Source organism: Lacinutrix algicola (assembly GCF_001418085.1).
Classification (GTDB): Bacteria; Bacteroidota; Bacteroidia; order Flavobacteriales; family Flavobacteriaceae; genus Lacinutrix; species Lacinutrix algicola.
In genome coordinates this window covers 403699-449564 of record NZ_LIQH01000039.1, presented here as the reverse complement: position 1 = coordinate 449564, position 45866 = coordinate 403699, and the positions used below count along the sequence as shown (strand labels likewise).

Here is a 45866-nt window from a genome sequence, read left to right as displayed (position 1 = left end):
TAATGAGGCTTTTTATGTTTTATAAAGAGTTTCTATCCCCTTTTGTTCGTATGAAACTTTACTAAACCTTCTATAGGTCGTCTTTCAAAATTACCGGTTTTGAAACCTAATTCTTTTGCAACTTCTTTTATTTCATCTTGACAGAAATAAGCAATAGAGCCAGCAAAATGAACAGGAACTGTTTTCAATTCTTCTTTAAATTGAAGAATCATGTTATTTGCAAACAAACGAATACCATCTTTTATTAATTTATTTATATATTTTGAATCTTTATTCAAAATCATAAATTCTGCAAAGTTGGCTAGATAAGCATTAGGATTTGGCTGCTTATAGAGGTTGTATTTTATGAAATCTGATTCTAAATTATATTTATCTGCAAAAGCAATTTTAATATCTTCTGGCATATGGTTAAAATAATAATCTCTTATTAATTGTTTTCCATAATAATTTCCTGAAGCATCATCCATTAAGCTATAACCTAAAGAATCTACACGTTGTTCTAGTTTTTTACCATCGTAATAACTACAATTAGAACCTGTACCTAATATACATACTACTGCAGCTTCTTCTGGAGTGTTTACAGTTGCAAATACAGCTGCTAAAGTATCTTCGTTAACTTCTACAGTTGCATTTGTAAAAAACTGTTGTAAAACCACTTTTAAAGCTAATTTTGGATTTTCTGTACCACAACCTGCTCCATAAAAAAAATATTATTAACCTTTTCTCTATTGGTTTTTAATTCCTTACTGTTTTCAATAGTCTTCCTTAGTTTTTTTTCAGAAAGAATAGCAGGGTTTAAACCTTTGGTTCTAATTTTTTCTAGTAATTGATTACCATTTATGTCTACTGCCATCCAATCGCATTTTGTAGAACCACTATCAACTATTAATATCATAATTTAAAATTAGTTTAATTAATGAGATAAAAGATTTTGAGTTTAAAAGCTAAAATCTGTTTGACATAAAAAAGCGCAATAAAAGCTTTTAAAGGTCTTTTATTGCGCTAAATATTATTTAATATACAAAAACCTTAAAGAGTATTTACTTTTTCGGCTAAATCTACTAATTTATTTGAATACCCAAATTCATTATCATACCAAGATACTAACTTAAAGAATGTAGAGTTTAACTCGATAGCAGAATCTGCATCGAAAACACTTGTTTTAGTTTCGCTAACAAAATCTTGAGATACTACAGCATCTTCTGTATAGCCTAAAACACCTTCCATAGAACCTTCAGCCGCTTTTTTCATAGCTGCTTTAATTTCTGCTAAAGACGTTGCTTTTTTAGTTTTAACTGTTAAATCTACTACAGAAACATCTACAGTTGGAACTCTAAATGCCATTCCTGTAATTTTCCCATCTAATTCTGGTATTACTTTTCCAACAGCTTTAGCAGCTCCTGTAGAAGTAGGAATAATATTATTTATTGCACTACGACCTAAACGGTAGTTTTTACGAGAAGGAGCATCTACAGTAAATTGTGTAGAAGTAGCTGCGTGAATAGTTGTCATTAAAGCTTCTTCAATACCAAAATTATCTTCAATAACTTTAGCTAATGGTGCTAAACAGTTTGTAGTACAAGATGCATTAGACACAATTGTATGCTCTGCAGTTAATTTACTATCGTTTACTCCCATTACAAACATTGGAGCATCTTTACTTGGTGCAGAAATAACTACTTTTTTAGCACCACCTTGAATATGATAATCTGCTGTTTCTAAAGTTGTAAAAATACCAGTACACTCTGCAACAACATCTGTTTCTACTTCATCCCACTTTAAGTTTTTAGGATCTCTTTCTGCTGTTACTCTAATTGTTTTTCCATCTACAATAAGGTTACCATCTTTTACTTCAATAGTACCATCAAATCTACCATGTACAGAATCGTACTTTAATAAATAAGCTAAATGCTCTACATCTAATAAATCGTTTATTGCAACAACATCTACGTTGTCACGTTTAACAGTCGCTCTAAATACAATACGACCAATTCTACCAAATCCGTTAATTCCTAATTTTAATTTTGACATAATTCTAATTTCTATTATTATGTGGTCATTATATCTGACACACGAATTAATTCTTTATTTACTTCTGATTTACCTTTTACGGCTTTTTCTAAAGGTGTTAATGCTATTTTATCGCTTAATAAACCAACCATATAATTAGATTGTCCTTCCATTAAACTTTCTACAGCTTTTACTCCCATTCTACTTGCTAAAACACGATCGAAACACGATGGCGCTCCACCACGTTGCATGTGACCAAGAACAGAGACACGTACTTCGTATTCTGTCATGTTCTCTTCGACATAGTCTTTTAATTCGAAAACATTTTTTCCAATTTTATCGCCTTCAGCTACAACTACAATACTAGAAGATTTTCCAGATTTTTTACTTCTACGTAAAGACTCTAATAAACGGTCTAAACCTAAATTTTCTTCAGGAATTAAAATCTCTTCTGCTCCTGCTCCAATACCACAGTTTAAAGCAATGTGTCCAGCATCTCTGCCCATTACTTCTACAAAAAACAATCTGTTGTGAGAACTGGCTGTATCACGAATTTTATCTATACATTCTACTACAGTGTTTAATGCTGTATCATAACCTAGTGTGTAAGCTGTTCCAAAAATATCGTTATCTATAGTTCCTGGAATTCCAATTACTGGAAAATTATATTCCTTGTTAAAGATTAGCGCTCCATTAAAAGTACCATCTCCTCCAATAGTTACTAATGCATCTATTTCTTTTACAGTTAAAGCATCGTAAGCCTTTTTTCTTCCTTCTGATGTTCTAAACTCTTTTGATCTAGCAGATTTTAAAATAGTTCCTCCTTTATTAATAAGACCTTTTACATTTCTTGCAGTAAGTTCTTTAAAATCGCCTTCAATCATGCCTTCATAACCACGATATATTCCTACACATTCTATATTATGAAAAGCGCAAGTTCTTGCTACAGATCTTATTGCCGCATTCATTCCTGGAGCATCTCCTCCAGAGGTCATTACTCCAATTTTTTTTATAGTTTTAGACATTTATTTACCTTGTTTGAAGCTAAGCTAACAAAGTAAATTAATATAATACTATCAATTTGTTAAAAATTAACAAGCGTAATTTTACTATAACGTTTTAGTTAATGAAATTGTTGAAAAAAGGTTAAAATAATGATGAATTATGACTTGGTAAATTGTCGAAAATTGAATTATTGAAGTGATTTTGAATTATATGATTCAGATAGAACCGATTAATTTAAAGTAATTAATTTAGTCGAAAAAAATATACTTATGCTAAATTAAACTGAAGATTAATCCTTCTTTATAAATTCAAAACCTGTTGGAAGCTCCTTATTTTTTTCTTCAGGAGCTGCCTCATCTTCGGGAGCTTCTTCTGTAACTTCTTTTTCTTGTTTAGTGAATATTTTTCGAAGTAGTTCTCCAAACGTATCAAAATCTACAGAATAAGCAATACCAAGACCTTGTGTGTAACCTATTTCTTCTCCAAAATTTCTAATACTATTCTCTCTATTAAATACTGTAGCGGTAAGTGTACCTTCCTCATTTAATAAGAAGTCTATTTGTACATCTCCTGCAATTACAGAGTCTCCAGCGCCGCCAACCGGTACTCCTACTTTACCATTTATTAGTACACGATCTGTAATTTTAGTTTGTAATGTAAAACCAACACGATCATCTGTATTGTACTCTGGATTGTTTTGGCCTGCTTCGTAATTTAAACCGATTTTAATTTTATTATCTGTATCTGTAAAAATCCCATTAATAAGTCCATTAATACGTTCTGCAATAGTTCCTGTAAAATTAACATCTTGTAATTGACGATTAAATCCTCCAGTAGTTAATAAATATAAAGCTTGGTTTTCTTTATCTGTATCAGAATCTAACCTATAATTTAATTCAGATTTTATTGTTGAACTGGCATTTGGGAACTCAAATTTAAATTCAGGTTCTGGTCTCTCTAATTGTCCAATTAAATTAATCTCTAATTCTACTGGAATGGTTATATTAATTGGGTTATCTAATAATGAAGACGGATTTGTTCTTGTTTTATAGATTGCAAATATATTTAATTCTGCTTCTAAAGGATCTCCGTTCCACTCTATTACACTTTCATAAGGTTTAACTGTAAACTTCTTTTCTATAATACCACCATAAAGAAAATTGTAAACACCTTCGTAAACAATAAAATCTCCATACATATTAAACTTATCATTAGTATTAATATTAAAGTTTAAAAAACCATTTCCGCGACCTCTAATGGTACTACCAGACTCTTTATCCATTACAATTTCTATAACTGCATCTTGAGTAACATCTAAATCGAAAAAGAGCTCTAAACCAGAAATGTTTTGTGTTTCTATTATTTTACCTTCAGATTTTGCTAATTTTTCTTCAGGAGTTAAAAAGTGAATAAAAGAATTATCTCCAAAAGATTCTACATCATTTAATGGAATATAAAACTCTGTACCTTCTTTAGTCTCGGCTTCTGCAGTAATTCTAAGTGCTTCGGTTGGACCAGTAATACTAGCATTTCCAGCAATAAAACCTGTTCCATAATATAAGGCTTCTTCTGTTTCTTTAGTGTCCAAGACTAAAAGTCTGTCTGTTTCAAGATTTAAGTCTAAACGCCATTTTGCAAAGTTAACATGACTAACTACACCATTTAACATTCCTTTGGTTTTGTATTTTACATCTGTTAATTTTATTTTATTAAAATTAAAGTTTTGATTATCTAAAGTTACAGATGAATTATCCGCAAAATCAAGATCTACATTTAGATAAGATATATTTAAACCACCTTTATTTATTTTTAAAGCACCATTAAAATTAGGTTGTTTTAAATTACCAACAACTGCTATATTTCCTGTAACTTCACCTCTAACTCGGCTTAGAACGGGCTCTAATAATGGAGAAAGTATATTAATATTAAAATCGTTGAATTTTAAATCTACATCTATTGCTGCGTTTTTAGAAGACACATCGATATCTCCAACAGCTTCAAAAGAATTTTTTATATCGTCTTTAATTTTAGCCTTTACACTATAATTAGTTAATGATTGGTTACCTTTTATATTAGCATCGAAAGAGCCAAAATATGTGTCATTAATTTCTAAATCGTCTATTGTTATTGAAGAACTTGGAAGATAGTTTCCATTTTTTTGAAGAAAATATAACTTACCATTTACATTACCGGCTAAAGATAAACTGTCTATTCTAGGTGTTATTTTTGTTAAATCGACATCTTTAAAGTTTAGTTTTAAATCTTTGTAAGTAGAATCTTTTACAATTCCTGCCAGTTTTATTTCTTCGTTATTATGGCTTAGTATGAGTTGTTCTATATTAAAATCTTTAAAACCATTAGCTATTTCAACTTTGTTGTACTTATCGGATGCTTCATTAAGTTTCCAAAGGTTGTTTTTAAAGGTCACTTCGCTGGTTTTAAAACCAACAACAGAATTGTTTTTTTCGTTTATGGTATGGTAAAAACTAAGGTTGTAATCGTCTGTATTATTACTTCCTCCTTTAAATTCGCTACGCATATAAAGCGTATCATTTAAAGTTACATTAATTAAATTGAATTTTGAAATATTATAAAAATTAGTATTTAAGCTATCAATCTCTACATATGTGTTAAAAAGTGGATTTTTATTATCGACCTGCACCTCTATTTCGCTTGCAAAATAATCTAGCCATTCTATTTTAGGCGATTTAAAAGTTAATTTAAACTCTTTTTCGTCCGTTTCTACACGACCTCTTACATAGGTGTTTTTACCTAGTTTTAAATCTGGATAAAATACCTCTACAATTTTATTATAGATTTTAAAGTTAAATTTTATAAACTGGTCTGTTTCAATAGCATTTGGAACTTTACTTGTATAAATGTCTTTAATCGAGTTTTCGAATAAATTTGGAACATCTTTAAACAGAAATTCACCTCTCATATTCCCTTCTATTATATCTGGAGAATTAACATTAATAATATGCTCTTTACCTTCAAAAGTAGATGTTATCGCAAAATCTTCAAAATAGTAATCGTCGGTTTCGTTTTTATAGTTTGTTTTTTTGAAAGTAATATTTCCAACGGCATCATCTAATGTTGTGCCTTTCATTTTCATTTGTACATTTCCTTTAAAAAACGACAATGAATCTCTTGTATAAAGGTTTAACTTTTTTAAATCGGCGTATTCTACATTTGCCGAAAAATCGAAGGCGTTAATATCTGTAGATAAATCTGCCAAGCCGTTAAATTCGAGTTTTAAGTTTGCATCGTTAGCAACCAATTTTCCATTAAAAACACTTTGCTCGTAATCTCCGTTTACAACAATATTTTGATAATTATATTTGTTATAATTTATAGAAAAAACATCTCCTTTAATTCCTGTTCTTAAATTCTCCTTTTTAAATCCTAAACCATCGACATCTAAATTAGACGATATCTCTCCTAGGTTTGGATCTTCTAGAAAGGCACCTATCTTAAACTTATCGAAAACAATGTTTCCTTTATAAGCAGCATGATCTATATCGTTAACATCTGTTATACTTAAATTCGATTTAATAAAACCTAACTCTGTATTAATATCTAATTCGGCATTAATTTTTGTTGATGTAATATTTGTTGTTCCGTTAATATTAAAATCTCCTAGTTTATCGAAAATTGATGGTATAGAAGCACCTAAAACATTAGGCAACAATCCTTTTAAGTCTTTATAATTAGATGTGAGATTTGAGAAGTTGCCATGCATAGCAAAGTTATTATCTTCACTATTTAAAAGGTTTTTAAAATTTATATCTCCATAAATTTTTGTACTTGTACTTGTATTTAATTTAAGGTTTTTAAGTTTTAAATCGTTTAAAGTACCGGATATCTCTGTGTTAAAACGAGCACGTTGGTTAACACCAAATTCGTTATAGAATACGTTTAATTCATCTAAAGCAATATCAGCATCACTAAAATAGGCTTCTAGTTTTACTTTATTTTCAAAATCTTTAAAGTCTTCCCTATCGTATAAAAAAGTTAAATCACCTTTTAGTGTAGAATTTTTTGTTCTAATGTTAAGCGCATTAAAAGTCATGTCTTCAAGTGTGTACTTAAAGTTAGTAGACATGTTCTGTATAATTAAACCTCTACTATCTAAAAAAGAAAGTGTATTTATTCTAGTGCTTACGTCGCTACCTTCAATTAATAAATTAGTTGCATTAATATCTAGTTTATTAAACTCAAGTACTTTTGGTATTTCTTTATTCTCGTCAATTAACCTAAATGTACCGTTGTAAATAGATACATCGCTTGAAGATAGAAGAAATGTGCTTTTTTCGGCTCTTGGATTATCATCATCAAATCTAGCTGCAAAAACATCAAGATTAGTATCTGTTTCTCCTTTATATGTGATAACATTAAAGATAAGATCTTCCATATCAATATCTCCAAAATTTAAAGTACCATCAAATAAATTTCTAAAATTTATAATTGAAGTATTTAATTCTGTAGCACTTATAAGTGTATCTTGTTTAAAATCTCGAATTAATATTTCTTTTAGCTCTACATCTCCATTAAACTGAAGTCCAACTTTGCCAATGTTTATATCGGTTTTAAAATCGTCATTAATAAGCTTAGTAATGTAGTTCCCAACTTTAGTTTGAACAGCAGGAATAGAGAATACCAGCACCAAAATGATGAAGAGTAGCAATAAAATTGCTATTAATTTACCAACTATTTTTAGAAATTTTTTGATAAGTGATTTAAGTTTAAAAAGCTACCTTTGTTTTTAGATTAAATTAAATTATAATCAAAATTAACAATTATAATGCCGAATATTTACTAATGTCCTCACAAAATATTTACATACTAGGTATTGAGTCTTCTTGCGATGACACTTCTGCAGCAATACTATGCAATGACAGAGTTTTAAGCAATGTTGTAGCTAGCCAAAAAATTCATGAAGAATTTGGTGGTGTAGTACCAGAATTAGCTTCTCGTGCTCACCAACAAAATATTGTTCCTGTCGTACACCAAGCTTTAAAAGAAGCAAATATTACTAAAGAACAACTTCATGCTGTAGCATTTACTCGTGGTCCAGGATTGATGGGCTCACTTTTGGTTGGTACTAGTTTCGCAAAATCTTTAGCATACGGATTAGATATTCCGCTAATTGATGTAAACCACATGCAAGCGCATATTTTAGCGCATTTTATTGCTGAAGACGGTTTTACTAAACCTAAATTTCCTTTTCTAGGGATGACTATTTCTGGCGGACATACACAAATAGTGAAAGTGAGTAGCTATTTTAATATGGAAGTTATTGGAGAAACTATAGATGATGCCGTTGGTGAAGCCTACGATAAAAGTGGTAAAATGCTTGGCTTAGGGTATCCTGCAGGTCCAGAAATAGATAAACGTGCACAATTGGGAAACCCTAAAGCATATCAATTTACTAAGCCAAGAGTTGCTGGTTTAAACTTTAGCTTTTCTGGTTTTAAAACTGCTGTCTTATATTTTATTCAACGCGAAGTAAAAAAGAACCCAAATTTTGTTGCTGAGAATTTAAACGACATCTGTGCTTCTATTCAATATACAATTATTGGTATTTTAATGGACAAGTTAAAATTAGCAACAAAAGAAACAGGTATTACTCGAATAGCTATTGGTGGTGGTGTTTCAGCTAATTCTGGAATTAGAAAAGCATTAAAAGAAGGAGAACAAAAATTTGGATGGACAACTTATGTTCCTAAATTTGAATTTACTACAGATAATGCAGGAATGATTGGCATTGTTGGCTATTTAAAATATTTAGAAAGCGATTTTGCAGATCAAGATGTTATGGCTTCTTCTAGATTAAAAATATAATGGCTTATAATCAGCATTTAGCAACACGAATTAGAGAACAATTAAGATATTACTCTGAAGCATTTACTGAAAAGAAAATGTTTGGAGGTGTTAGTTTTTTATACCAAGGAAAAATGACAATTGGTATTATAAAAGAAGAGTTAATTGTTAGAGTTATAAACGATAAAATGTCTGAAGAGTTGGAGAAAATAAACGTAAGACCAATGGATTTTACTAAAAAACCCACAAAAGAGTTTGTTTACGTATCTCAAGATGGTGTAAAAACCGAAACAGAATTACTTCATTATATAGAGTTAGGTTTGGAACATGCAAAAAGTAAGTTGTAGTACCATTTTATATATATAAATTTTATTTTTAATAAATTACAAGACTATTTATAGCCTTAATAATGTAGCATTTTTAAAATACTTGTTAATAAGCTCACAAACTATTACAATAGACATCTTAATTTTTCGTTTTTTTGTTCTATCAACTAAAAAAATATTTTTTTACAATGAATAAAATCGTAATCCTACTTTTACTAAGCCTTTCACTTTCTACTTTTGCACAAAATAATGCTAAAAAAGAGCTAAAAAAAATTGAAACTTTAGAGCAAGCCGAAGAATATCTTGGTGAAACAAAATCTAAAAAGAAAAAATTGATGGTTTTCAATGAAGAAAAACATCAAAGCAAACTAGCAAAAGAACTTTTAGACATGCCAGTAGGTTTAACAAAAACCGAAAGAACGCAGTTTAAAAAAACCTTTTACAAAGTAATCCAAAAGGAAAAAGAACCACATTACAGAATTAGCTATATCTTTTTTGATGGTAATAAAATGCCTGTATCTGAGATTTATAGACTTCGTAAAACAATTATGTCTGAATATGGAAAAGGTATTGATTTTGGTGATTTAGCCAAAAAATATTCTATGGGTGAAAATGCTTTAAAAGGCGGAGATACTGGTTGGGTAAAAGACGGACAATTACCTATTGAAATAGAAGAAGAAGCTAACGACTTAAAACATGAACTAGATGCTATATTCGATGTTGGTATTACAGACAATAATGGATTCTATATTATAAAAAAAACGCACAGATTGCAACTTATAAAAGAAGTTTATGTGCTTAAAGTTCAAGAAACTATAGACTAATGCAATTGTTCTATAATCCTGAAATAACAGAAACTACAGCACAATTCTCTTTCTCTAAAGAAGAAAGCAAGCATGTTATAAAAGTGCTTCGTAAAAAGATTGGAGATACCATGCATATAACTAATGGTGCTGGTTGGTTATTTTCTGCGGAAATTATTTCTGATAATATAAAAAACTGTGTAGCAGAGATTAAGTCAAAGCAATTTCAAGAGAAACCAAAATCTCACTTGCATTTAGCAGTAGCTCCTACAAAAATGAATGACCGCTACGAATGGTTTCTTGAAAAGGCAACAGAAATAGGTATTCAAGAAATAACGCCTATTATTTGTGCTCATAGCGAACGTAAGTATATTAAACAAGAACGTTTCGAGAAGATATTACAGTCTGCAATGAAGCAATCTTTAAGTTGTTATTTACCAAAATTAAATGATGCTATTGTTCTTAAAGACTTTTTGAAACAAGAATTTAATGACGATTTATTTATTGCTCATTGCGAAGAAACCAATAGGAAATCGTTAAAAAAAGAGCTAAAAAAAATAAGAATATAACTATATTAATTGGTCCTGAAGGTGATTTTAGTACCAAAGAGATTGAAATGGCTCTTAATAGTAAATTTATTCCTGTAACTTTGGGAGAAACACGTTTACGCACAGAAACTGCTGCAATTGTAGCTTGTCATTCGGTTGCTTTTACAAATGAGTAATATGAAAAAACACATAACAATTGCTTTATTTCTAATCTCTATAGCTTCCTTTTCTCAAGACTTAGCAATTTTAAAGTATAAAGGTGGTGGAGATTGGTATTCTAATCCTACAGCATTACCTAACCTTATTAAGTTTTGCAATGAGAATATAGATACAAAAATGAATGAAAAACCAGAAACAGTAGAAGCTGGTAGCACAGATATTTTTCAGTACCCTTTACTGCACATGACGGGCCATGGTAATGTATTCTTTAATGAAGATGAAGCAAAAAATCTTCGTAATTACTTAATTTCTGGTGGTTTTTTACACATTGACGATAATTATGGCATGCAACAATACATAACCAAAGAACTAAAAAAAGTATTTCCTAATAAAGAATTAAAAGAATTATCTTCAACTCACGACATATTTAAAACTGCATTTTCTTTTCCAAAAGGTTTACCTAAAATTCACGAGCACGATGGTAAAAGACCACAAGCATTTGGTTTATTCCATGAGAATAGATTAGTGCTTATTTTTACTCTAGAAAGTGATTTAGGCGATGGTTGGGAAGACCAGGAAGTACATAATGATCCTGCAGACGTTAGATTGAAAGCTTTGCAAATGGGAGCTAATATTGTTAAATATGCTTTCGAAAATTAACAGTAATCAATTAATATTGAAACTAAATCAATGATTACTGATGTATGAAAACCGATAATTTAAAAAATGCAACTCACCCACTACAATACCAACTTCAATAAAAAAACATTTCCAATCACTTTAGTTTGCGAAAACGTAACTAATGCACCAAATATTGGGAGTTTGTTTCGTATAGCTGATGCTTTTGGAGTAGAAAAAATAATCTTTTGTTCGCATGATATTCCGTTAGGTCGAAAAATGACTAAAACGTCTCGTGCAACAGAAAAAGTTGTTAAATATGAAGTTATTGAAGATATAGAAGAAGTTCTTTCAAATTTAAAGTCATCAAATCATCAATGTGTTGCTTTAGAAATCACAGAAAACAGTACTCCTATTCATACTTTCAATTTTTCTGAAGATAAACCAATAGCGCTAATAATTGGCGACGAGAATTTTGGAGTTTCAGAAGCTATTTTACAAGCATGCGATAATATAATTCATATTAATATGTTTGGACAAAATAGCAGTATGAATGTTGTACAAGCAACCAATATTGCATTATACGAAATAACAAAGCAACTCTATTAAGCAAAATTAAAGCAAATCTTCGCTTAATTTATTAAAATAACTTTTCTATCTGTATATTTACTAAATGAATTCGACAACAATATCAAACGGAATCCTTAGAGCTATTGCTATACTTATTGGTGTGGTTCTACTATTATGGTTTTTATACCAAATACAATCCGTAATTGCTTATGTTGCAATTGCAGGCGTAATTTCGCTTTTAGGAAGGCCAGTTAAACGCCTCTTTATGTCTAAACTAAAGTTTGGAGATACACTTGCCGTAGTAGCAACTATGTTCTTATTTGTGCTTATAATAGCTGGCGTTATTGGTATGTTTATTCCTTTAGCAATAGAACAAGGTCAAAACCTATCTTTATTAGATATTGACCAGTTACAAGTTAATATTGAGAATTTATATACTGAGTTTATCAATCATTTTAACTTAAAAACTTCAGATGTTGAAGACACTATTCAAGACTCAAAGTTAATGTCTAACTTTAATTTTAGTTTTATTCCAAACATTCTAAACGCTATCGTATCTGGATTTGGTAGTTTTAGTGTTGGACTGTTTTCGGTGTTATTTATTTCATTTTTCTTCTTAAAAGATAGTAGTTTATTTGGAAACAGCATCATGGCTTTTTTTCCTAAAAAACAAGATCAGCGAATTAAAAAATCGTTGTTTACAATTAGAGATTTATTGTCACGCTATTTTGGAGGCTTAGTACTACAATTATTAATCTTGTTTATTATCTATTCTGTAGTATTGTTTATTTTCGGCATTCAAAATGCTATAATTATTGCCTCTCTTTGTGCGCTTTTAAACGTTATTCCATACGTTGGACCAATGATTAGTGCCGTTTTGATAATACTATTAACCATGTCTAGTAATTTAGGAGAGAGCTTTAGTGATGTTATTTTACCAAAAACAATTTATGTAATGATTGGATTTGTGGTAGCACAATTAGTCGATAACTTTTTTAGTCAACCATTTATATTTTCTAAAAGTGTAAAATCACATCCATTAGAAATATTTATCATCATTATTATAGCTGGTTTACTTTTTGGGATAGTTGGTTTAATATTAGCAATCCCATTATATACAGCCATAAAAGTTATTGCTAAAGAATTCTTGTCAGAATATAGAATAGTAAAGAAATTAACAAAAGGATTAGATGTTAAAGAATAGTTTAAACGATGCTGTTTTAGATATTAAAAATCAAGAGTTTATAGAAACTAATTTAAATACAGATATAGGTCAATTATTACTAAAAAAAAACTTAAACACTTCAGTCGATTTAAAATTACTAATAGAGCAAATTGAAGCAAAAAAACGTTGCCAAAAAAAACTCCCTATTTGGTTTTCTACTAAAAACATATACTATCCTAATAAGCTTAATATAGAGCAAACTTCTTCTGAAATTACAGCAAAATATAAAGCTAGTTTAGTCTCCGGAAAGGCATTAATAGATTTAACAGGTGGTTTTGGAGTAGATTGTTATTACTTTTCCAAACAAATAGAGCAAGTTTACCATTGTGAAATCGATAGTAACTTATCTAATATCGTAGAGCATAATTATAAGCAGTTAAACACTAAAAATATTTCATGTATAGCTAAAAGTGGTATTACTACGTTAAAGAAAGATGAAAAACTGTACGATTGGATATATATAGATCCTTCAAGACGCGACGAAAGTAAAGGAAAAGTCTTTTTACTTAAAGATTGTTTGCCTAATGTGCCTGAGCACATAAAATTACTTTTTGAGCACTCTAAAAACATAATGATAAAAACGTCTCCATTGTTAGATATTAGTTCTGGAATTTCAGAATTGAATCATGTAAAGACAATACATTCTATTGCGGTAAATAATGAAGTAAAAGAATTATTATGGATTTTAGAACAAGACTACAAGGGCCAAATAGAAATTAAAACGGTAAACATTACTAAGGAAGACAATCAAATATTTAATTTTTATTTAAATGAAGAGTCTTCTACCACTGCAGAACTAAGTATGCCACTCACCTATCTATATGAGCCAAATGCTGCCATTTTAAAAACAGGAGCTTTTAATATTTTAGCTAAAAAATTAAGTTTAAAAAAACTACATAAACATTCGCATTTGTATACTTCAGATTCACTTTTAGATTTCCCTGGGAGGTGTTTTAAAATTAGTAATGTTATAGATTATAATAAAAAGAAATTTAAGCGAGAATTTAATAGTGTAAAAGCTAATGTAACTACTAGAAATTTTCCTGAATCTGTCCAGCAAATTCGTAAGAAACTAAACTTAAAAGATGGTGGTAATGATTATTTATTTTTCACTAAAAATAAAGAAGATAAAACAATCATTATTATTACAATTAAAGTATAAAAAAAGGCCTAATCATAACGATTAGGCCTTTTTTATTTTACTTATTCTTAGACTAGTTTTGAATTGGAGAATTGTCCAATAATTGATTGTTTGATGAGATTGTTACATCAAAAGTTGAGCAATTATTAATAATAGTTTCCATTTTTTGATCTGATATTCCCGATGCTATATCCTCTTCTATAGTAAACAATAACTCACCTTCTGCAAAAGAAGTCCAAGCTGTTGTACTTCCGGGAGCTACATTTTGAAAATGAGCTAATAACGACATGTTAGAATCGTAAATTTTAAAATTGAATGCAACTGTACCGTTATTCACAAAACGTGCTTCAGGATTAGCATCACTACAAGTTATATTACTTGCAAGGTTTGCTTCTGTTTCTATACTGTTAATATCTTCAACAGAACAACTAGAAAACATTATTATCACTATTGCTAATGAGATTTTTTTAAGTAGGTTTTTCATTATATTTTATTTGAGAGTGCAAAAGTACCACGTCTTTAACGTTTTTATTCAACTCTCAATTAACTGAACAAGAAATTCGATAAAAAGCAAACAAAACAGATGTATAACACTATATATTAATGCAATAGCTATTCTTGAAATAAAAATGATTTAAAAGTATGAGAAAAACAGAGATTAACTGTCTCTGTTTTTTGAAAGTGATATAATAGCTTTTAATTTTTCCTTTCTAGCTATTTTTTCTTGGCGAAGTTTATTCTTCTTCTTATCCATTAGCTTGGTATGCTTCGCTTTATTTTTAGTGTTCTTAGCACTTCCTGATTTAGCCATAGTTAGTAAGATAGTTATTTAATTTAAGGAAACGTTATTAAACAAGAAATCCCTTCCAAATAAATGAAAGGGATTCTGTGAGCCCGACAGGATTCGAACCTGTGACCGCCTCCTTAGAAGGGAGGTGCTCTATCCAGCTGAGCTACGAGCCCGTAGCATTTAATAATAGTCGGGGTGGCAGGATTCGAACCTGCGGCCTCCACGTCCCAAACGTGGCGCGATAACCGGGCTACGCTACACCCCGAAAATGATTATCAGTTAATTGCGGAGAGACAGGGATTCGAACCCTGGGTACCATTGCTGGTACGACGATTTAGCAAACCGTTCCTTTCGGCCACTCAGGCACCTCTCCATTGTAATTTTTTATTTGTATGAACGTTGCGGTAAATTGCGGTTGCAAATTTAAGACGAATTAAAGTATAACACAACATTTTTTTTGCTTTTTTTTCAAAAATTATTCGGGATATTCGATTCTTAAATGGTAAATATTTGCAAGCTTGCGCTTTAGCACTTTTTTTATAGATTGAATTTCTTTAAAAGTTATGTTCGCATTTAGAAATTGACCATCATCCATCTGTTTATTTAGGATATTTTCCACAAAATTATCGATTTTTGTTGATGTTGGTTCCTTTAAACTTTTAGAAGCAGCCTCTACACTATCACACATCATTAAAATAGCTGTTTCTTTACTAAAAGGTTTTGGTCCCGGATAAGAAAAGTCTTTTATATCGACATCTTCGTTAATAGATTTTTCTTTCATATAGAAATAATATACACTACTATTACCATGGTGTGTTCTTATAAAATCTATTAAACGATCTGGTAGGTTGTTTTTCTTAGCTATTTCAATTCCATTAATAACGTGATCTACAATTATAGTTGCACTTTCTTTAGGAGATAACTCATCATGCGGATTTAAGCCTGAAGATTGGTTTTCTGTAAAATAAGTAGGGTTTTTCATTTTACCAATATCATGATATAAAGCACCTACTCTTGTTAGCATTGCATTTGCGCCTATTTCGTTTGCTGCTGCTTCGGCTAAATTGGCAACGTTTAAAGAGTGATGAAAAGTTCCGGGCGCTTCATTAGATAATCGTTTTAAAAGCTTAGAATTGGTATCAGAAAGCTCTAATAAAGATACATCTGATACTAAGCCAAAGAGTTTTTCATATATATAAATTAAAGGTTGCACAAAAAGCGTTGCTAAACCACATAATACAAACAATCCAAAAGTGTCCCATTTTAAAGTATCCATACTTCCTTCATGAATAATAAAAAAGGCAAAGTATGCGATAATGTAAATCATGGTTATTTGACCTACAGATATGAACAAGTTTGCGCGTTTATATAATTCTGAAACCGTTAGTATTGTTACAATTCCTGCAATAATTTGTAAAAACATATACTCGTAGCTATTGGGTACAATAAAACCTAAAAGTAGTACTGTAATTACATGTGTAAATAAGCCTAATCGTGCATCGAAAAAAGCTTTTAAAACTAGCGGAAGTATTGCTATTGGTACAATGTATATGTATTTTGAATCGTAATTAACCACTAAAGTAGTTAGTAAAACCATTAATAGTACATTGAAGAAGATAAAGGTAACTTTAGTGTTATTATTAAATACATCTAGTCTGTATTTTCTTAAAAACAATAGTAGCATTAATAGTGCAAGTGCTACTAACAAAGTATAAGCAAAGACTATTAAATTGTAATTAGATTCGTTCCATACTTGAGATTTATATTCAGACTCAAGCGATTTTAAAATTAAAAATTTATTACCTTCTACTATTTCTCCTTTAGAGATAATTAATGTTTCCTTTTCTATGCTTCCTCTAGTATGTGAAATTGTGTTTAAGCGCTCTTCTAAAGCACTATCCGAAAGGCTTTTGTTATACTCTAAATTTGGTTCTATAATATTGAAAAACAAAATTGATAATGGCTTCGAATATTCTTCTAAATTATTAGCTTTAAGAGCTTCGTCTATTTTGGGTCTTACTTGCGACTGCTTGTAAATATTAGAAAAATCTGTTTTACTTACTTCTACTCTATCATTTAAAATAGAAACATAGGCTTTGTTTGCAATAAGTTCGTCTTCATTAGTTACACCATATTCGTATAATGTTTCAATAAGTGTTTTACCAAATTGTTTAATTTCGTTAGCCGAATTGTATAAAGAATCTGGAAATGAAGTACTAAAATTAGTATTGTATTCTTTTAAAACATTAGCCTTTACAGTGTCATTAATATTAAAATATTTTATTGCTGTTTTTTCAATCTCTTCTTTTTCTTTTGTGATTTCATCAGTAGTTTTCTGAATTGCAAAATCAAAAGGCGCATAAAGTGTTTCGGATTGCCAAGGTTTACCTTTTTCGAAATCGTATTTAAATTTTCCGCTTTTTGGAAACAAATAGACTATTAAAAATGTAGTAACAATAAATAGAATTGCTTTGTAAACTAAAGCGTGGTTTTTGTAAAATTTATTTACTAAGTCCTTCATTATCAAAATCAGATTTATTCTTTAAATTCAAATGTAATAAATTATGATTTCAATAATTGGTGATAATCATTATATCACTCTAATTTTTCCCAAAAAATTCATTATTTTCGCAGGACAAAAATTAAAGACTCATAAAAATGAATAAAGAAGTAGTTATTGTATCGGCAGCAAGAACACCTATTGGTAGTTTTTTAGGCGCATTATCAACAATTCCAGCTCCAAAATTAGGTGCTATAGCAATTAAAGGTGCATTGGAAAAAATAAATTTAAACCCAGAATTAGTTCAAGAGGTTTTAATGGGTAATGTTGTACAAGCTGGTACAGGTCAAGCTCCTGCTAGACAAGCTGCAATATTTGCTGGTATTCCTAACACTGTACCTTGTACTACAATAAACAAGGTTTGTGCTTCTGGAATGAAAACAGTTATGCAAGCGGCACAATCTATTGCTTTAGGTGATGCAGAAATAGTTGTTGCTGGAGGTATGGAAAACATGAGTTTAATTCCTCATTACTTTCACGCAAGAAGTGCTACTAAATTTGGTCCTGCCACAATGGTAGACGGTATGCAAAAAGATGGTTTAGTAGATGTTTACGATCAACAAGCTATGGGAGTTAGTGCAGATGCTTGTGCTACTAAATATGAGTTTTCTCGTGAAGACCAAGATGCTTATGCTATACAATCTTACAAAAGATCTGCAGCGGCATGGGAAGCTGGAAAATTTAATAATGAAATAGTTCCTGTTGCCGTACCACAAAGACGTGGTGACGATGTTATTGTAACAGAAGATGAAGAATACAAGAATGTAAGAATGGATAAAATTCCTACTTTACGTGCTGCTTTTACAAAAGAAGGGACGGTTACTGCTGCAAATGCATCTACAATTAATGATGGTGCTGGTGCAATGGTGTTAATGAGTAGAGAGAAAGCTAACGAATTAGGTTTAAAAGTTTTAGCTACAATTAAAGGTTATGCAGATGCTGCACACGAACCAGAATGGTTTACTACTGCTCCATCTATAGCTTTACCAAAAGCATTAAATAAAGCAGGATTAGATATTAAAGATGTAGATTTCTTTGAGTTTAACGAAGCCTTTTCGATTGTTGGTTTAGCTAACATGAAAATATTAGGATTAAACGATAGTAATGTAAACGTTAATGGTGGTGCCGTTTCTTTAGGTCACCCATTAGGTTGTTCTGGAGTTAGAATTTTAATTACATTATTAAACGTTTTAGAGCAAAACGATGCTAAAATTGGTGCAGCTGCTATTTGTAATGGTGGTGGTGGTGCTTCGGCATTAGTATTAGAACGCGCTTAAATTTTTAAGCAGTATTCAACTTGCTTACCCATTTAAATAATAACATAAATTCAATTTAATAAATGCAATACGGCATTTGTAATTTAAGCATTGTCCCTTTAAGACTTGAAGCTAGCGATACCAGTGAATTGGTATCGCAAGTTTTATATGGAGATGTATTTAAAATTACAGAGATGCGAAAATCTTGGTGTAAAATACGATTGGCATTCGATAAATATGAAGGTTGGATAGATATCAAACAGTATTTTGAGATTGACAAAGAAACTTACGATACTTTACATAATGAGACACCAAAATTATCTTCAGATTTAATAGAATTTATTGAAGATAAAAACCAGCAACTTTATGCTGTTCCTTTAGGCTCTCAACTTAATGGTTTATCTCTTTTAGAGCATAATTTTGAAGGCGAATTTACCCAAGGAAAAAAAGATAAAAATCAAGTTATTACTACTGCTTTTAACTATTTAAACTCGCCATATCTTTGGGGAGGAAAAACACCTTTTGGTATAGATTGTTCTGGTTTTACCCAAATGGTTTATAAAATGAATGGCTATAAATTACTTCGTGATGCATCTCAACAGGCAACACAAGGTGAAGCCTTAAGTTTTATTGAAGAAAGTGAACCAGGAGATTTAGCCTTTTTTGATAATGCCGAAGGAAACATTGTACACGTTGGTATTATAATGAAAGACAACTACATTATTCACGCACATGGAAAAGTACGCATAGATAGATTAGATCATTCTGGTATTTACAATGTAGATTCTAAAATACACACACATAAATTGCGTGTTATAAAAAAGATAATCTAGGCCTTTTTCATTTAGTTAAAGAAAACCAAAAATTTAAGATTAAAAACAGTGATTGTTTATATTTGAGTACTCTTCATTATTCGAGTTCAATTCAAAGAAAAAACAATGTTAAAAACTATTGCTTCACTCCTATTTATTTGCCTTTTCTCAATAAATAGTTTCGCACAACAACCAAAAAAACCTAATGCATCTGAAATATACCAATCTATAGAAAAACTAAATTTCTTAGGTTCGGTTTTATATGTTGCTGCACATCCAGACGACGAAAACACAAGACTTATTTCTTACATGGCAAACCATGTAAAAGCAAGAACTGCTTATTTATCGTTAACACGTGGTGATGGTGGTCAAAACCTTATTGGACCAGAAATTAGAGAACTTTTAGGCGTTATTAGAACTCAGGAATTACTGGCAGCTAGAAGAACAGATGGAGGAACACAGCGTTTTACTAGAGCTAACGATTTTGGTTACTCTAAACATCCAGACGAAACTTTGGCTATTTGGAATAAAGAAGAAGTATTAAGTGATGTCGTTTTGGCCATTCGTCAATTTAAGCCAGATGTAATTATTAACCGTTTCGATCACAGAAGCCCAGGTACAACACATGGTCACCATACGAGTTCTGCAATGTTAAGCGTAGAAGCTTTCGATTTAGCTGGTGATGCCACGGCATACTCAAGCCAAGTAAAACAATATGGTACTTGGCAGCCAAAACGTGAATTTTTTAATACCTCTTATTGGTTTTACGGAAGTCAAGAAAAATTTGACGCAGCAGATAAATCTGATTTATTAAATTTTGATGTTGGTGAATACTATCCAAGTTCAGGATTAAGTAATACCGAAATAGCGTCTTTAAGTCGTAGTCAGCATAAATCTCAAGGTTTTGGTAATACAGGAACTCGCGGAAAGCAAACAGAATATATAGAATTAGTTAAAGGTGAAATGCCAAACGATAAAACAAATGTTTTTGATGGGATCGACACCTCTTGGAATCGTGTTAAAGGCGGAAAAGCTATTGGTGAGATTTTAGAAAAAGTACAGAGCGATTATAACTTTAATAATCCTTCAGCTTCTTTAAAAGAATTAATGAGCGCTTATACTTTAATTCAAAATTTAGAAGACAGCCATTGGAAAACAATTAAAACAGAAGAAATAAAAGCTATTATTTCAGCTTGTAGCGGATTGTATTTAGAGGCTGTAGCTAAGGAAAGTACGAGTACTTTAAATAATAAGATTCAATTAAATATTGAAGTAATAAATAGAAGTACTTCTAATATCGAGTTATTATCACTTTCTAAATCTGATGATGGAAAAACAATTACTAAAAACATCAATTTAGATAATAATATTTCTAACAAAGAAGCTTTAGAATTTCACATTTCTAACGAAGACAATTATTCGGTTCCATACTGGTTAGAAGAAAAAGGAACTTTAGGAATGTATAAGGTAAAAAATAAAGATTGGATTGGTTTACCTGAAACATTAAGAACTGCAACTGTAAAATTCAACTTAAAAATTGAAGGTACTCCTATCTCATTTACAAAAGCAATTATTTATAAAACCAACGATCCGGTAAAAGGAGAAGTTTACAAACCTTTCGAGATTATTCCTGAAGCTTCATCTAAAATTTCAGAAAAAGTAATCATTTTCGAAAACGATTCGCAGAAAGATATTCCTGTTGTAGTTAAAGCAGGACGCGATAATTTAGAAGGATCTATTGAGTTAAATTACCCAAAAGGATGGAGTGTTTTTCCGAAGCAACAAAAAATAAATATAGAACATAAAGGTCAAGAACAAACAGTTATTTTTACTGTTATTCCGCCTAAAAACCAAAGTGAAGGTACTATAACGCCTAAAGTTACAATTGGTAATAAAGTATACACTAAAGAATTAATAGAAATTGATTACGACCATATTCCGTTTCAAACGGTGTTATTACCAAGCGAAAGTAAAATTGTACGTTTAGACATTAAAAAACGAGGTGAAAATATTGCATACATTGAAGGTGCTGGTGATGTTGTACCAGAAAGTTTAAAGCAAATTGGATACAATGTAGTAACTATTTCTCCAGAAGACATTACTCCAGAAAACTTAAATAAGTTTGATGCTGTTGTAGTTGGTATTAGAGCTTACAACACTGTTGAAGCATTAAATTACAAACAAGAAGTATTATTCGATTTCGTTAAAAATGGCGGTAATATGATTGTGCAATACAATACAAGCCACAGAATTAAAGTAGATAATATTGCGCCTTATAGTTTAACACTTTCTAGAGACAGAGTAACAGACGAGTTTGCAGATGTTACTTTTGTAAACCCTAATCACGAAGTATTAAACAGCCCAAATAAAATTACTCAAGAAGATTTTAAAGGTTGGACACAAGAACGTGGATTATATTTCCCTAACAAATGGTCTAAGGAGTTCACTCCTATATTATCTATGCATGATAAAGGAGAAACTGCAAAAACAGGAAGTTTACTTATAGCAAAACATGGAAAAGGACATTATATCTACACAGGTTTAAGTTTCTTTAGAGAGTTTCCAGCAGGCGTTTCTGGTGCTTATAGATTATTTGCTAATATGCTGAGTATTGGGAAGAAGGATATAGATAATGAATCTGAAATAAAGAATTAAAATATCAATACTAACATGATTGAATATGTATTAAAACCTTTTATTAGATTTATTACAAAACCAATTATTAGTTTACTATCAGATTTCATATCTATAATTATGGATATTTATAGCGGTACTAAAAAGAACGATTCTAATTCAAACAAAAAATAATTATCATGCATTTATGCCATGATTAATGTAACAATAAAACAATCCTTTATATGGAAAATAACCAACCAAAATACAAGTGGAATAACCTCTATACTTTAATTCTTGTAGCAAACGCTGTTTACATTATAGCCTTCTACCTAATCACTAAAGCGTTTTAAGTTATGCAAACATTAGATTGGGTTGTTTTAATAGGAACATTACTAACCATAGTTATTTATGGTACTATTCAAACCAGAGGAAGTAAAAACGTAGAAGATTATTTAAAAGGCGGAAATCAGTCTAAATGGTGGACTATTGGTTTATCTGTAATGGCAACTCAAGCAAGTGCAATTACATTTCTATCCACTCCAGGACAAGCTTTTAACGATGGTATGGGCTTTGTACAATTCTATTTTGGATTGCCAATTGCCATGATTGTTATTTGTATGGTATTTATACCATTATACCACAGACTAAAAGTATATACGGCTTACGAGTTTTTAGAAAATAGATTCGATAGAAAAACAAGAACACTTACTGCCGTTCTATTTCTTATTCAACGTGGTTTAGCTGCTGGTATTACCATCTTCGCTCCTGCCATTATATTATCGGCTGTTTTAGGATGGAATCTATTATTACTAAATGTTATTATTGGTGTTTTAGTAATTATTTACACCGTTTCTGGAGGAACGAAAGCAGTAAACGTTACGCAAAAACATCAAATGGTGGTGATTTTTACAGGAATGATTATCGCTTTTGTACTAATAATAAATCAATTACCGCAAGATATTTCATTTTCTAAAGCCATAGAAATTGCTGGTGCTAGTGGAAAAATGGAAGTACTCGATTTCTCTTTCGATTTAAATAACCGTTATACATTTTGGACTGGTATTATTGGTGGAACATTTTTAATGCTTTCATATTTTGGAACAGACCAAAGTCAAGTACAGCGTTATTTATCAGGAAAGTCTATTAGAGAAATGCAATTAGGCTTAATGTTTAATGGTCTTTTAAAAATACCAATGCAGTTTTTTATTCTGTTTGTTGGTGTTATGGTATTCGTATTTTATCAATTTAATCAAGCGCCTGTAAACTTTAATCCTACAGCTACAGAAGTGGTTTTAAATTCTGAATATGCCGATGAATATAAGGCTATTCAACAAGAACAAAAGACATTATTCGAAAATAAAAAAGCAGCCATTAATAATTTTGTTTTAAATGAAAACAGTACAAATACGGCAAGCATAGCTTCATTTAATACAGCAAACGATGCCTTAAGAGATAAAGCAAAAGCTTTAATTGAAAAAGCTGGTGATGCTAATAACGTTAAGGTGGAAAGCAACGATAAAGATTACGTCTTTATTCATTTTATACTAAACAATTTACCGAGAGGTTTAATCGGTTTGTTATTGGCCGTAATTCTATCTGCTGCAATGTCGAGTACTGCAAGCGAATTAAATGCTTTAGCAAGTACAACTACTATAGATTTATACAAGCATCGCGTTGGAGAAAAGACCGAAGAGGAAATGGTAAAAGCATCTAGATATTTTACATTACTTTGGGGAATACTAGCCATTGGCGTCGCATGCGTTGCTAATTTGGCAGAAAATTTAATACAACTTGTAAATATTATTGGTTCTATATTTTATGGCAATGTATTAGGTATCTTTTTATTAGCATTCTTTTTTAAATATGTAAAAGCAAATGCTGTTTTTGTTGCTGCTTTTATTACTCAATTTTTAGTAATTACTCTTTTCCTTTTAGATAATTACGAAATAATAAACCTTCCATTTTTATGGCTTAATTTTATAGGATGTGTTATAGTTATTGGGATTGCATGCTTATTACAAGCTAGAAATTCTTATATTGGAACCATTAATTAATAAATATTTTAAATTTTTATGATTGAAACTTTAACTTCTATTTTTTTCATTTTTGCAGTTATAGATCCTATTGGATCCATACCTGTTTATTTAGAAGCTACAAAAGAATTCGATAATGTACACAAAAAGAAAATTGCAGTCCGTGCCTCTGTAATTGCTTTTCTGATTCTATTATTTTTCATTGTTATTGGGCAACTAATATTAGAAGGTATGAAGGTTTCTTTAGACGCTTTTCAAGTTTCTGGAGGTGTCATACTTTTTCTATTTGCATTAACCATGATTTTTGGGGACGGCAAACCACAACAAGAAAAAAATATAATTACCGATTACAAACACGTTACCATATTTCCTATTGCTATACCATCTATTGCATCTCCGGGTGCAATTATGGCTGTTGTTTTATTAACAGATAACCATATATATAGCTTGCAACAACAAACCATAACTACAGTGTTAGTTTTAGTTGTAATTGCTCTTACATGTTTAATTCTTTTAGCAGCTAATAAATTGCAAAAGAGTATTGGAGATTATGGGATAACTGTAATTAGTAAAATTATGGGTTTAATACTGGCTTCTTATGCTGTGCAGAGTATTTTAAGTGGTATTTCAGATTACTTTAATATGGTGCATTAATAAAATTATTATACTTTAAAACTTCAATTTCAAGATTATAAAAATCGTTTAAAATTAATTTTTAGACGATTTTTTTTGTGCCTAAAATAATTACAAACAGTTATTATTAGTCAATTTTACTTGTCTTTATGTAAAGTTTGTTTTACATTTGAGAAATCAATTATTTATCAATCAAAAAACAATCAATTATGAAATCAAATTATTTATTACCACACAAATTCAAAAAAATTGGATGGCTATTATTAACTGTAGGTTTAATAGCAGGTGTTATTCTATTCACTAATTTATTAGATAATAACAGTTTAAAGATACCAGTATTATCAATTTACAATAGTAATTTTTTAACAGATGAAGTCACATTTTTCAAGATTATTAAAAATGGTATTTTAGATGAAATCATAGCATTAATTATAATAATAGGCGGTCTAATAGTTGGCTTTTCTAAAGAAAAAATTGAAGATGAGTTTAGTTATTCGTTACGCAAAGAATCACTTGTTTGGGCAATTATCGTAAATTATATTGTACTTATATTTACAATTATTTTTGTTTATGATATGACCTTTTTTAACATACTAATTTTTAATATGTTTACACCATTGTTGTTTTTTATTTTCCGTTTTAACTTTATAAAACTTAAATCGAATAGCGATGAAGAATAATATAAAAGTACAACGTGCTATTCATGATTTAACACAAGCTGCTTTAGCCGATGAGATTGGTGTAAGCAGACAGACTATTAATGCGATGGAAAAAAACAAATACGTACCATCTACGGTACTAGCATTAAAACTATCAAAACTTTTTAAAATTCCTGTAGAAGAATTATTTATACTTGAAGGAAACGAATAAAATACAAAAAGCGCAATCCATAAGATTGCGCTTTTTAAATTATTAAATTCTAATAATAATAATAATAATAATAAAGAGATTTAAGTCGTTTAGACTACATTTCCTCCCATGTCTTAATAGAATCTTTATTCATTTTTACATAATCAGCATTTCCAGCTTTCTCAGCACCTGCTAAAGATGCTTTTGCTGCTTTTATAGCCATTTTAGTGTTTCCTGCTTTTGCATGGATTAAAGATTGTTGACGTAACATCCAAAATTTAGGATCATCTTTAGACATATCAATTGCTTTATCAATCCAAGTAACAGCTTGCTTAATGTCTCCACCAGACTCTAAGTTATAACGTGCAGCACCATAATAATCTGATACTCCAGGTCCATTCATTACTTTAGAGATGCTAGCATCCATTTTCTTAGCCGTTGGAACTTCAATTTTAACACCAACAAATGTGCTCTCCCAAAGGATACCTAGCATTGCAGAATCGTTAGTTAAATCATCGAAAAGGATTGTAAAAGTTTCCATTTTCATTGGCATTTCCATAACGTCTACAGTAACTTTTGCAGCAACTAAGCTCTCATCCCATTTTGCAGGTGTTCCCCAGTTATCAGTATTAGCATAAAAAACAACATCCCAAGACTTTTCGTTTGGTGTTGTAAAAATAGCGTAAGATCCTGCTTTTACTTCTTTTCCTCCAATAGTAACATTGTCACTAAAAGTAATCATAGAGTTTTGGTTTGCACCTGTTCTCCATAATTTACCGTAAGGTACTAGGTCTCCAAATATAGTACGACCTCTCATTCCTGGTCTAGAATATTCTAAAGTTAAATCTGTTAAGCCTACCTTCTGCTCTACTTTTGCAGATGGACTTGGCTGCGGTGTTTCAATTTGCGCATTTACAGTAAAAGATGCTGTAAAAACTAATGCAATCATTAGTAATTTTTTCATAATATTTTTTTGATTAGAGTTATTTTAAAAAGTAAAATTACGAATTAAGAGTTGCTTAATTTGTTAAGAAAACCTTAAAGTAAATATAATTAAAGTGAATCGAAATCTACTTTTCTAACACCTTTCGTTATGGCATTTCACAATCTCTCGTTAATTTTTGTTTAACAATTACCAAAAAGAGTTAAACATTTCGTATCTTTATACTATCAAATATTATTTATGATGGCAAAAAAGAAAAATATCACTCAAGATCATATCATTTCATTTTATATGGATTATGTTTTAGAACATGATCAACAACCTAAATCTGTTTACAGCTTTGCAAAGCATAACAACTTTGAAGAATCTAAGTTTTACGAATACTTTGGCTCTTTTGAAGCAGTAGAAAAACATGTATTTAAAGCGTTTCATGATAATACAATAGCAGCTTTACATAATAGTGAAGATTATCAAAATTTTGAGCCAAGGAATAAGTTGTTAAGTTACTACTTTACTTTTTTCGAAACCTTAACGGCTAACAGAAGCTATGTGGTTTATGCTTTACACAAACATAAAAACAGTTTAAAATCTTTTAAAGCTTTAGCTGAATTAAAATCAAGCTTCACGCATTATATTCTAGATTTAGGAATAGAATTAATAGATGTTAAAGAAGAGCGTTTAGATAAAATTCAAAATCGTGGTCTTACAGAGTCGGCTTGGTTACAATTATTGTTAACTATGAAATTTTGGATGGACGATACCTCACCTAGTTTCGAAAAAACAGATGTTTTTATAGAGAAATCTGTTAACACCAGTTTCGATGTCCTAAATATTGCGCCTTTAAAAAGCTTAATAGACTTTGGGAAATTTATTTTCAAAGAGAAAATAAACATGAACTAATTTAATAAACACAAACTATTGAAAACAATAGACAAAATACCAACATCTAAAATTCAGCGTGCTTCAAAACTTGTACAAACAGGTGCAAAAGTTGGTGTTAATTATCTTAAATATTATGGAGATAAATTAACTAAAACTGAAGAAGAAGCTAAGTCTCGTTTAAATGAGAATAATGCTGAAGATATTTACGACGGACTAAAAAAACTTAAAGGAAGTGCCTTAAAAGTAGCACAAATGCTAAGTATGGAAAAGAGTATTTTACCACAAGCTTATGTGGAAAAATTTTCTCTTGCGCAATTTTCTGTACCGCCACTTTCTGCGCCTTTAGTAATTAAAACATTTAAGAAATACTTTGGCAAATTGCCTAACGAAATCTACGACACCTTTAATTCAACGTCCGTTAATGCTGCCAGTATTGGTCAAGTACATTTAGCAGAAAAAGATGGGAAGAAACTTGCTGTGAAAATTCAATATCCAGGTGTCGCAGATAGTATTTCTAGTGATTTAGCGATGGTTAAACCTATTGCTATACAAATGTTTAATATTAAAGGAAAAGATAGCGATAAGTATTTTAAGGAAGTAGAAAATAAATTGATTGAAGAAACCAATTACATACTTGAAATAGCACAAAGTAAAGAGATTGTTGCTGCCTGTAAACACATTCTTAATCTTAAATTTCCTGAGTATTATGAAGACTTGTCTTCTGAAAGAATAATTACAATGGATTGGATGGACGGTGAGCATTTAAGTGAGTTCACTGCACATAACACCAATCAAGAAAAAGCTAATAAAATAGGCCAAGCACTTTGGGACTTTTATATGTTTCAAATGCACGAACTTAAAAAAGTACATGCCGATCCGCATCCGGGAAATTTTTTAATTTCAGAAAAAGGCGAATTAATAGCTTTAGATTTTGGTTGCATGAAAACCATTCCGGAAGAATTCTACGTTCCTTATTTTGAATTAGCAAAAAGAGAAAGTATTGATAATGCTGAAATTTTTAATACTAAAATGTATCAATTAGAGATTTTAAGAGAAGATGATTCTCCTGAAGAATTAGAATTTTTCAGAAGCTTATTCCACGAAATGCTAAGTCTATTTACTCAACCATTACAAAGCGAAACCTTTGATTTTTCGGATCCTGAATTCTTCGGAAAAATAACAGAGTTGGGTCAGAAATACAGTAAAAGTGCTGAGCTTCGTAAAATGAATGGTAACAGAGGATCTAAGCATTTTATCTATATAAACCGTACATTTTTTGGCTTGTATAATTTAATGTTCGATTTAAAAGCGCAAGACATTAAAATCAATAATTACAAAACATTATAGATGCCATATTTTAGTTTAGAGGATATTAATAATTTACAACATCTCTATAAAATAAACCTTATCAATAGTTGCTCTGGCTTTAAATCGGCCAACTTAATTGGTACAAAATCTAAAGAAGGTATAGAAAATGTTGCTGTATTTAGTTCTGTCACTCACGTTGGTTCTAATCCTCCAATTTTAAGCTTCTTTTGTAGACCAACAACGGTTACTAGAGATACTTACAAAAATATAAAAGAGACTGGTATTTATACTATAAACCACATACATGAATCTAATTTTAAAGAAGCGCATCATACTTCGGCTAAATACTATTCAGATATTTCAGAGTTCGATAAAACAAATCTAATTTCAGAATATAAAGAAAACTGCTTTGCTCCTTTTGTAAAGCACTCACCTATTCAAATGGAGATGAAGTTTGTTGGAGAATATAATATTAAAGAAAATGGAACCATTTTAGTTTTAGGAGAAATACAAGGACTTTATATAAATGAAGATATAGTGACTGATGATGGTTTTGTAAACCTATCTGAAGCAAACGTTGCTGCAATTAATGGCTTAGATGGTTATACTTTTCCTAAGTTAAAAGAAAGATTAGAATACCAAAGACCGAAATAAATATTCAAAAATTAAAGAGTATATTAATAATCATAATTAAGTGATTATAGACAATTGAATTAGAGCCATGAAAATATTAGTTACAGGTGCAACAGGTTATATAGGTAAACGCATTATTCCGTTACTTATAGAACAAGGTCATACTGTAATTTGTGCTGTAAGAGGTAAACTACGTACCGAAAAACGCTATAGTAAGGAAGACAATGTTAAAGTTATTGAAGTCGATTTTTTAAACGAAGATACCTTAGAAAACATACCTAAAGATATAGATGCCGCATATTATCTAATACATTCTATGTCTAACTCTATTTCCCGTTTTCAACAAATGGAAAACGATTGTGCTATTAACTTTAAAACAGATATAGAAAAAACAGATTGCAAACAGGTTATCTATTTAAGTGGCATTACTAACGACACTAAGTTATCTAAGCATTTACTTTCACGCAAAAATGTGGAAAACATACTAAACTCATCTAAGTATGCTTTAACTGTTTTTAAAGCCGGTATTATAGTTGGGTCAGGAAGTAGTTCTTTCGAAATTATTAGAGATTTAGTAGAAAAATTACCAGTAATGGTAGCTCCTAAATGGCTAAATACCAAAACACAACCTATTGCAATAAGAGATGTACTTACTTTTTTAACCCGTAGTTTAGGAGATAAAAGGTTATATAATACATCTTATGATATTTTTGGACCAGAAATTTTAACTTATAAAGAGCTTTTATTAAGGTTTGCTAAGTCGCGAAATTTGAAAAGATATATCCTTACTTTTCCAATAATGACACCTCAATTATCTAGTTACTGGCTTTATTTTGTAACATCTACATCATACAAATTGGCTAGAACTTTAGTAAATAGTATGGGTGTTGAAATTATTGGTAAAACTAGTGATATCAATACTCTATTAGATATTAATCCAATGACTTACGAAGAAGCATTAAAATTTGCTTTTGTAAGAATTAAGCAAAACAGTATTGTTTCAAGTTGGAAAGATTCTTTTGCCAGTAGTAGAGAAAAAAAGCGTATTTCTACAAAATATATTAATGTCCCAAAATACGGCTGCTTTAAAGATGTTAAAGAACTCAAGGTTTTAGATGAAGACAGAACATTCGCTAAAATATGTGCTATAGGAGGCGAAAATGGTTGGTATTATGGTACTACTTTATGGAGAATTCGTGGATTTTTAGACAAAATGGTTGGAGGTATTGGTCTTCGTAGAGGTCGCACTAATAAAGACACTATTAAAACAGGAGATGCATTAGATTTTTGGCGTGTGCTTTTAGCTGATGAGGAAAACAAAAGACTATTACTTTTTGCTGAAATGAAACTTCCTGGAGAAGCTTGGTTAGAATTTAGAGTAGCAAAAGGTAAAGTTTACCAACGTGCAGTTTTTAGACCAAAAGGATTAGCTGGAAGATTATATTGGTACAGCGTTTTACCTTTTCATGGTTTAATATTTAATGGCATGATAAAGAAACTTGCAAATGCCTAAAGGTATTAAAAAACAAAATTTACCATCTAAAATATGTTACACTTGCAACCTCCCATTCTCCTGGCGTAAAAAGTGGAAAAAGGAATGGGAGAATGTAAAATATTGTAGTGAAAAATGCAGCAAAAACAAAGCAAAACAAGTCTAGTTTGGTTTAGAAATGATCTAAGAATTAACGATAATAGTTCTCTTTTAAATGCTATTAGAAATAGTGATACTGTTATTGCTGTATATTGTTTTGAGCCACGACATTTTGAGAAGGATAAATTTGGATTTAAAAAAACACAAAAATTTAGAACAAAATTTCTAATTGAAACTATTTCAGATTTAAAAATACAACTATCCAATCTTGGGATTCCTCTTTATGTTTTTAACGATTATCCTGAAACTTGCATTGCAAATTTAGAAGCGCAATACGAGTTTGATGCCTTATACCTTCAAAAAGAATGGACAGAAGAAGAGTATAGTATTTATAAGCTTGTTAGGGTTATTTGGGATGACACCTTAACAGTTTATCAAGCCTACAATCAGTTTTTATACCATCCTGAAGATTTAAAATTCGATATTAAAAATTTACCAAGCGTATTTACAGATTTTAGAAAACATGTTGAAAAACAATGCATAATTCGTTCAGAAAATTCAATTACTAATATTAATAAGAATAATGCTGTAAGAAACACTACTTCTGTTCCCACTTTAAAAGATTTAGGTTTTGAAGATTTTACCAATCATCCAAATTCAGCTTTTCCATTAAAAGGAGGAGAAACCGAAGCTTTAAAACATCTAAATAATTATTTTTTTGAAACTAAAAAACTTGGCTTTTATAAAAAAACAAGAAATGGTTTAATAGGAAAAGATTTTAGCTCGAAATTTTCACCTTGGTTGGCTAATGGCAGTTTAAGTGCAAAAACTATCTATTATAAAGTAAAAGAATTTGAGGCTATTCATTTTAAAAACCAATCGACTTATTGGTTAATTTTCGAACTAATATGGAGAGATTACTTCAAATACGTGTCTTTAAAACATGGTAATAAAATCTTTAAAATTGAAGGCCTTTTAAATAAAGATTACCAATGGCATACTTTTGAAAAAGACATTCAAAATTGGATTAATGGAAAAACTAACGAACCTTTTGTAAATGCAAATATGATAGAATTGCAAAAAACAGGTTGGATAAGTAATCGCGGCAGACAAAATGTAGCAAGCTATTTTGCTAAAACTCTAAAACTAGATTGGCGCATTGGTGCCGCTTATTTTGAATCTATGCTTATAGATTACGATGTGCATAGCAATTATGGAAATTGGCTCTATGTTTCTGGTGTTGGCAACGATCCTAGAGATAGAATATTTAATGTTAAACTTCAAGCAGAGCGATATGATAGTTCTGGAAAGTTTCAACGCTTATGGTTACAGGATACACTATTTTAAAATACAATTTGAAAACATTAAGACTAATATTAGGAGACCAACTTAACAGCAAACATTCTTGGTTTAATGGAGACCAAAGCAATTATGTTTACTGTTTTTTTGAAATGCGCCAAGAAACAGACTATGTAATACATCACCTTCAAAAAGTGATAGGATTCTTTGCTGCAATGCGAGAATTTTCAAAAGAATTACAAACTAGCGGTTGTAAAGTCGTATACTATAATTTAAATGCTAAGGAGAATACTCAAAACCTTTCAGATAATCTTAATCAATTAATTAAACAACTTGATATAGAAAATTTTGAATATCAAGAACCCGATGAATATAGGCTAGACGAACAACTTGTAACGTTTTGTAAAACACTTTCTATAAAATCTAAGGTTTATTCTACCGAGCATTTCTATACCAAAAGACAAGATTTGGCTACTTTTTTTAAAAATAAAAAACAGTGGGTCATGGAAAGTTTTTATAGAGACATGCGTAAAAAACATGATATATTAATAGTTGCTGGACAACCAGAAGGTGGTAAATGGAATTACGATAAAAGTAATAGAAACAAATGGAAAGAAAAAGAAAGTATTCCTGATTTTAAGGTTTTTAAAAATGATGTTTCAGAAATTATATCAGTAATAAAATCTGAAAAAATTGAAACTATCGGTCATTTTAATTCTAAGTATTTCGAATACCCAATCAATAGAAAACAAGCATTAGAACAGTTAAAATATTTTTGTGAGCATTTATTAATTCATTTCGGAGATTATCAAGATGCTATGCATACCGAGCAGGTGTACCTCTTCCACTCTCGCTTATCTTTTGCGATGAATTGCAAAATAATTTCGCCAAAAGCAATTGTAAAAACTGTGCTAAATTACTGGACAAAACATGGTGAATCTATTAATATTTCTCAAGTAGAAGGTTTTATTAGGCAAATTATTGGTTGGCGAGAATATATGCGTGGTATGTATTGGGCTTTAATGCCAGAGTATAAAACGCTTAATTATTTAGAAAACACAAATACATTACCAGACTTTTTTTGGACAGGAAACACAAAAATGAATTGTCTAAAAAATGCAATAACTAATTCTTTAGATAATGGTTATGCACACCATATTCAACGTTTAATGATTACTGGTAATTATGCATTGTTAACACAAATTAATCCTGATGAAGTCGATGCATGGTATTTAGGTATATATGTAGATGCTGTAGAATGGGTTCAGTTACCTAATACCAGAGGTATGAGCCAGTTTGCCGATGGCGGAAAAATAGCAACAAAACCTTATGTTTCTAGCGGCAGTTATATTAGTAAAATGAGTAACTATTGCGATGATTGTTATTATAATAAAAAAGAAAAAAATGGAGATAAAGCCTGCCCTTTTAATAGTTTGTACTGGAATTTTTTAGATGATAAACGCGAAAAATTAAACACTAATTTTAGAATGAAAATGATGTATAGTTTATTAAACAAAATGAACCCTGAAGATTTACATAACATTAAGTTAAGAGCTAAAGATATTATTGAAAACCCTGATAATTATTAATGTCTAAAAAACAAGAATTACAAATAGTATGGTTTAAAAGAGATCTTCGGTTAAAAGATAACGAAGCTATTGAGCGCGCAATTAAATCTGGTAAACGTGTGCTTCTACTCTATGTGTTCGAAAAGTTTTTACTTGAAGATAAACATTACAGTAAGCGACATTGGGACTTTGTAAAACAATCTCTTGAGGATTTAAATCAATCTTTAAAAAAATTCGATTCTCAGGTTTTAGTGGTCAACGATTCTATTGAATCTACAATACTTAAAATACAGAAATACTACACTATTACGCACATCTATTCTCATCAAGAAACTGGACTTTTATCTACTTTTAAGCGTGACATTCAATTTGCTTCCTTTTGTAAAAAAGAATATATTAATTGGCTAGAAAATGCAAACAATGCCATTATTAGAGGTATAACCAATAGAAATACTTGGTTTGAAGATTGGAACGATTTTATGAATGTGCCATATCATATATTTCAGCCAAAACCGCAACAATTACTTACAATACCTGAAATAAATATACTTTCAGAAACTTTTAATGTCACAGATTTAAAAACACAATACAACAGAAATTTTCAAAAAGGTGGTACAGGAACAGGAATAAAATACATGAAATCCTTTTTCTTAGAACGCTATCCTAATTACATGTTTCATATTAGTAAACCACTAGAAGCACGAACCGCTTGTAGTCGTTTATCCCCTTATATTGCTTGGGGAAACCTATCTATTAGGCAGGTTATAAATATAGCTGCAGAAGTAAGAGAGAACGGTAAACACAAACGACATATTAATGCTTTTATGTCACGATTGCGATGGCAAGGTCATTTTATTCAAAAATTTGAAATGGAACATTTAATGGAGTTTAAAAGTGTAAATAAAGGATATCATAACCTTATTAAACCAGAAAATTTAGAATTTCAAAAAGCATGGAAAACAGGACAAACAGGCTATCCATTAATAGATGCTTGTATGCGTTGTTTAAACGAAACAGGTTATTTAAATTTTAGAATGCGCGCTATGGTAGTTTCTTTTTTTACTCATAATTTATGGCAACCTTGGCAAGCTATGAGCGAACATTTAGCTGCTCAATTTTTAGATTTTGAACCAGGAATCCATTATCCGCAAATACAAATGCAAGCAGGAGAAACTGGTATAAATATGTTGCGTATTTATAACCCTATCAAAAATAGTATAGAACACGATCCTAAAGGAGAATTTATAAAAAAATGGGTTCCAGAATTGGTAATGTTAGAGGCGCCTTATATTCATGAGCCGCAAACGTTGTCTTACTTCGATCAACAGTTAACAGGTTTTGAACTTGGTAGAGATTATCCTTTTCCTATAGTTAATGAGAAAATATCTAGAAAAAATGCGAGTAATATACTTTGGAATTTAAAAGATAATCCTTTAGTTAAAAAAGAAGCAAAACGCATCTTAAAGCGCCATACTGTAAGCAACAGACAGCAAATGGTTAATGGTAATTAATTGATCAAATATAATGTTTCGCTAATATTGTTTAATCTTTTAGATTAAAACTTAAACATTTTGTAACTTTGTGATAGAGCTATACATATTGCTTTACCTATGGTATTAAATACTACACACACAAATAAGGAAAATAAGGAGTTACTAAACGCACTAGTTGGTAAAGCTTATAGTTTTTTACAAAGTTTAAAACTAAAAGGAGCTGGATCTAAACGTATGGTTATAGATAATGTTAGTCCTAATTTAAAACACTTATTAAATACTGTTTCAGATATAAACTATACCAATATAGAGTTAAGACCTAAAGGTATATTAATTCATATTACTAAAGGTCTACAAAATTTTACTTGGGCAATACCTTATTACCAATTAGTAATTTATAAAGCAGATGGCTCTAGTATTCATGCACAAGGACGGTTTGTTCACTTTAAAAATAATAAAATGCTTAAAGAGAATAAATTATTTTTTGATAAACTTTTAAATGAAAAAATAAAATTTGATGAACAATATAATTTCCAAACCTAATAGTCCAGAACATTTTACTATCGAAGACATTGACCGTATTATCGAGATGGCTTGGGAAGATAGAACACCTTTCGATGCCATTACATTTCAGTTTGGAATAAAAGAACAGGAAGTTATTGAACTCATGCGAAAAGAAATGAAAGCTAGTAGTTTTAGAATGTGGCGCGCTAGAGTTCAAGGCAGAAAAACTAAGCATTCTAAAAATAGAAACTTTGAAGACGGACGCTTTAAATGTTCTAGACAAAAACAGATTACACACAATAAAATAAGTAAGAGGTAATAATAGAATAGATTGTCTTTTAATGGCATCGAATTTGTTTAATAAAACAATATTTAAAATGAAAAATATAGTAATAATAGGCGGAAGTAAAGGTATTGGTAATGCAATAGTAAACAGCTTAATTAAAAGCAATAAAGTCTATAATATAAGTAGAACTGAGCCAGAATTAAAACACGACAATCTAACACATTACTCATGTAACATTTTAGAAGACGATTTACCACAAATAGAAAACATAGACACATTAATCTATTGTCCTGGTAGTATAAATTTAAAACCAATTTCTAGATTGTCTTTAAACGATTTTAGAGAGGATTACGAGATTAATGTAATTGGTGCTGTAAAATCAATTCAACATTATTTACCACAATTAAAAAAAGGGAATACTCCTTCTATCCTACTCTTTAGTACTGTTGCATCAAAACTTGGGATGCCTTTTCATGCAAGTGTTGCTGCAGCAAAATCTGCTGTAGAAGGTTTAACAAAATCTTTAGGAGCAGAATTAGCACCAAAAATTCGTGTTAATGCAATTGCACCTACAGTTACAGACACAACGTTAGCTTCAAAATTATTACGTAACGAAAAAATGATTGAAAACATTAAAGAACGTCATCCTTTAAAAAAGTTCTTAAATCCAGAAGAAGTAGCAAATATGGCAGAGTTTTTAATCTCAGAAAAAGCAGCTTCAATTTCTGGTCAAATATTCGAAATGGATTGTGGAATCGTTAGTTTTAAATTATAAAAAATGAATCCATTTAAAGCATTCGCAAAAACGTTATTTTCAAAAGAAACTATAGATATAAATAATCTAGAATCTATTTATGATATAAAAATTAACAGCTTAAACGGTAAACCTATTGTACTCTCAAGTTTTAAAGGGAAACATCTTTTGTTTGTTAATGTAGCCTCAAAATGTCGTTTTACTCCACAATATAAAGACTTACAAAAATTGAGCGATAATTATAAGGATAAGCTAGTAGTTATTGGTGTGCCTTGCAATCAATTTGGTGCACAAGAACCTGGCAACGCAAACGACATTGAAGCTTTTTGCGAAGTCAATTATGGTGTCACATTTTTAATGTCAGAAAAAATAGAAGTTAAAGGTTCCAATAAGCATCCATTATACAAATGGCTAACACAAAAAAGTAAGAATGGAATTTCTAATTCTAGTGTGAAATGGAATTTTCAAAAATATTTAGTAAATTCTGAAGGTAAATTAATCAATTATTATTTTTCTTCAACATCGCCTACAAGTAATAAAATAACTAAACACTTAAATTAAACAATATGTTCGGATTATTTAAGAAAACAACTGAAGTAGAAAAACTTCAAAAGGAATATAAAAAATTATTGAAAGAATCTTTTGATCTTTCTAAATCAAACCGAAGTGCTAGTGATGCAAAACTAGCAGAAGCAGAAGCTATACAAGACAAAATAGTGGCATTAAAAAACTAATTATGAAATTTGTAAAATACATTATTTTCTTTCTAATTATAAATTTTGGAAGTTTAGCTTTAGGAAGTTGGTTAATGGAAAACGGACCAATGACTCCTTGGTATCAGTCCTTAAATCAAGCACCATGGACACCTCCAGGCTGGGTTTTTGGTGTTGCTTGGACATTAATTATGGTTTGTTTTTCTATTTACTTGGCATACTTATTTTTAAAAGCAGACAGTAAAAAATTAAGATTAGCATTTGCTTTACAAGTCTTTTTAAATGTAATATGGAACTATGTGTTTTTTAATCAGCACTTAGTATCATTAGGTTTAGTAGTTATTTCTGCACTTACTGTTGTGATTTACACTTTTTTCTTTAGCAATTTTAAAACTGTACAAAACAAGAGTTATTTACTTTTACCTTACATGATTTGGCTACTAATTGCAACCTCTTTAAACGGTTATATATTATTATATAATTAGATTTATTTTTTCGCTTTCGCAGAAATAAAAAAACAAACTTTAAAATGAAAATATATACATTCCATAGAAAACAAAACTTACCAATCACCAAAGCACAAGCTTGGGAATTTTTGTCTAGTCCTAAAAATTTAAAAACAATTACTCCAGATTACATGGGATTCGATATCTTGTCTGGTGCAGATAGACCAATGTATGCCGGACAAATAATTCAATACATTGTTACACCTGTTTTAGGTATTAAAACAAAATGGGTTACCGAAATTACTCATGTTGTGGATGGAGAATATTTTGTAGACGAACAGCGTTTTGGCCCTTACGCATTGTGGCATCATAAACACTTTATTAAGGAAATTGAAGGTGGTGTTGAAATGGAAGATATTATAGATTACAAAGTACCTATGGGTATTTTAGGCCAAATGGTTAACCCTATTTTAGTAAGACCAAAATTGGAAGAGATTTTTAAATATCGTACTGAGAAGTTAGAAGAATTATTCGGAAAATATTAAAGATGAAACAACCCATAAACATATTTTGGTTTAGAAGAGATTTACGTTTAGAAGATAATCATGGTTTTTACGAAGCACTAAAAGCAGATAAACCAGTATTGCCAATCTTTATTTTCGACGAAACCATATTAAGCAAACTCCCAAAAGACGATGCGCGTGTTACTTTTATACATGAGAGTTTACAAACAATGCAAGACACGTTAAAAAAGGATTATAACTCGAGTATTGCTATTTACAATGGTACTCCAGAAGAAATTTTCACTTCTTTAATTAAAGACTATTCTATAGAAACGGTTTATACAAATAGAGATTACGAACCTTATGCATTGTCGAGAGATAAAAATATTGAGTCCCTTTTAAAAACTAACGATATTAGTTTCAATACTTATAAAGATCAAGTTATTTTTGAGCGTAACGAGATTGTAAAAAAAGATGGTACACCATATAGAGTTTACACACCATTTTCTCGTGTATGGATGGAAGAATATAAAAGAAATGGAGTACAGTTTTTTCCTTCGGAAGAACTACTCAATAATACAGTTAAAGATATAGAATTGCCAAATCTAAGCTTAATAGATATTGGTTTTAAAGAAGCAAATGTAAAAGTAGAACACTATACAGTAACACCTACTTTAATAGCAGGTTATGAAGCTACCCGAAACTTCCCTGCCCAAGATAATACCTCAAAATTAGGTCCTCACCTACGCTTTGGTACTGTTAGCGTTCGTAAAATGGTAAATGAAGCTTCAAAACAAAAAAATATTACTTTTCTAAAAGAGTTAGTTTGGCGTGAGTTTTTTATGCAAATATTATGGCATTTTCCACACACGGCTAAAGATAGTTTTAAACCAAAATACGATCGTATAGATTGGCGTAATAATGAAACTGAATTTAAAGCATGGTGCGAAGGCCAAACTGGTTATCCATTAGTAGATGCAGGAATGAGACAACTAAACGCAACTGGTTTTATGCACAATCGTGTACGCATGCTTGTTGGTAGTTTTTTATGTAAACACTTACTTATAGACTGGCGTTTAGGTGAAGCTTATTTTGCTTTAAAACTTCACGATTACGATATGTCCAGTAACATTGGCAACTGGCAATGGGTTGCAGGTTCTGGTGTAGATGCTGCTCCATATTTTAGAATTTTTAATCCTACAACACAAATAGAAAAGTTTGACAAACAACATGCTTATATAAAAAAATGGGTTCCAGAATATCAAGAACTTACCTATGCAACTCCAATTGTAGATCATAAAGAAGCTAGAGAGCGTTGCTTGAGAGTTTATAAAGAGGCTGTTTCGTAATTCTATAATACATTATCATATTTTTTTTATTAACTTTATAATTCAACTTATAAACATAAAACAATGAATACTAAAGAGGTAGCCGCTAAATGGAAACAGATGTGCGAAGAAGGTAAAAACTTAGAATGTGTAAACGAACTCTATGCCGAAAATGTAATAAGTAGAGAAATGCCTGGAATGCCGGGAGAAATTATTTCGGGTAAAGAAAACGTTTGGAATAAAAGTAAAGAATGGTTAGAAAGTGTTGAGGAATTTCATGCTAGTGAAATAGGAGAACCTATTGTAGCAGGAAACTTTTTTACAGCAAAAATGGGTTTCGATTGTACTTTTAAAGAAAAAGGTAGACATAAAATGGAAGAAGTTTGTGTTTACGAAGTAAAAGACGGAAAAATAGCTAGTGAGCAATACTTTTACAGTATGGAATAACGTTTTCTTATTATATAATAAAAACCTGAAGTTTGAGCTTCAGGTTTTTTTATGAATATATATTTAAACTTCAATTTTAGCAACAATTTGGTTGCTTTTAGACTTAGACAGTCTTACAACTTTAATCTCTTTTGTTTCGTTAGATTCTCCAAAATTTCTAAAAATAGTAACTTTCATAAATGTAGGGTTTTCTGTTTTTTGATATCGATCTCCAAAATAATTTACCTTCACAAAATAGAATCCTTCTTTTGCCTTTTTTATAGTAAACTCTTCCGGACCAAAACCTTGAGTCATATCTTTTGATATCTCTCCTCCTATTTGTGTTTTTACATTTTTATAAGAACATTCTTCAAGATTTGGGTCTATAATGTGTAAATCGATATCAGTATCGTTATGATTCCAGTCTATAACAACTCTTACATCAAAATTTGTTTTAATTTTATTGAAACTCTCAAGTGATTCTTTATTGACTTTAGAAGCATTTTGAATTAGTTTATTAATTTCATTTTTAGAGATAGTTTCTATGCCTTCAAATTTTCTTCTTCCTACATTTTTATAAACAGCTCCACTTACTATTTTATTTAACAAGTCGAACGCTTTTTGGTTTTCTCCAATTTCTTGATAGGCTAATGCCAAATCTCTATACGACTGAGAATCTTCTGGACGCAATTTTAAAACTTGATCAAAAATAAAGCTTGCTAATTTATAATTATTTATGGCTTCTAGTTTATAAGCAAAAACGCGAAGTAATTCATAATTATCAAAATCTATTTCTGCTATATTACTCAATATTCTTTGACTATATGTTTTGTTTTTATATTTTGTAAAGAAATCATAAACATCTATATAATAAGCAGGAACGTTACTATAATCATCTCTTTGCTCTAAATATATTTTATAAGCTTGTTCTACATTTTTTGCTTTAGAAAGTGCTTTAATATATTCTGCAGTATTGGTTTGAACTTTTACTTTTAAACAGCCTTTATAAGCTGGTTTTACAATTTCACTATTATTAGTGACACTTCTAAAAGATCTATTTCTTTGATTTGGAGTTGTGTCAACTATAATTACACCATTAACAGCTTGAGAACCATAAAGAGCAGCTCCATTTGCTCCTTTAATAATGTTTACTGTTCTAATTGTATCTGGATTTAAAATACTTAATGCTTGAGTACTAGAAACAACACCATCAATAACAATTAGTGCTTCATTTTTACCAAAAAATGAACGATTTCCACGTAAAATAATTCTTTTCTTACTATTTACACCATTATTATCTTGAGTAATCTGCAATCCACTTACCTTTCCTTGCAAACTACTAATAACATCGGGATTGCTTGCTTCTTTTAATTGTTTAGCTGTAACTATTTGTTGAGAACTAGTAATTTCATTGGGTTTTCTATTAATTCCTAGTGCAGTAATTACAACTTCGTCTAAATTATTGTTTTCAGGAATACTAAAGCTAATATTAGAGGAGTTAGTAACATCAACTTCTGAAGTACTACCAACATAAGAGAATACTAAAGTGTTACCAGTTGTTGCTGTAATAGTGTAATTACCGTCAAAATCTGTAATCGCTCCATTAGACGTTCCTTTTACAAGAACATTAACACCTGGAAGTGGTAAACCATCTTGATCTGTAATTGTTCCAAAAACAGTTCCATTAACGTTTGCAGATGCGGTAGATAGTGAAACATCAACTTCCTTGTTTTCAATATTAATTCCAGAAACAATTTTCTTGTTTTTATTCCTATCTATAATAGTATTGTATTCTGCAAATAACTCTTCGGGAGGTGTTATTTTATACTTCACATAATCCCAAACCGTTTCCAATACTATTAAGGAGGTGTGATTACTTATTACATTGTATCGTTTACTGTGTGAAATGATTTCAGTTTTATTTTCTTCATTTTTTAGTTCAAGCATTTTCAATTTTTGCTGAGCCCAAATACGTTTTACTAGCTTATTCTCTACATCATTTACTATTGTAACTTCCTCCTTTTTAATAATCTCATTTCCATATCCAAAATTTAAAATAATGACATCATTTACCTTAAAACCCTTACCAGTAATTGAAAAATCGTTTGAAACCGTTCTTGGTTGATTAGGATAAAATTCTATATTTTTATTGTTACTTGAAACTCCCAAAAATTTATACGCTTGATATTTTATTTCATCTATAGCATCATTAACATTCGTGTTTTTTAAGTTTATATATTTTCCGTTTGTAGCTTCTGAAATAGAGTTTAGTTTTACATGATTGGCTTTAATAATACTATTGACAACATAAATAGGCTGATTAATATTTGCTGAAAATTCACTTAAATTTCGCATCCCATCCGAAAACAAAAGGACTTCGTCTGTAGTAATAGTATTAAATAAATCTTGATAAGATGTTCCTCCATCGTAAATAGAATTAGCAAGTTCCATCTTTAAATCCGACCAATTTCCATCTTCAATTCTAAAAGTGTTTTCTTTAATAATAGTATTACTAAAGCTTACTAATTTCACTTTTACATTTTCTAAATATTTTAGATAATCGTTTAGAAAAGAAATTTCTTTCTCTAAATCTCTATTTTGCATTGATAAAGATACGTCCCAAAATAAGGTAATTGATTTTGACTTTTTACGTGTTCTCTTCTCTGAATTTAGCTTTTTATAGACATAGAAAAAGTCTTCGTTTACAATAGTTTTATTACTAACCTCTTGCGGTATTTTTATGGTTAATGTATGACTTGGTGTATAGTTTTCTTTTTCAAATTTCGCAGTGTAGTTTTTATTTACATTATTAAACTTAAAATTTTCTAGATTACCTTCGTTTATTGAAGGTTCTAATTTTTGATCGAACACATTCATAGTAAAACTAAAATGATCCAAATTCTTTTTAAAGCTTAATGGCAACTGAAAATAATGTGCCTTTTCATTCAATATTAATTCTTGTTCATAAGCCAAAACTATACGCTTATATTTTTTGGAAAAAATGGGATATATACGTGCTTTGTAGTTGTTTCCTGTACCTTTTTCTAATAAAATAGGATCTACACCACGTCTTACCACAGCTTCAAAAGCAACACGTCCTTGTTCTTTTTCTACAACAACAGCTTCTCTAAGATTTCCGTTTACATCTAATGCTAATCTAGAGACATTTTGGTCTTCACCAAGTGGGAAACTTAATTCGCCTTCTAATACCCTATTTGTTGGGTTATAGAAAAGCATATCGTAAGTAGTGGTTGCAATATTACCAACCACTTCTACTTTTATGTCTAGTGATGTTATTCCTAATTTATCTTCTCCAACTTTTATAGATGGCATATCTTGTGCTTGTATTTTTACTATTGCAAAGCAGATAAAGAGTAGTTTGAATATGTTTTTCATAATCTTTGGTTTTTAAGTTTAGAGTAAAACTATAACCAAAGTCTATATAATAAAATCAAGAATGAGTGAACGCATCGTTTTAATGAGTGAATGTTACTTTTTTAGTTTTGAGCAAAAAAAAAGAAACGCTTTTGCGTTTCTTTTTAATAAGTAAATAATGGTACTTAGATCGTTATTTTAGAGATTATACCTTTTTTAAAAGATTTATCTAATTTTACAAATTTCACTTCCTTAGTTTGTGTTGATTTACCAAAGTCTTTAAAAATAACAAGTTTTACAAAGATTGTTTTATCTTTAATTTCATTATTACCTAAGTACTTTAAACCTATTAAATAATCACCTTTACGTGCATTTATAATAGTGTACTCTTCTGGACCAAAAGCATCGTTAACATTTACTAACTCTCCTCCTAACTCTGTGTTTGGATTCTCTTTAGAGGCTACTTCAGACGAAGGATCTATTACTTGTAAGTTAATATTAGCGTTTTCTTTGTTCCAACTTGCTAATATTCTAATATCGAATGTTGTATTTATTTTATGGTGAGATTCTAAACTTGAAGCATCAATATTTTTTGATGTTTGTAGAATTCCATTTATTTCGTTTTTAACAATGCCATTTATTTTAGACGCTCCTTCAGTTAGCTGAAGTAAATCTTCAAACAAATTAAATGCACGTTGCGTTTTTCCATTATCTGCATAAATTTGAGCCAAATCAATAAAAGACTGAGCATCTCTAGATTTTAATAACAATAAGCGTTTGTATATAGAACTAGCAAAATCGTATTCTTTCTCTCTCTGCAATATCATACCTAAACCTTTTAAGGTCTCATGATTATCGATATTAGAAATTACTATATCATTTAAAACTTTCTTACTAATCTCTTTATTTTTTGCTTCAGAAAAATAACGGTAAACATCTACAAAGAAAGAACTATTATCTTTATAGTTTTCCTTTTCAATTTTATATAATTCGTATGCTTTTTCTAGTGTTGCTTCATCTTCTAAGTCTTCAATATAAGATGGCTTACTGTTTATATTCTTAATTTTTAAACTACCTCTATAAGTTTCACGTTTTGGCTTATTAGATTTAGTTTTATTTAGAGTGCTACCTCCAGATATTTTAGTTTTTACAATTATTACACCATTTCCTCCTTGAGATCCATAAAGCCCGGCACCTGCAGCTCCTTTAACAACGTTAACCTTCTCAATTGTACTTGGGTCTATAGTTTCTAAATAAGAATAATTAGTAACAGCACCATCTACAACTATTAATGCTGTATCATTTCCTGCCCCTAAAGATCGCGTTCCTCTTAATATTATACCTGTTCCATCTGTCTTAAGTACTAATCCACTAACTCTTCCTGACAGCGCATTAAAAATATTGGTATATCTAACTTCATTTAATTCGGTATTGTCAATTTCTTTATAACTATAAGCTATCCCTTCTTTTTTACGCTCTATACCTAATGCGGTTAGCACTACTTGTTCTTTTGCTAGAGGAGCTACTTCTAAATGTAAATTAATTGGTTTAGCATTTAATATTTTAACATGCTGTGTTTTGTAATTAGTAAAAGAAAAAATTAATGTTTCTCCTATAGAAGCTTTTAAAGAGTAGTTTCCATATAAGTTTGTCTGAGCACCTTCAGTTGTTCCTTCAATATTAATTGATACTCCAGGAAAAGGATTACCATCTTCGTCAAGTACTATACCGTTAATAATTTCTTTTTCTTGGGATATTTGGTTTTGAGCAAAACTTTGTGAGGTCAAGCAAACAATTAAAAATAGTCTAAAAATAGCTTTCATATATATCTGTTTATTTGGTTATTTGTTTAATATAAATCGTTTTATCAATTCAAGTATTAAACACTCGAAACTATTTTTATTCTAAGAAAGAGATGGTTACGCTTTTTCTATTCGTTTTAAAGTTTCGTTACGTTTAATTTTTCCTGATTCAGTTAAAGTGAACTGGTTAATGTAGTATACGTTTTTTGGTTTAGAATACGATTTTAAAGTATTA

Annotated in this window: 41 protein-coding genes, 3 tRNA genes and 2 pseudogenes (1 of these 46 running past the window's edge); 32 read left to right on the top strand and 14 right to left on the bottom strand. The window is 30.2% G+C overall.

The genetic code is table 11. The features are described from left to right. Positions 1 to 32 precede the first annotated feature (32 nt). The 4 genes and pseudogenes from ASC41_RS13005 to ASC41_RS12990 all read right to left on the bottom strand — a co-directional run bounded on the left by ASC41_RS13005 (position 33) and on the right by ASC41_RS12990 (position 7702). Positions 33 to 895 (bottom strand): annotated as a pseudogene (locus ASC41_RS13005) (N-acetylglucosamine kinase). A gap of 134 nt (positions 896 to 1029) precedes the next feature. After that, positions 1030 to 2031, bottom strand: a complete 1002-nt coding sequence (gap, locus tag ASC41_RS13000; protein WP_055437068.1) for a type I glyceraldehyde-3-phosphate dehydrogenase — start codon at positions 2029 to 2031, stop codon at positions 1030 to 1032. A gap of 17 nt (positions 2032 to 2048) precedes the next feature. Continuing rightward, positions 2049 to 3035 carry a 6-phosphofructokinase gene (gene pfkA, locus ASC41_RS12995; RefSeq protein WP_055437067.1) on the bottom strand — a complete coding sequence of 329 codons (987 nt, stop codon included), beginning with the start codon at positions 3033 to 3035 and terminating at the stop codon, positions 2049 to 2051. A 269-nt stretch (positions 3036 to 3304) separates the two neighbouring features. Beyond that, on the bottom strand, positions 3305 to 7702 hold the full coding sequence (locus tag ASC41_RS12990) for a translocation/assembly module TamB domain-containing protein (protein WP_241489671.1): 4398 nt from the start codon (positions 7700 to 7702) through the stop codon (positions 3305 to 3307). A gap of 134 nt (positions 7703 to 7836) precedes the next feature. Between ASC41_RS12990 and tsaD the strand changes: the two genes are divergently transcribed. The 8 genes and pseudogenes from tsaD (at position 7837) to ASC41_RS12950 (ending at position 14249) form a co-directional block, all read left to right on the top strand. Further along, on the top strand, positions 7837 to 8859 hold the full coding sequence (gene tsaD, locus ASC41_RS12985; protein WP_055437066.1) for a tRNA (adenosine(37)-N6)-threonylcarbamoyltransferase complex transferase subunit TsaD: 1023 nt from the start codon (positions 7837 to 7839) through the stop codon (positions 8857 to 8859). After that, positions 8859 to 9185 carry a TfoX/Sxy family protein gene (locus tag ASC41_RS12980; protein ID WP_055437065.1) on the top strand — a complete coding sequence of 109 codons (327 nt, stop codon included), beginning with the start codon at positions 8859 to 8861 and terminating at the stop codon, positions 9183 to 9185. The genes tsaD and ASC41_RS12980 overlap by 1 nt, the downstream gene beginning before the upstream one ends. A 167-nt stretch (positions 9186 to 9352) precedes the next feature. Beyond that, complete coding sequence (locus tag ASC41_RS12975; RefSeq protein WP_055437064.1) at positions 9353 to 9988, top strand: peptidylprolyl isomerase; 636 nt, start codon at positions 9353 to 9355, stop codon at positions 9986 to 9988. Next, positions 9988 to 10691: pseudogene (locus tag ASC41_RS12970) on the top strand (16S rRNA (uracil(1498)-N(3))-methyltransferase). The gene ASC41_RS12975 and the pseudogene ASC41_RS12970 overlap by 1 nt, the downstream one beginning before the upstream one ends. Before the next feature lies 1 nt (position 10692). Then, positions 10693 to 11334 (top strand): DUF4159 domain-containing protein, encoded by a 642-nt coding sequence (locus ASC41_RS12965; RefSeq protein WP_055437088.1) that lies wholly within the window; start codon positions 10693 to 10695, stop codon positions 11332 to 11334. 66 nt (positions 11335 to 11400) lie between these two features. Continuing rightward, entirely contained in the window at positions 11401 to 11901 is a 501-nt protein-coding gene (locus ASC41_RS12960) for a TrmH family RNA methyltransferase (protein WP_055437063.1), read from the top strand. A 64-nt stretch (positions 11902 to 11965) separates the two neighbouring features. Then, a complete protein-coding gene (locus ASC41_RS12955; RefSeq protein ID WP_055437062.1) occupies positions 11966 to 13066 on the top strand; it encodes an AI-2E family transporter in 1101 nt (366 codons plus the stop codon). Continuing rightward, entirely contained in the window at positions 13053 to 14249 is a 1197-nt protein-coding gene (locus tag ASC41_RS12950) for a THUMP-like domain-containing protein (protein WP_055437061.1), read from the top strand. The genes ASC41_RS12955 and ASC41_RS12950 overlap by 14 nt, the downstream gene beginning before the upstream one ends. A 52-nt stretch (positions 14250 to 14301) precedes the next feature. Here ASC41_RS12950 and ASC41_RS12945 read toward each other — a convergent pair whose 3' ends face one another. The 6 genes from ASC41_RS12945 to ASC41_RS12925 all read right to left on the bottom strand — a co-directional run bounded on the left by ASC41_RS12945 (position 14302) and on the right by ASC41_RS12925 (position 17539). Then, positions 14302 to 14712, bottom strand: coding sequence for a hypothetical protein (locus tag ASC41_RS12945; RefSeq protein ID WP_055437060.1), 411 nt, complete (start codon positions 14710 to 14712; stop codon positions 14302 to 14304). Positions 14713 to 14886: 174 nt separating this feature from the next. Next, a complete protein-coding gene (locus ASC41_RS17005) occupies positions 14887 to 15039 on the bottom strand; it encodes a hypothetical protein (RefSeq protein WP_169787562.1) in 153 nt (50 codons plus the stop codon). 78 nt (positions 15040 to 15117) lie between these two features. Next, positions 15118 to 15191 (bottom strand) — tRNA-Arg (locus ASC41_RS12940). A 17-nt stretch (positions 15192 to 15208) separates the two neighbouring features. Next, positions 15209 to 15283: transfer RNA gene (locus ASC41_RS12935), tRNA-Pro, on the bottom strand. Between the two features lie 21 nt (positions 15284 to 15304). Next, a tRNA-Ser gene (locus ASC41_RS12930) sits at positions 15305 to 15391 on the bottom strand. Positions 15392 to 15493: 102 nt separating this feature from the next. Further along, positions 15494 to 17539 carry an HD family phosphohydrolase gene (locus tag ASC41_RS12925; RefSeq protein WP_055437059.1) on the bottom strand — a complete coding sequence of 682 codons (2046 nt, stop codon included), beginning with the start codon at positions 17537 to 17539 and terminating at the stop codon, positions 15494 to 15496. 137 nt (positions 17540 to 17676) lie between these two features. Between ASC41_RS12925 and ASC41_RS12920 the strand changes: the two genes are divergently transcribed. The 7 genes from ASC41_RS12920 to ASC41_RS12890 all read left to right on the top strand — a co-directional run bounded on the left by ASC41_RS12920 (position 17677) and on the right by ASC41_RS12890 (position 25798). Further along, entirely contained in the window at positions 17677 to 18855 is a 1179-nt protein-coding gene (locus ASC41_RS12920; protein ID WP_055437058.1) for an acetyl-CoA C-acyltransferase, read from the top strand. Positions 18856 to 18917: 62 nt separating this feature from the next. Further along, positions 18918 to 19667, top strand: a complete 750-nt coding sequence (locus tag ASC41_RS12915) for a C40 family peptidase (protein ID WP_055437057.1) — start codon at positions 18918 to 18920, stop codon at positions 19665 to 19667. Positions 19668 to 19772: 105 nt separating this feature from the next. Next, positions 19773 to 22301: a PIG-L family deacetylase gene (locus tag ASC41_RS12910; RefSeq protein ID WP_055437056.1), complete on the top strand. Its 2529-nt coding sequence runs from the start codon at positions 19773 to 19775 to the stop codon at positions 22299 to 22301. A gap of 314 nt (positions 22302 to 22615) precedes the next feature. Beyond that, positions 22616 to 24316: a sodium:solute symporter family protein gene (locus ASC41_RS12905; protein ID WP_055437055.1), complete on the top strand. Its 1701-nt coding sequence runs from the start codon at positions 22616 to 22618 to the stop codon at positions 24314 to 24316. Between the two features lie 18 nt (positions 24317 to 24334). Beyond that, positions 24335 to 24949 (top strand): MarC family protein, encoded by a 615-nt coding sequence (locus ASC41_RS12900; RefSeq protein WP_055437054.1) that lies wholly within the window; start codon positions 24335 to 24337, stop codon positions 24947 to 24949. 188 nt (positions 24950 to 25137) lie between these two features. After that, positions 25138 to 25608, top strand: a complete 471-nt coding sequence (locus ASC41_RS12895) for a hypothetical protein (protein WP_055437053.1) — start codon at positions 25138 to 25140, stop codon at positions 25606 to 25608. After that, positions 25598 to 25798: a helix-turn-helix transcriptional regulator gene (locus ASC41_RS12890; RefSeq protein ID WP_055437052.1), complete on the top strand. Its 201-nt coding sequence runs from the start codon at positions 25598 to 25600 to the stop codon at positions 25796 to 25798. Before ASC41_RS12895 ends, ASC41_RS12890 begins: the two co-directional genes overlap by 11 nt. Positions 25799 to 25892: 94 nt before the next feature. Here ASC41_RS12890 and ASC41_RS12885 read toward each other — a convergent pair whose 3' ends face one another. Beyond that, positions 25893 to 26741 carry a DUF2911 domain-containing protein gene (locus ASC41_RS12885; protein ID WP_055437051.1) on the bottom strand — a complete coding sequence of 283 codons (849 nt, stop codon included), beginning with the start codon at positions 26739 to 26741 and terminating at the stop codon, positions 25893 to 25895. A gap of 222 nt (positions 26742 to 26963) precedes the next feature. Here ASC41_RS12885 and ASC41_RS12880 point away from each other — a divergent pair, with 222 nt between their 5' ends. From ASC41_RS12880 to ASC41_RS12805, 17 genes are all read left to right on the top strand, one after another. Next, a complete protein-coding gene (locus ASC41_RS12880) occupies positions 26964 to 27620 on the top strand; it encodes a TetR family transcriptional regulator C-terminal domain-containing protein (protein WP_055437087.1) in 657 nt (218 codons plus the stop codon). 18 nt (positions 27621 to 27638) lie between these two features. After that, positions 27639 to 28949 (top strand): ABC1 kinase family protein, encoded by a 1311-nt coding sequence (locus ASC41_RS12875; RefSeq protein ID WP_055437050.1) that lies wholly within the window; start codon positions 27639 to 27641, stop codon positions 28947 to 28949. Then, a complete protein-coding gene (locus ASC41_RS12870; RefSeq protein ID WP_055437049.1) occupies positions 28950 to 29564 on the top strand; it encodes a flavin reductase family protein in 615 nt (204 codons plus the stop codon). 67 nt (positions 29565 to 29631) lie between these two features. Continuing rightward, positions 29632 to 31056: an SDR family oxidoreductase gene (locus ASC41_RS12865; RefSeq protein ID WP_055437048.1), complete on the top strand. Its 1425-nt coding sequence runs from the start codon at positions 29632 to 29634 to the stop codon at positions 31054 to 31056. Next, complete coding sequence (locus ASC41_RS16655) at positions 31049 to 31201, top strand: DUF2256 domain-containing protein (RefSeq protein WP_083477210.1); 153 nt, start codon at positions 31049 to 31051, stop codon at positions 31199 to 31201. Before ASC41_RS12865 ends, ASC41_RS16655 begins: the two co-directional genes overlap by 8 nt. Beyond that, positions 31171 to 32481, top strand: a complete 1311-nt coding sequence (locus ASC41_RS12860; protein ID WP_055437047.1) for a DASH family cryptochrome — start codon at positions 31171 to 31173, stop codon at positions 32479 to 32481. The genes ASC41_RS16655 and ASC41_RS12860 overlap by 31 nt, the downstream gene beginning before the upstream one ends. Positions 32482 to 32489: 8 nt before the next feature. Next, positions 32490 to 34022 (top strand): cryptochrome/photolyase family protein, encoded by a 1533-nt coding sequence (locus ASC41_RS12855; protein ID WP_055437086.1) that lies wholly within the window; start codon positions 32490 to 32492, stop codon positions 34020 to 34022. Then, the gene (locus tag ASC41_RS12850; RefSeq protein ID WP_055437046.1) at positions 34022 to 35512 is read left to right on the top strand and encodes a cryptochrome/deoxyribodipyrimidine photo-lyase family protein; all 1491 of its coding nucleotides are present in this window, start codon (positions 34022 to 34024) and stop codon (positions 35510 to 35512) included. The genes ASC41_RS12855 and ASC41_RS12850 overlap by 1 nt, the downstream gene beginning before the upstream one ends. A 99-nt stretch (positions 35513 to 35611) precedes the next feature. Then, complete coding sequence (locus tag ASC41_RS12845) at positions 35612 to 36037, top strand: hypothetical protein (protein WP_055437045.1); 426 nt, start codon at positions 35612 to 35614, stop codon at positions 36035 to 36037. Then, positions 36012 to 36317, top strand: a complete 306-nt coding sequence (locus ASC41_RS12840) for a TIGR03643 family protein (protein ID WP_055437044.1) — start codon at positions 36012 to 36014, stop codon at positions 36315 to 36317. The genes ASC41_RS12845 and ASC41_RS12840 overlap by 26 nt, the downstream gene beginning before the upstream one ends. Positions 36318 to 36375: 58 nt before the next feature. Continuing rightward, on the top strand, positions 36376 to 37059 hold the full coding sequence (locus ASC41_RS12835) for an SDR family NAD(P)-dependent oxidoreductase (RefSeq protein WP_055437043.1): 684 nt from the start codon (positions 36376 to 36378) through the stop codon (positions 37057 to 37059). A gap of 3 nt (positions 37060 to 37062) precedes the next feature. Next, on the top strand, positions 37063 to 37599 hold the full coding sequence (locus tag ASC41_RS12830; protein WP_055437042.1) for a glutathione peroxidase: 537 nt from the start codon (positions 37063 to 37065) through the stop codon (positions 37597 to 37599). A 5-nt stretch (positions 37600 to 37604) separates the two neighbouring features. Further along, the gene (locus ASC41_RS16850) at positions 37605 to 37772 is read left to right on the top strand and encodes a Lacal_2735 family protein (protein ID WP_055437041.1); all 168 of its coding nucleotides are present in this window, start codon (positions 37605 to 37607) and stop codon (positions 37770 to 37772) included. A gap of 2 nt (positions 37773 to 37774) precedes the next feature. Next, positions 37775 to 38236 (top strand): TspO/MBR family protein, encoded by a 462-nt coding sequence (locus ASC41_RS12820; protein ID WP_055437040.1) that lies wholly within the window; start codon positions 37775 to 37777, stop codon positions 38234 to 38236. A gap of 44 nt (positions 38237 to 38280) precedes the next feature. Next, positions 38281 to 38742, top strand: coding sequence for an SRPBCC family protein (locus ASC41_RS12815; RefSeq protein ID WP_055437039.1), 462 nt, complete (start codon positions 38281 to 38283; stop codon positions 38740 to 38742). A 2-nt stretch (positions 38743 to 38744) separates the two neighbouring features. Continuing rightward, entirely contained in the window at positions 38745 to 40049 is a 1305-nt protein-coding gene (locus tag ASC41_RS12810) for a cryptochrome/photolyase family protein (RefSeq protein ID WP_055437038.1), read from the top strand. A 63-nt stretch (positions 40050 to 40112) separates the two neighbouring features. Further along, the gene (locus ASC41_RS12805; protein ID WP_055437037.1) at positions 40113 to 40475 is read left to right on the top strand and encodes a SnoaL-like domain-containing protein; all 363 of its coding nucleotides are present in this window, start codon (positions 40113 to 40115) and stop codon (positions 40473 to 40475) included. A gap of 63 nt (positions 40476 to 40538) precedes the next feature. On the opposite strand, the gene ASC41_RS12800 is transcribed toward ASC41_RS12805, so the two are convergent. From ASC41_RS12800 to ASC41_RS12790, 3 genes are all read right to left on the bottom strand, one after another. Continuing rightward, positions 40539 to 43850 carry a VIT domain-containing protein gene (locus tag ASC41_RS12800; protein WP_083477209.1) on the bottom strand — a complete coding sequence of 1104 codons (3312 nt, stop codon included), beginning with the start codon at positions 43848 to 43850 and terminating at the stop codon, positions 40539 to 40541. Positions 43851 to 44014: 164 nt separating this feature from the next. After that, positions 44015 to 45652, bottom strand: coding sequence for a carboxypeptidase-like regulatory domain-containing protein (locus tag ASC41_RS12795; protein ID WP_055437035.1), 1638 nt, complete (start codon positions 45650 to 45652; stop codon positions 44015 to 44017). 96 nt (positions 45653 to 45748) lie between these two features. After that, positions 45749 to 45866, bottom strand: partial view of an AMP-binding protein gene (locus ASC41_RS12790; RefSeq protein WP_055437034.1) — the 3' portion only. 944 nt of this gene lie beyond the right edge of the window; the window shows 118 of its 1062 coding nt (coding positions 945–1062); the start codon falls outside the window, past its right edge — the gene reads right to left on this strand; the stop codon is at positions 45749 to 45751.

Excerpts from the sequence above, each read along its gene's own strand:
- gap (WP_055437068.1), bottom strand. The coding sequence starts at position 2,031 with ATGTCAAAATTAAAATTAGGAATTAACGGATTTGGTAGAATTGGTCGT.
- pfkA (WP_055437067.1), bottom strand. The coding sequence starts at position 3,035 with ATGTCTAAAACTATAAAAAAAATTGGAGTAATGACCTCTGGAGGAGAT.
- tsaD (WP_055437066.1), top strand. The coding sequence starts at position 7,837 with ATGTCCTCACAAAATATTTACATACTAGGTATTGAGTCTTCTTGCGAT.
- ASC41_RS12980 (WP_055437065.1), top strand. The coding sequence starts at position 8,859 with ATGGCTTATAATCAGCATTTAGCAACACGAATTAGAGAACAATTAAGA.
- ASC41_RS12975 (WP_055437064.1), top strand. The coding sequence starts at position 9,353 with ATGAATAAAATCGTAATCCTACTTTTACTAAGCCTTTCACTTTCTACT.
- ASC41_RS12965 (WP_055437088.1), top strand. The coding sequence starts at position 10,693 with ATGAAAAAACACATAACAATTGCTTTATTTCTAATCTCTATAGCTTCC.
- ASC41_RS12960 (WP_055437063.1), top strand. The coding sequence starts at position 11,401 with ATGCAACTCACCCACTACAATACCAACTTCAATAAAAAAACATTTCCA.
- ASC41_RS12955 (WP_055437062.1), top strand. The coding sequence starts at position 11,966 with ATGAATTCGACAACAATATCAAACGGAATCCTTAGAGCTATTGCTATA.
- ASC41_RS12950 (WP_055437061.1), top strand. The coding sequence starts at position 13,053 with ATGTTAAAGAATAGTTTAAACGATGCTGTTTTAGATATTAAAAATCAA.
- ASC41_RS12945 (WP_055437060.1), bottom strand. The coding sequence starts at position 14,712 with ATGAAAAACCTACTTAAAAAAATCTCATTAGCAATAGTGATAATAATG.
- ASC41_RS17005 (WP_169787562.1), bottom strand. The coding sequence starts at position 15,039 with ATGGCTAAATCAGGAAGTGCTAAGAACACTAAAAATAAAGCGAAGCAT.
- ASC41_RS12925 (WP_055437059.1), bottom strand. The coding sequence starts at position 17,539 with ATGAAGGACTTAGTAAATAAATTTTACAAAAACCACGCTTTAGTTTAC.
- ASC41_RS12920 (WP_055437058.1), top strand. The coding sequence starts at position 17,677 with ATGAATAAAGAAGTAGTTATTGTATCGGCAGCAAGAACACCTATTGGT.
- ASC41_RS12915 (WP_055437057.1), top strand. The coding sequence starts at position 18,918 with ATGCAATACGGCATTTGTAATTTAAGCATTGTCCCTTTAAGACTTGAA.
- ASC41_RS12910 (WP_055437056.1), top strand. The coding sequence starts at position 19,773 with ATGTTAAAAACTATTGCTTCACTCCTATTTATTTGCCTTTTCTCAATA.
- ASC41_RS12905 (WP_055437055.1), top strand. The coding sequence starts at position 22,616 with ATGCAAACATTAGATTGGGTTGTTTTAATAGGAACATTACTAACCATA.
- ASC41_RS12900 (WP_055437054.1), top strand. The coding sequence starts at position 24,335 with ATGATTGAAACTTTAACTTCTATTTTTTTCATTTTTGCAGTTATAGAT.
- ASC41_RS12895 (WP_055437053.1), top strand. The coding sequence starts at position 25,138 with ATGAAATCAAATTATTTATTACCACACAAATTCAAAAAAATTGGATGG.
- ASC41_RS12890 (WP_055437052.1), top strand. The coding sequence starts at position 25,598 with ATGAAGAATAATATAAAAGTACAACGTGCTATTCATGATTTAACACAA.
- ASC41_RS12885 (WP_055437051.1), bottom strand. The coding sequence starts at position 26,741 with ATGAAAAAATTACTAATGATTGCATTAGTTTTTACAGCATCTTTTACT.
- ASC41_RS12880 (WP_055437087.1), top strand. The coding sequence starts at position 26,964 with ATGGCAAAAAAGAAAAATATCACTCAAGATCATATCATTTCATTTTAT.
- ASC41_RS12870 (WP_055437049.1), top strand. The coding sequence starts at position 28,950 with ATGCCATATTTTAGTTTAGAGGATATTAATAATTTACAACATCTCTAT.
- ASC41_RS12865 (WP_055437048.1), top strand. The coding sequence starts at position 29,632 with ATGAAAATATTAGTTACAGGTGCAACAGGTTATATAGGTAAACGCATT.
- ASC41_RS16655 (WP_083477210.1), top strand. The coding sequence starts at position 31,049 with ATGCCTAAAGGTATTAAAAAACAAAATTTACCATCTAAAATATGTTAC.
- ASC41_RS12860 (WP_055437047.1), top strand. The coding sequence starts at position 31,171 with ATGCAGCAAAAACAAAGCAAAACAAGTCTAGTTTGGTTTAGAAATGAT.
- ASC41_RS12850 (WP_055437046.1), top strand. The coding sequence starts at position 34,022 with ATGTCTAAAAAACAAGAATTACAAATAGTATGGTTTAAAAGAGATCTT.
- ASC41_RS12845 (WP_055437045.1), top strand. The coding sequence starts at position 35,612 with ATGGTATTAAATACTACACACACAAATAAGGAAAATAAGGAGTTACTA.
- ASC41_RS12840 (WP_055437044.1), top strand. The coding sequence starts at position 36,012 with ATGAACAATATAATTTCCAAACCTAATAGTCCAGAACATTTTACTATC.
- ASC41_RS12835 (WP_055437043.1), top strand. The coding sequence starts at position 36,376 with ATGAAAAATATAGTAATAATAGGCGGAAGTAAAGGTATTGGTAATGCA.
- ASC41_RS12830 (WP_055437042.1), top strand. The coding sequence starts at position 37,063 with ATGAATCCATTTAAAGCATTCGCAAAAACGTTATTTTCAAAAGAAACT.
- ASC41_RS16850 (WP_055437041.1), top strand. The coding sequence starts at position 37,605 with ATGTTCGGATTATTTAAGAAAACAACTGAAGTAGAAAAACTTCAAAAG.
- ASC41_RS12820 (WP_055437040.1), top strand. The coding sequence starts at position 37,775 with ATGAAATTTGTAAAATACATTATTTTCTTTCTAATTATAAATTTTGGA.
- ASC41_RS12815 (WP_055437039.1), top strand. The coding sequence starts at position 38,281 with ATGAAAATATATACATTCCATAGAAAACAAAACTTACCAATCACCAAA.
- ASC41_RS12810 (WP_055437038.1), top strand. The coding sequence starts at position 38,745 with ATGAAACAACCCATAAACATATTTTGGTTTAGAAGAGATTTACGTTTA.
- ASC41_RS12805 (WP_055437037.1), top strand. The coding sequence starts at position 40,113 with ATGAATACTAAAGAGGTAGCCGCTAAATGGAAACAGATGTGCGAAGAA.
- ASC41_RS12800 (WP_083477209.1), bottom strand. The coding sequence starts at position 43,850 with ATGAAAAACATATTCAAACTACTCTTTATCTGCTTTGCAATAGTAAAA.
- ASC41_RS12795 (WP_055437035.1), bottom strand. The coding sequence starts at position 45,652 with ATGAAAGCTATTTTTAGACTATTTTTAATTGTTTGCTTGACCTCACAA.